At 64.3% G+C, this 55,020-nt stretch carries 55 protein-coding genes and 1 tRNA gene (2 of these 56 only partly in view); 26 read left to right on the forward strand and 30 right to left on the reverse strand.

The window, feature by feature from the left end; genetic code table 11:
- The 9 genes in view from LOY42_RS09995 to LOY42_RS10035 are tightly spaced (at most 55 nt apart) and all read right to left on the reverse strand, a layout consistent with a single transcriptional unit that may run on beyond the window.
- A protein-coding gene (locus tag LOY42_RS09995; protein ID WP_258600438.1) for an alginate O-acetyltransferase AlgX-related protein crosses the window boundary here: on the reverse strand, positions 1-178 show its start. It extends 1,217 nt beyond the left edge of the window; 178 of the gene's 1,395 nt are visible here — the first part of the coding sequence; it begins with the start codon at positions 176-178; its stop codon lies beyond the left edge, outside the window.
- Between the two features lie 26 nt (positions 179-204).
- Entirely contained in the window at positions 205-834 is a 630-nt protein-coding gene (locus LOY42_RS10000; RefSeq protein ID WP_139670112.1) for an alginate O-acetyltransferase AlgF, read from the reverse strand.
- Positions 835-852: 18 nt separating this feature from the next.
- On the reverse strand, positions 853-1,947 hold the full coding sequence (locus LOY42_RS10005) for an alginate O-acetyltransferase (protein ID WP_177486014.1): 1,095 nt from the start codon (positions 1,945-1,947) through the stop codon (positions 853-855).
- A gap of 10 nt (positions 1,948-1,957) precedes the next feature.
- Complete coding sequence (locus LOY42_RS10010; protein WP_139670114.1) at positions 1,958-3,385, reverse strand: MBOAT family protein; 1,428 nt, start codon at positions 3,383-3,385, stop codon at positions 1,958-1,960.
- 12 nt (positions 3,386-3,397) lie between these two features.
- Positions 3,398-4,843, reverse strand: a complete 1,446-nt coding sequence (locus LOY42_RS10015; protein WP_139670116.1) for an alginate export family protein — start codon at positions 4,841-4,843, stop codon at positions 3,398-3,400.
- Positions 4,840-6,288: a tetratricopeptide repeat protein gene (locus tag LOY42_RS10020; RefSeq protein ID WP_258600442.1), complete on the reverse strand. Its 1,449-nt coding sequence runs from the start codon at positions 6,286-6,288 to the stop codon at positions 4,840-4,842. Before LOY42_RS10020 ends, LOY42_RS10015 begins: the two co-directional genes overlap by 4 nt.
- A gap of 9 nt (positions 6,289-6,297) precedes the next feature.
- On the reverse strand, positions 6,298-7,449 hold the full coding sequence (locus LOY42_RS10025) for a PilZ domain-containing protein (RefSeq protein WP_258600444.1): 1,152 nt from the start codon (positions 7,447-7,449) through the stop codon (positions 6,298-6,300).
- Positions 7,450-7,465: 16 nt separating this feature from the next.
- A complete protein-coding gene (locus LOY42_RS10030) occupies positions 7,466-8,998 on the reverse strand; it encodes a glycosyltransferase family 2 protein (RefSeq protein ID WP_258600452.1) in 1,533 nt (510 codons plus the stop codon).
- 55 nt (positions 8,999-9,053) lie between these two features.
- The gene (locus tag LOY42_RS10035; RefSeq protein ID WP_198755768.1) at positions 9,054-10,355 is read right to left on the reverse strand and encodes a nucleotide sugar dehydrogenase; all 1,302 of its coding nucleotides are present in this window, start codon (positions 10,353-10,355) and stop codon (positions 9,054-9,056) included.
- Between the two features lie 616 nt (positions 10,356-10,971).
- Here LOY42_RS10035 and LOY42_RS10040 point away from each other — a divergent pair.
- From LOY42_RS10040 to LOY42_RS10065, 6 genes are all read left to right on the forward strand, one after another.
- Positions 10,972-11,361 (forward strand): helix-turn-helix domain-containing protein, encoded by a 390-nt coding sequence (locus tag LOY42_RS10040; RefSeq protein WP_046855102.1) that lies wholly within the window; start codon positions 10,972-10,974, stop codon positions 11,359-11,361.
- A 63-nt stretch (positions 11,362-11,424) separates the two neighbouring features.
- Positions 11,425-12,063 carry a UvrY/SirA/GacA family response regulator transcription factor gene (uvrY, locus tag LOY42_RS10045; protein ID WP_023631421.1) on the forward strand — a complete coding sequence of 213 codons (639 nt, stop codon included), beginning with the start codon at positions 11,425-11,427 and terminating at the stop codon, positions 12,061-12,063.
- A 10-nt stretch (positions 12,064-12,073) separates the two neighbouring features.
- The gene (gene uvrC, locus LOY42_RS10050; RefSeq protein WP_102684129.1) at positions 12,074-13,897 is read left to right on the forward strand and encodes an excinuclease ABC subunit UvrC; all 1,824 of its coding nucleotides are present in this window, start codon (positions 12,074-12,076) and stop codon (positions 13,895-13,897) included.
- A 33-nt stretch (positions 13,898-13,930) separates the two neighbouring features.
- Entirely contained in the window at positions 13,931-14,491 is a 561-nt protein-coding gene (pgsA, locus tag LOY42_RS10055; RefSeq protein ID WP_038706385.1) for a CDP-diacylglycerol--glycerol-3-phosphate 3-phosphatidyltransferase, read from the forward strand.
- Between the two features lie 64 nt (positions 14,492-14,555).
- Positions 14,556-14,631, forward strand: a tRNA-Gly gene (locus tag LOY42_RS10060).
- 289 nt (positions 14,632-14,920) lie between these two features.
- Positions 14,921-15,685, forward strand: a complete 765-nt coding sequence (locus tag LOY42_RS10065) for an SDR family oxidoreductase (protein WP_258600455.1) — start codon at positions 14,921-14,923, stop codon at positions 15,683-15,685.
- Between the two features lie 30 nt (positions 15,686-15,715).
- Here the strand turns inward: LOY42_RS10065 and LOY42_RS10070 are convergent, their stop codons facing one another.
- A complete protein-coding gene (locus tag LOY42_RS10070; protein ID WP_102682888.1) occupies positions 15,716-16,186 on the reverse strand; it encodes a RidA family protein in 471 nt (156 codons plus the stop codon).
- A 148-nt stretch (positions 16,187-16,334) separates the two neighbouring features.
- Here LOY42_RS10070 and LOY42_RS10075 point away from each other — a divergent pair, with 148 nt between their 5' ends.
- Entirely contained in the window at positions 16,335-17,750 is a 1,416-nt protein-coding gene (locus tag LOY42_RS10075; protein ID WP_139670260.1) for a PLP-dependent aminotransferase family protein, read from the forward strand.
- Between the two features lie 32 nt (positions 17,751-17,782).
- On the opposite strand, the gene nhaA is transcribed toward LOY42_RS10075, so the two are convergent.
- From nhaA to LOY42_RS10095, 4 genes are all read right to left on the reverse strand, one after another.
- Entirely contained in the window at positions 17,783-18,985 is a 1,203-nt protein-coding gene (gene nhaA, locus LOY42_RS10080) for a Na+/H+ antiporter NhaA (RefSeq protein ID WP_139670262.1), read from the reverse strand.
- A 438-nt stretch (positions 18,986-19,423) separates the two neighbouring features.
- Positions 19,424-21,175, reverse strand: coding sequence for a S8 family serine peptidase (locus LOY42_RS10085; protein WP_408981069.1), 1,752 nt, complete (start codon positions 21,173-21,175; stop codon positions 19,424-19,426).
- A gap of 55 nt (positions 21,176-21,230) precedes the next feature.
- The gene (locus LOY42_RS10090; protein WP_102682885.1) at positions 21,231-21,614 is read right to left on the reverse strand and encodes a DoxX-like family protein; all 384 of its coding nucleotides are present in this window, start codon (positions 21,612-21,614) and stop codon (positions 21,231-21,233) included.
- The gene (locus LOY42_RS10095) at positions 21,611-22,063 is read right to left on the reverse strand and encodes a thiol-disulfide oxidoreductase DCC family protein (RefSeq protein WP_139670265.1); all 453 of its coding nucleotides are present in this window, start codon (positions 22,061-22,063) and stop codon (positions 21,611-21,613) included. Before LOY42_RS10095 ends, LOY42_RS10090 begins: the two co-directional genes overlap by 4 nt.
- Before the next feature lie 154 nt (positions 22,064-22,217).
- Between LOY42_RS10095 and LOY42_RS10100 the strand changes: the two genes are divergently transcribed.
- On the forward strand, positions 22,218-22,421 hold the full coding sequence (locus tag LOY42_RS10100; RefSeq protein WP_046855125.1) for a DUF1289 domain-containing protein: 204 nt from the start codon (positions 22,218-22,220) through the stop codon (positions 22,419-22,421).
- On the opposite strand, the gene LOY42_RS10105 is transcribed toward LOY42_RS10100, so the two are convergent.
- Positions 22,408-23,088, reverse strand: a complete 681-nt coding sequence (locus LOY42_RS10105) for a phytanoyl-CoA dioxygenase family protein (RefSeq protein WP_258600459.1) — start codon at positions 23,086-23,088, stop codon at positions 22,408-22,410. The two genes, LOY42_RS10100 and LOY42_RS10105, sit on opposite strands and share 14 nt — an antisense overlap.
- A gap of 281 nt (positions 23,089-23,369) precedes the next feature.
- Here LOY42_RS10105 and LOY42_RS10110 point away from each other — a divergent pair, with 281 nt between their 5' ends.
- From LOY42_RS10110 to LOY42_RS10125, 4 genes are all read left to right on the forward strand, one after another.
- The gene (locus LOY42_RS10110; RefSeq protein WP_023630028.1) at positions 23,370-23,714 is read left to right on the forward strand and encodes a hypothetical protein; all 345 of its coding nucleotides are present in this window, start codon (positions 23,370-23,372) and stop codon (positions 23,712-23,714) included.
- A 129-nt stretch (positions 23,715-23,843) separates the two neighbouring features.
- The gene (locus LOY42_RS10115; RefSeq protein ID WP_258600461.1) at positions 23,844-26,042 is read left to right on the forward strand and encodes an OsmC domain/YcaO domain-containing protein; all 2,199 of its coding nucleotides are present in this window, start codon (positions 23,844-23,846) and stop codon (positions 26,040-26,042) included.
- A 219-nt stretch (positions 26,043-26,261) separates the two neighbouring features.
- Positions 26,262-26,405 (forward strand): hypothetical protein, encoded by a 144-nt coding sequence (locus tag LOY42_RS10120; RefSeq protein ID WP_023630030.1) that lies wholly within the window; start codon positions 26,262-26,264, stop codon positions 26,403-26,405.
- Between the two features lie 49 nt (positions 26,406-26,454).
- On the forward strand, positions 26,455-26,592 hold the full coding sequence (locus LOY42_RS10125) for a hypothetical protein (RefSeq protein ID WP_102682880.1): 138 nt from the start codon (positions 26,455-26,457) through the stop codon (positions 26,590-26,592).
- 94 nt (positions 26,593-26,686) lie between these two features.
- Here the strand turns inward: LOY42_RS10125 and LOY42_RS10130 are convergent, their stop codons facing one another.
- From LOY42_RS10130 to LOY42_RS10145, 4 genes are all read right to left on the reverse strand, one after another.
- Positions 26,687-27,187, reverse strand: a complete 501-nt coding sequence (locus tag LOY42_RS10130; protein WP_139670271.1) for a cysteine hydrolase family protein — start codon at positions 27,185-27,187, stop codon at positions 26,687-26,689.
- Positions 27,188-27,278: 91 nt separating this feature from the next.
- Positions 27,279-28,352: a nitronate monooxygenase family protein gene (locus tag LOY42_RS10135; protein WP_139670273.1), complete on the reverse strand. Its 1,074-nt coding sequence runs from the start codon at positions 28,350-28,352 to the stop codon at positions 27,279-27,281.
- 35 nt (positions 28,353-28,387) lie between these two features.
- Entirely contained in the window at positions 28,388-28,558 is a 171-nt protein-coding gene (locus LOY42_RS10140) for a hypothetical protein (protein WP_258600464.1), read from the reverse strand.
- A gap of 7 nt (positions 28,559-28,565) precedes the next feature.
- Positions 28,566-28,868 (reverse strand): DUF1883 domain-containing protein, encoded by a 303-nt coding sequence (locus tag LOY42_RS10145; protein WP_046855131.1) that lies wholly within the window; start codon positions 28,866-28,868, stop codon positions 28,566-28,568.
- Positions 28,869-29,029: 161 nt separating this feature from the next.
- Here LOY42_RS10145 and LOY42_RS10150 point away from each other — a divergent pair, with 161 nt between their 5' ends.
- From LOY42_RS10150 to ahpF, 7 genes are all read left to right on the forward strand, one after another.
- Positions 29,030-29,389, forward strand: a complete 360-nt coding sequence (locus tag LOY42_RS10150) for a hypothetical protein (protein WP_258600466.1) — start codon at positions 29,030-29,032, stop codon at positions 29,387-29,389.
- A gap of 145 nt (positions 29,390-29,534) precedes the next feature.
- Positions 29,535-30,185, forward strand: a complete 651-nt coding sequence (locus LOY42_RS10155; protein WP_102682877.1) for a cytochrome c — start codon at positions 29,535-29,537, stop codon at positions 30,183-30,185.
- The gene (locus tag LOY42_RS10160; RefSeq protein WP_258600468.1) at positions 30,182-31,096 is read left to right on the forward strand and encodes a c-type cytochrome; all 915 of its coding nucleotides are present in this window, start codon (positions 30,182-30,184) and stop codon (positions 31,094-31,096) included. The genes LOY42_RS10155 and LOY42_RS10160 overlap by 4 nt, the downstream gene beginning before the upstream one ends.
- 232 nt (positions 31,097-31,328) lie before the next feature.
- Positions 31,329-32,168, forward strand: a complete 840-nt coding sequence (gene galU / locus LOY42_RS10165) for a UTP--glucose-1-phosphate uridylyltransferase GalU (RefSeq protein ID WP_023631140.1) — start codon at positions 31,329-31,331, stop codon at positions 32,166-32,168.
- Positions 32,169-32,292: 124 nt separating this feature from the next.
- On the forward strand, positions 32,293-33,648 hold the full coding sequence (gorA, locus tag LOY42_RS10170; protein ID WP_258600470.1) for a glutathione-disulfide reductase: 1,356 nt from the start codon (positions 32,293-32,295) through the stop codon (positions 33,646-33,648).
- 256 nt (positions 33,649-33,904) lie between these two features.
- Positions 33,905-34,468, forward strand: a complete 564-nt coding sequence (gene ahpC / locus LOY42_RS10175; protein ID WP_023631141.1) for an alkyl hydroperoxide reductase subunit C — start codon at positions 33,905-33,907, stop codon at positions 34,466-34,468.
- Between the two features lie 137 nt (positions 34,469-34,605).
- The gene (ahpF, locus tag LOY42_RS10180; protein WP_139670277.1) at positions 34,606-36,168 is read left to right on the forward strand and encodes an alkyl hydroperoxide reductase subunit F; all 1,563 of its coding nucleotides are present in this window, start codon (positions 34,606-34,608) and stop codon (positions 36,166-36,168) included.
- Between the two features lie 72 nt (positions 36,169-36,240).
- On the opposite strand, the gene LOY42_RS10185 is transcribed toward ahpF, so the two are convergent.
- Together LOY42_RS10185 and dkgB are read right to left on the reverse strand one after the other, a co-directional pair.
- Positions 36,241-37,422, reverse strand: coding sequence for an MFS transporter (locus LOY42_RS10185; RefSeq protein ID WP_258600474.1), 1,182 nt, complete (start codon positions 37,420-37,422; stop codon positions 36,241-36,243).
- 58 nt (positions 37,423-37,480) lie between these two features.
- Positions 37,481-38,284: a 2,5-didehydrogluconate reductase DkgB gene (dkgB, locus tag LOY42_RS10190; protein ID WP_139670281.1), complete on the reverse strand. Its 804-nt coding sequence runs from the start codon at positions 38,282-38,284 to the stop codon at positions 37,481-37,483.
- 298 nt (positions 38,285-38,582) lie between these two features.
- Between dkgB and LOY42_RS10195 the strand changes: the two genes are divergently transcribed.
- Complete coding sequence (locus tag LOY42_RS10195; protein ID WP_256659275.1) at positions 38,583-39,443, forward strand: GyrI-like domain-containing protein; 861 nt, start codon at positions 38,583-38,585, stop codon at positions 39,441-39,443.
- Between the two features lie 77 nt (positions 39,444-39,520).
- Here the strand turns inward: LOY42_RS10195 and LOY42_RS10200 are convergent, their stop codons facing one another.
- The 3 genes from LOY42_RS10200 to LOY42_RS10210 form a co-directional block, all read right to left on the reverse strand.
- Complete coding sequence (locus tag LOY42_RS10200; protein WP_139670285.1) at positions 39,521-41,086, reverse strand: hypothetical protein; 1,566 nt, start codon at positions 41,084-41,086, stop codon at positions 39,521-39,523.
- 168 nt (positions 41,087-41,254) lie between these two features.
- Positions 41,255-41,749, reverse strand: coding sequence for a DUF934 domain-containing protein (locus tag LOY42_RS10205; protein ID WP_023629994.1), 495 nt, complete (start codon positions 41,747-41,749; stop codon positions 41,255-41,257).
- A complete protein-coding gene (locus LOY42_RS10210; protein ID WP_046855144.1) occupies positions 41,733-43,385 on the reverse strand; it encodes a nitrite/sulfite reductase in 1,653 nt (550 codons plus the stop codon). The genes LOY42_RS10205 and LOY42_RS10210 overlap by 17 nt, the downstream gene beginning before the upstream one ends.
- A gap of 216 nt (positions 43,386-43,601) precedes the next feature.
- Between LOY42_RS10210 and LOY42_RS10215 the strand changes: the two genes are divergently transcribed.
- Positions 43,602-44,678, forward strand: coding sequence for an ABC transporter substrate-binding protein (locus tag LOY42_RS10215; RefSeq protein ID WP_258600478.1), 1,077 nt, complete (start codon positions 43,602-43,604; stop codon positions 44,676-44,678).
- Between the two features lie 297 nt (positions 44,679-44,975).
- Here LOY42_RS10215 and LOY42_RS10220 read toward each other — a convergent pair whose 3' ends face one another.
- Both LOY42_RS10220 and LOY42_RS10225 read right to left on the reverse strand, forming a co-directional pair.
- The gene (locus LOY42_RS10220) at positions 44,976-45,194 is read right to left on the reverse strand and encodes a DUF2970 domain-containing protein (protein ID WP_139670290.1); all 219 of its coding nucleotides are present in this window, start codon (positions 45,192-45,194) and stop codon (positions 44,976-44,978) included.
- Between the two features lie 45 nt (positions 45,195-45,239).
- Positions 45,240-46,181 carry a LysR family transcriptional regulator gene (locus LOY42_RS10225; protein ID WP_102682867.1) on the reverse strand — a complete coding sequence of 314 codons (942 nt, stop codon included), beginning with the start codon at positions 46,179-46,181 and terminating at the stop codon, positions 45,240-45,242.
- A 140-nt stretch (positions 46,182-46,321) separates the two neighbouring features.
- Between LOY42_RS10225 and LOY42_RS10230 the strand changes: the two genes are divergently transcribed.
- Entirely contained in the window at positions 46,322-47,551 is a 1,230-nt protein-coding gene (locus tag LOY42_RS10230; RefSeq protein WP_139670292.1) for an acyl-CoA dehydrogenase, read from the forward strand.
- Positions 47,552-47,638: 87 nt separating this feature from the next.
- On the opposite strand, the gene LOY42_RS10235 is transcribed toward LOY42_RS10230, so the two are convergent.
- On the reverse strand, positions 47,639-49,051 hold the full coding sequence (locus LOY42_RS10235) for a cytosine permease (RefSeq protein WP_139670294.1): 1,413 nt from the start codon (positions 49,049-49,051) through the stop codon (positions 47,639-47,641).
- Positions 49,052-49,316: 265 nt separating this feature from the next.
- Between LOY42_RS10235 and LOY42_RS10240 the strand changes: the two genes are divergently transcribed.
- Positions 49,317-49,742 (forward strand): bifunctional (p)ppGpp synthetase/guanosine-3',5'-bis(diphosphate) 3'-pyrophosphohydrolase, encoded by a 426-nt coding sequence (locus LOY42_RS10240; RefSeq protein WP_139670296.1) that lies wholly within the window; start codon positions 49,317-49,319, stop codon positions 49,740-49,742.
- 5 nt (positions 49,743-49,747) lie between these two features.
- Here LOY42_RS10240 and LOY42_RS10245 read toward each other — a convergent pair whose 3' ends face one another.
- From LOY42_RS10245 to LOY42_RS10255, 3 genes are all read right to left on the reverse strand, one after another.
- Positions 49,748-50,437, reverse strand: a complete 690-nt coding sequence (locus tag LOY42_RS10245; RefSeq protein ID WP_139670298.1) for an endonuclease — start codon at positions 50,435-50,437, stop codon at positions 49,748-49,750.
- 6 nt (positions 50,438-50,443) lie between these two features.
- Positions 50,444-50,686 carry a DUF1654 domain-containing protein gene (locus LOY42_RS10250; protein ID WP_139670300.1) on the reverse strand — a complete coding sequence of 81 codons (243 nt, stop codon included), beginning with the start codon at positions 50,684-50,686 and terminating at the stop codon, positions 50,444-50,446.
- Positions 50,687-50,911: 225 nt separating this feature from the next.
- On the reverse strand, positions 50,912-52,000 hold the full coding sequence (locus tag LOY42_RS10255; RefSeq protein ID WP_110704619.1) for an asparaginase: 1,089 nt from the start codon (positions 51,998-52,000) through the stop codon (positions 50,912-50,914).
- A 340-nt stretch (positions 52,001-52,340) separates the two neighbouring features.
- Here LOY42_RS10255 and LOY42_RS10260 point away from each other — a divergent pair, with 340 nt between their 5' ends.
- From LOY42_RS10260 to LOY42_RS10270, 3 genes are all read left to right on the forward strand, one after another.
- The gene (locus tag LOY42_RS10260; protein WP_258600490.1) at positions 52,341-53,291 is read left to right on the forward strand and encodes a sugar ABC transporter substrate-binding protein; all 951 of its coding nucleotides are present in this window, start codon (positions 52,341-52,343) and stop codon (positions 53,289-53,291) included.
- A gap of 126 nt (positions 53,292-53,417) precedes the next feature.
- The gene (locus tag LOY42_RS10265; protein ID WP_258600491.1) at positions 53,418-54,971 is read left to right on the forward strand and encodes a sugar ABC transporter ATP-binding protein; all 1,554 of its coding nucleotides are present in this window, start codon (positions 53,418-53,420) and stop codon (positions 54,969-54,971) included.
- Positions 54,968-55,020 carry the 5' end (the start) of an ABC transporter permease gene (locus tag LOY42_RS10270; RefSeq protein ID WP_110704607.1) on the forward strand. The gene runs 940 nt beyond the window's last position, so only the first 53 of its 993 coding nucleotides appear in the window; the start codon lies at positions 54,968-54,970; the stop codon falls past the right edge of the window. Before LOY42_RS10265 ends, LOY42_RS10270 begins: the two co-directional genes overlap by 4 nt.

Raw genomic sequence — 55,020 nt, forward strand, 5'->3', positions numbered from 1 at the left:
GGACGATCTGGCGCATCAGCTTCATGCGCCCTTCGGCATAGTGCTGCGGTTCGGCCAGGGCTGGGCAGACCATGCACTGCAGGTTCTCGCAGCCGGTCCGGGCGGGCTCGGCGGCCTGGCCGGGCAGGGCCGTCAGCGCCAGGGTGGCCGCCAAGCCAAGGGGGAGGAAGGTGTTCATGGGCCAGTCATCCTTGCGGCGATGTGTCACTCGGTCGGGTCGATGCTGTTGGCCAGGCTCAGGCTGCGATTGCCTGGCAGCAGCACGTAGCTGTAGGAGCGGCCTTTCTTGAGAAACAACTCGTCGAAGCTGGCCACCTCCTGACCGCCGACATAGGCGGCGAAGTCGATCTTGATCTCGTTGACCATGCGCGTGCCGGTCTGGCCCTTGGTCAGGGCCTTGACCACCTCGTGCTTGCCGTCGGCGGTGCGCAGCGTGGCCTGGGCCGGGGTCAGGTTGTAGAAGGCCACCTGGGCCTTCTTCGGCTCGTTCACATACTGGTCGGCAATGAGCTGCAGTTGCTTGCCGTCGTACACCACGGTGCTGGCGGCGTTGGCCGCCAGGGTCGGCTCGATGGCCGTGGCGCCGATACCGATCCGGTGTACCCCGGCTGGCACGAAGCGGTAGCCGCTGAGCTGCCCGGGGGCGACCTTCTGCGCATTGAGCTTGCCGCTGAGGGCCACGTCGATGCTGTTGTCGGACAGGTTGAGCACGCGCACGAAGGCCGAATCGGCCGGGGCCACGGCGTCGTACAGGTCGGCATTGCCGTCGGCGGCCAGAACGGTGTGGCTGGCGGTGGTCAGGGCCAGGGCGGTGAACAGGGGCGAAAGCTTCATCAGGTTCTCCTTGGGACGTCAGAAATGCGCGGGCTGGGCGTCGCGGGTAAGCGCGCCGGGGCGATGGGCAAGCAGGGTGCGCAGGGGAAACTCCCAGATCACCGTGTCGATCTGCGGGTTGTGCAACTGGTCGCTGGCGAGGAACTGGTTCATCGCCTCGAACGGCCCACGGGCCTCTACGGCGACGGACAACAGGTCGCGGTTGAGCGCTTCCTTGAGGAAACCGACGAAGTTCCAATCGTCGATCTTGCTGTAGCTGGTGCCCACCAGCAGCAGGCTCTGCGCCTGTTCGGCGAACAGCTCGTCACTGCCCTGTGCGGCCTTGAGGGTTTCGTACAGTTCGATCGGATTGCCGCCGAACTGTGGCGCCAGGCGGGCATGGTCGAACTGCAGGTAGTTCATCAGGTCGCCCTTGACCGTCTTGTCGCCGGCCTTGTGCGAGACATACACCTGGTCACCGAGCAGGCGCGGGCGCTGGCGTGCCAGTTCATAGGCCGACAGCCGCGCACCGTCCGGGCTCCAGTGGGTGTCGGACTTGAGGAACAGGCGCGGGCCGGCCAGGTTGCGCAGGTAGGCGTCACGCAGCGGCACTACATCCAGGCGGCGCAGTTGCAGGTCGGCGACGAAGCGGTCGTAGAGGCTGGCCACCCGTGGGTCGAAGGCGCGCTCGGCATGGCTGGCATAGATATCCAGCTTCATCGGCAAGGGCAGCAGCATCAGGTGCTTGCCGTGCTCGGCCAGTTGTTGCTCGACCTGGGCGATCTGTTTCAGCTGACTCGCCAGGTTGGCGTCCAGGTCGTTGGGCACGCGGTACTCCTGGCTGGTGTAGAGCCAGCCGTCCTTGCCCAGCACCACGCCTTGGGTGCCCTCGCCGAACAGCTGGAAGCGTGCGTCGGCCCATAGCTGCACCGAGGGCTCGCGCAGGAAGAAACGCTTGTCGTAGACCTGCTCGAACTTGCGCAACAGCTTGCCGTCGACGAACAGGTTCCAGCTGTCGGTCTGGGCGCGGGCGAAGCTCAGCACTGGCGGCAGCGAATAGACGAACATCGCCGCCAACGCCAGGGCGAAGATCACACCGTTGGCCTTGCTGGCCGTCTTCATCACCGGATACACGGCAACTCTCCTAGAACTGGAAATACAGAAACGGCGAAAACGAACTGGCCGCCAGGCTGCTCAGCGCCAGCAGAAAGCCCGCCCACAGCAGCAGGCTGTGCAGCACCCCGACATGACGCATGAAGTAGCCGTCCTGGTTGCCGGCGTAGAAGCGCACGTTGTTGATCCCGGCCAGGATCAGCCAGGCGACTGCCACCAGGGCGAAGGCCATGGCCATCTTCGAGGCGCCGAGCACGTACAGCTCCAGCGAGCCGAAGCCGTTCAGGCCCAGCAGCGCCCGGTAGATGTCGAGGCTGTGGCGCAGGTCCATGGTGAAGAACAGCGGCATGCTCAGGATGATCAGCAACGCGGTGCGCAGGTTGCGGCCCAGGCGGTACGGCGTGCTGACCTTGGTGGCCAGGCCGAACTTGCGCTCCAGCACCATGCCGATGCCGAAGAACAGCCCCCAGCAGATGAAGGCGAAGCTCGCCCCGTGCCACAGGCCCGACAGCAGCATGGTCCACACCAGCGCCGGCAGGGCGCCGGCCACGCGCTTGCGCACCAGGGGCATGTAGACGTAGTCGCGCAGGAAATGCGCCAGGGTCATGTGCCAGCGCGACCAGAACTCGGTGATGCTTTGCGACACATAAGGCTGGTTGAAGTTTTCCGGGAAGCGCAAGCCCATCATCAGCGCGAGGCCCAGGGCCATATGGCTGTAGCCGGCGAAGTCGAAATACAGCTGCAGGGTCGACACCACCAGGCCGAACCAGGCATCGCTGAACTGCAGGCTGCCTTCGCCGATGAACAGCACGTTGATCGGCGCCAGGCGGTCGGCAATCAGCACCTTCATGATGAAACCGAGCATGAACCGGCACACGCCCAGCGAGAACAGCTCCAGCGAGTGGCTGCGCTGGCGCAACTGCGGGGCCAGCTGGCTGTAGCGCAGGATCGGTCCCGCCACCAGGTGCGGGAACAGCGCGACGAAGGCGGCAAAGTCGATGAAGCTGCGGGTCGGCGTGGCGTCCTTGCGGTAGATGTCGACGATGTAGCTCAGCGCATGGAACACATAGAACGAGATGCCCAGCGGCAGGAAAATGTTCTCCAACGTCCAGGTGTCGATGCCCAGCGGCGCCAGCAGCAGGGCCAGCATCTCGGCGCCGAAGTTGGCGTACTTGAAGTAGCCCAGCGTCGCCAGGTTGCCGGCCACGCCCAGCCACAGCAGGCGCAGGGCCCAAGGCTTGTCCGCGGCGTCCAGGCGTGCCTTGATGCCCAGGCCGAACGCGTAGTTCCAGGCGGTGATGGCGACGAACAGCAGCAGGAAGTCCGGGCGCCACCAGGCGTAGAACACGTAGCTGGCGGCAACGATCACCAGCGATCGCCACCGCGGCCGGGCCAGGTAGTAGATAGCCAGGAACAGCGGCAGGTAGAGGAACAGGAATACGTTGGAGGCGAAGATCATGCTGGCTCGTCCTTAGTAGCTGATCACCACGCCGACACTCAGCTGGTAGTCGTCACCGCTGTCCAGCGCGCTGCCTGCGTTGAGGTAGCTGGCGCTGACCAGGGTGTTGACGTCCAGGTGCTTGCCGTCGAGGGCTACCGGGAACATCTTCCAGTAGTAGTTGAGGTCGATCATCTGGCCGACGTTGTCGCCCTTGCCGTGCAGCCCGGCGTTCAGTTCGCTCTGGCGTCGGGCGCGGGCATCGGCGGCCATGCGGATCGGCAGCGCGCCGCTCTCGTCGCGCAGGTTGAGCTGGGTCACCCGCAGGTCCAGGGCGCTGCGCGCGGTGGGGCGGGTTTCCAGGGCGAAGCCGTAGTAGCTCAGGTTGCGCAGGTCGAGGGCGACGAACGCACTGGTCAGGCGCGTGCTGTACGAGCCCTGGCGGGTGATGCGGTCGGACTGGATCGGGTTGAGGCGGAAGCCGTCGTTGTCGTCGTCCGGCTTGTCGGTCAGGCCGCCGCGCAACGCCAGGCGCGGGGTCCAGGGCAGCGTCTCGAAGCGCTTGCCGACCTCGCCCAGCGCCGCCCAGCCTTTGCTGGTGTGGCCGGTGCGGGTGACGCCGTTGCCGGCGGTGTTGTCCATCTTGCCGTCCAGGGCCGCCAGTTCCAGGTGGTAGTCGGTGGCCAGGGGCAGGTTGTCGCCCTTGAAGAACAGTCCGTAGCGCCAGCCCTTGAAGTCGTAGCGATCGTCGACGTCGTGGTCGCTGCGGTCGTTCTCCTGCATCAGGCGCACCCCGACCTGGTTGTTCGGGCTCCAGCGATAGGCGTACTGGCCCATCAGATACAGCGTGCGCTCTTCGCTCGCGGCCAGCGAATTGACGTCGGTGTTGTAGTTGTGGAATTTCTGCCCGAGTGCGACGAATGCGTCGGAGAAGGTGTCCTGATAGTCGAAGCGCACCGACTCCAGGCTGTCGTCCCACCAGATGCCGTAGTCGTCGGCGAAACGTTGGCGGCCGAACGACAGCGAGAAGCGCGGGTCGTCGCCGATGAGGTTGCGCTTGACGTACAGCTCGCGCAGTTCGGCGTACCAGCCCTCGGGTTGTTCGCGGGCATTGTTGTTGGTCGACTCGTTGGCCAGGTTGCTCGACTGGCTGGAGTCGTAGTTCAGCCACAAGCGGCCATAGACCATCCACCTGGCCCAGCGCTTTTCCGGCGAGTACCAGGCGAACGACGGCTCGTAGCGCAGGCTGTAGAAACTCTCGCGGTCGCGGCCGACCTGGGAGTCCTGCGGCCCGTAGCCGGTCTGCAGGGTGAGCTTGTTGAAGAACTCTGAAGTGATCACCGGCTCGCTGCCGTCAACGGTCGCGACGCGTATCGGCGCGCTGCTGTCGGCCTCGGGGCCGGTGACTTCCTCGGCTGCCAGCACCGTCAGCGGCGCCAGGGCGAGCAGGGCGCCGAGCAGGGGTGGGTGCGCTTTCACAGGGTGGGCTCCTTCAACAGATCGTTGCGCACGGCCAGGGCGCGCTCGATGTCATCCTTGGGCAAGGTCTTGTCCAGCCGCTTGATCAGGCCACGGGCGCGGGTCTCGCCGAGGTCGAGGGCGATGCGGGCGTAGGTGTAGGCCTTGACCGGGTCGTGGCAGATCGCACGGCCGCGCAGGTGCACGGTGGCCATGCGGTACCAGGCGGCGGTCGAACCCTGCTCTGCCTGTTGCCGCCAGATGGCCAGGGCGCGCTCCTGGTCGGGCTGGTCGAGGCCGCCCTTGCTGTAAAGGTCACCCAGGAGCAGGCGGGCGTCCGGGTAGTGGGCGGCGATCAGCTCGTTGATCAGTACATGGGCCTTGTACGGGTCCAGGGTCAGCCAGTTATTGACCATGTAGAACTGGGCATCCAATGCCTTGGCGCGGGTCGGGTCCTTGGCCCTTACCTGGGTGATCAGCGCCTGGGCCTGCTCGGCGTTGTGCTCGGTGGGGTTGGAGATCATGAAGTTGGCCTTGGCCACCAGCGCCGGCAGGTAGCCACGGGCGACGGCGTTGTCCAGCCAGCGCTGGGCCTCGGCGATGCCGTTGGCGCGCAGCTGGTCGTCGGCCTTGTCGCGGGCCAGTTGCTCGGCCGTCGGCTCGACCTTGGCGCCCATGGCGCGGCCCTGGCGCTGTTCGCGTTCGGCGTCCAGTTCGGCGCGGGTGATGCCATGGATACTGTCCAGCAGCGCGCCGATGCGCTGCACCACCTCCACCGGCAGGCTGGCCATCTCTGGCTCCAGGCTGCGGGCGAAGGCGAGGAAGGCCGGGTCCTGGCGCTCGCCGAGGAAGCGGTAGTAGCGCTCGATGCCGCGCGGGTCAATGCGTGCCGCCTGCTGGTACCAGCGCTCGGCCGCGGCGCGGTCGCCCCGGCGCTCGGCGACCACGGCGTGGTACAGCTCCGGGCGGCAGTTGAGCAGGCAGCTCTGTTCGTACAGCGCCAGCAGTTCGGCGGCGCGCTCGCCGGGGAACAGCTGCGGATAGACCAGGAACACCTCCAGGCTGGTGCTGGTGCTGCGTGGGTCACGGTCATTGGGGTAGCGGGCCAGGGCCTGGCGTACCCATCCTTCGTGACTGCGTTGCAGGCGCGGCGTGCGGTCGAGCAGGCGCGCCAGCGAGGCCAGCGCCGGGATCTGGCCGTGACCGTCGGCGAAGGCCTCCTGGTACAGGCTCACGATGTCCTGGCGGTTGGCACTGTCGCTGTTGGCCAGCACATCGCCGAGCAACTGCTTGGAGGCCAGGTCGCCACGCTCGGCGAGGGCGCGCAGGTCGCTCGTGACGTCGGCGCCCGGGTCCTTGTACAGCGCGTAGCGGATCTGCTCCAGGCTCTGCCCGGCCCAGCCGCTGCCGGCCCAGACCAGGCCGAAGCCGGCCAGCAGCAGGCGCGGGGCGTTCTTGGCGTTCATGACCGGCCCTCAGTTGGCGCTGCCGAACGGCAGGCCCAGGTACAGGTCGACCGCCACGGCCTTCTGGTAGGCCGCCGCCGGCAGCGGGCTGTCCGGCTGGATGGTCAGCGCCAGGTTGTGGTTCAGCTCGTCGGAGCGGGCGTCCACCACCTTGCCGCTGAAGTGCTGGTCGAGGCCGAACACCTGCATGTCCACCGAGCGCACGCGGCTGACATCGGCGAGCTTGTCGAACGGCACGTTGGCGCGCACGAACATGGCCTCGCCCTTGGGCAGCAGGTGCATCATCGGCGCGGCCTTGTAGCCGTAACCATCCAGCGGTTGCGATGGGTACCAGACCTGGCAGTCGCACGGGCTGTTGATCACCGTCTCGACGCTGGCGCGGCCCAACAACGCCTGCAGGTCGCCCGGGGCGAGGTCGGCCAGGGCTTTCATGTCCGCCGGGCTGGTGAAGCTGGTGGCCAGCTGGGTGGAGATGTTCGCCAGTGGCTGGCCGGCCTGCACTTCGCTCGCACCGGCGGGCAGCAGGTACTTCACGTAGCCGTTGTCCGGCATGCTGATGACCTGGGCGTTGCTCGCCACCGTGGCCTGCAGTGCCGGGATGCGGAAGAACAGCAGGTAGCCCTTGTAGCCGACGAAGCCCAGCGCGGCCAGGCCGGCGGCGGTGTACAGCGCGGTGCCGGCGATGGCCTTGAGGCGCTCGCCCGGCGTGCGCGCGCGGGCTTGCTGGTGCTTGCGCGCCTTGATGTAGTTTTCCCGCTGCATCACGTTGAACAGGCCGTTGATGTCGGCAATCTCGCCCGACAGGTAGGCGCTGATCAGGTAGCGCAGGATGTCGCGTTTTTGTGCGTCGAGGTCGACGAACTGGGCGCCGACCTCCTTGCCGCGCTGGGAGACGATGCGCACCTTGCCTTCGATCGCCAGGTCGACCTGGTTCAGACGCAGCTGGATCGACGCGTCGTACAGCGCGCCGATGGTCAACGGCGCTTCGTGCAGCAGGCCGATGCCGCCGAGCGAGATGTCGGCAAGGTCCGCTTCGAATGGCTCGCCCACGGCGCCGCGCAGGCGTACACGGGCGTTCATGCGGGTGCGCACGTACTGACGCTCGTCGATGGCTTCGTGGACAATGTTGGCCGGGGCCGCGGGGGTATTGGAAGTACTCATGTGCAGGCGCCTTTCCTTAACGTTGCGTGAGTTCTAGAAGCACGGTGATGACCCCGAAGAAGATGGCGATCGAGGAGCACAGCATCGCCTTCGAGGACCAGCGGTTGAGGCTGGCGTCGAAGTCGACGCTGCCGGTGGCCAGGGTGGTCTTCTGCCGCGTCCAGCGTTGCTGGTCCATGTGGAACATCGCGTAGACCTTCATCAGCGAGCCGACGATCTGGTTGTAATAGAGAACGAAGGGGTACATCGGGCTGACCGGGTGCCCGGCGAAGATGAACAGCACGGTCACCAGGCTGCGCGAGAGCAGCACCCAGAACAGGTACACCAGCAGGTACTGGATACCGAACACCAGGCCCGCCACCACCGAGGCGGTCAGGCCCATCAGGCAGGTCCACATCGACACCCGCTGGTCGAGCAGCACGTACAGCGTGAACAGCCCCAGGCGCGCGCGGCCGAGCAGGGCAGTGGCGCGGAAGTTCTGCCGCAGCGAGTTGCCGTACCAGCGGAACATCAACTGGCGGGTGGCGACCCAGAAGCTGTCACTGGGTGGGTGCTCGACGGTCAGGGTGTGGCTGTCGGGCACGTAGAAGGTGTCCCAACCGGCGCGCATCAGGCTCAACCAGCTGGACTTGTCGTCGCCGGTGAGGAACTGGAAGCGTCCCAGGCGCCAGTGCTCGAGAAAGTCCGCCTCGACGTCGCGGATGAAGGCTGGGTCGGTCATCACCCCGGCGCGGAAGAACGACAGCCGCCCGGTCAGGGTCAGCACCCGATGCGACAGGGCCATCGAGCACATGTTGATGTGCCGCTGCACGAAACGCATCGAGTGCCATTGGCGCATCCAGCGGCTGCCCTCGACTTCGCAGAACTCATTGGTGGTCAGGCCACCGACGTCGGGCAGCACGGCGAACAGCTTGACCGCCCGCTCGACGCAGCCGGGCAGCATCATGGTGTCGCCGTCGACCACGCCGACTACCGCATCTTCCAGCGGCATCTGCCGCGACAGGGCACGGAAGGCGTGGGCCAGGCCATCGCGCTTGCCGGTGCCGCGGGCGCGGACGATGACCAGGCGGATGTCGTCGCGGCCCTGCACCTCGTCGCGCATGATGTCCTTGATGAACTGCTCGTCACCTTTCTCGACGATCGAGGCGATCACCGTGCACGGCACCTTGAGTCGTTGCACCTCCTGGAACACCGACTGGTACACCTTGAAGGTGGTGTGGGTGGGGATGCGAAAGCTGGTCACCACCATGAACATGTGCGATGGCAATGCCGCGTCGCCCAGCCGCTCGACCCGGCGGCGCAGGCGCGGGAAGCGCCAGTGCAGGAAGTACATGCCGCGCAGGTAATGGACGATGGCGTTGCCGTAGCGCCACATGCCCAAGGTGCCGATGATGAAGATGAACTGGTGATGGCCTGGGTCCAGGTACTGCGGCGCGACCATCTGTGCGGCCAGTGTGATCAGTCCGGCGAGCAGCGCCCAGGCGCAGAAGGCAGCGGCCGCGCGCAGGTAGCCCGGGGCCGCGTAGGGCCGCTGTTGCTGTCGTTCCATGGCGCTGTAGCTCCTTGGGGTCGGGGCCCGCCGCGACGGCGGGCGTCGGCGTGCCTTACCAGCAGATGCCGTGGTGTCGGGCGTCGCTGCCGCCGGCCATGAAGCCGACCAAGTCGATCACCGGCTTGCCGGCGTCGAGCGCCTGCACGAAGCGCTCGTCGTTGTTGCCCAGCACGATCAGCTCGGCTTCGTCGATCACCTGTTGCAGGTCGCTGCGCAGCAGGGCGCTAACGTGGGGGATCTGCTGTTCGATGTACTGGCGGTTGGCGCCGAACTGCCGGGCATGGTCGACGTTGGCGTCGAAGATGCGCAGGTCATAGCCCTTTCCGATCAGTTGCTCGGCCAATGTCACCAGCGGGCTTTCGCGCAGGTCGTCGCTGTTGGCTTTGAACGCGAGCCCCAGCAGGGCGATGCGGCGCTTGCCGGCCCGGGTCACCAGGTCGAAGGCGTGTCGCACCTGATTGCGGTTGCTGGCCATGATCGAGGCGAGCAACGGGTGCGCCACGTCAAGCTGGCTGGCGCGGTAGGTGAGGGCGCGCACGTCCTTGGGCAGGCACGAACCGCCAAAGGCGAAGCCCGGGCGCAGGTAGTAGCGCGACAGGTTGAGCTTGTAGTCCTGGCAGACCACGTCCATCACTTCGCGGCCATCGACCCCGGAGGCCTTGGCGATGTTGCCGATCTCGTTGGCGAAGCTGACCTTGGTGGCGTGCCAGACGTTGCAGGTGTACTTGATCAGTTCGGCGACCTCGATCGGCTTGCGGATCACCGGGGCGTCCAGGCCCTGGTACAGCGAGGCGAGCAGGTCGCCGGAACGGCTGTCGAGTTCGCCGATCACGGTCATGGCCGGGAAGTCGTAGTCCTGGATCGCCGTGCTCTCGCGCAGGAACTCCGGGTTGACCGCCACGCCAAAGTCGCGCCCGGCCTGCTTGCCCGAGGCCTGTTCGAGCAGCGGAATGACCACGTTCTTCACCGTGCCCGGCAGTACCGTGCTGCGCACCACCACGGTGTGGCGGCTGGCCTTGTCGCGCAGGGCCGCGCCGATCTCGCGGCACACCGCCTCCATGTACACCAGGTCGAGGTCGCCATTGGCCTTGCTCGGGGTACCGACGCACAGCAGCGACAGCTCGGTGGCCAGGATCGCCGCTTGCACATCGGTGGTGCCGCGCAGGCGCCCCTGGCGCACACCGTCGAGCAGCAGTTGCTCCAGGCCCGGCTCGACGATGGGCGAGCGACCCTGGTTGATCATGTCGATCTTTGCCTGGGCGACGTCCACCCCCAGCACCTGGTGTCCGCGTGCCGACAGGCAACCGGCGCAAACCGCCCCCACATAGCCAAGTCCGAAGATACTGATGTTCATAGATCCCTCTCCCCAGGCGCGGCGCAAGGCCGGCCGAGATACTCAGTTCAAGAAGTTACGCAAATGCCAGACGCGCAGAATCAAGCCGCGCTAGATAGGTAGCGGTACAGGCTGTTTCGTGGTGGTCTTTTTACATCCTAAGGAGTTTTCTGAAAGTTCGGCAAGCTTTATCACTTCCTGTGTTGTTTTTAGTGATTTTTCTTTGCGTGAAAGTTAAAAATTACTTTTAAATCAATAAGTTAAAGTTTGATATAAGTTGGGCGTCAAAAAATTTACATCCCTGTTTGTGTCGATAAAATGACGCCAAAAATGGTGATTTTCGTCCTCTTGAACTGATCTGAAGGGTTTTCTCGCAGGTGCTTGTTCGACTCTTTGTTCATCTGCTCGATAGTTAAATATGGCTTGGTTTTCCTTTGCGCCATCGTGGGCAACCCTGCTCTAGGACGTATTTACGCGTCACGTTGCGAGCCCGGGGTTGTCCCCCCTCAATTCGGCCCATGGCGCAATGATGGCTTGCAACGATTGGATCCAATTGGCATAGTGCCGGTCGATTGTGCAGACATTCACTCGGGTGCGGGATGCACCTTTCTTCCATTCATGCAAAGGAGGCAAGCAGATGAACGGATTTGGGCCGCGACTCAGAGAAGAGCGCGAACGCCTGGGGCTGACCCAGCGCATATTTGGCGATATCGGCGGTGTCGAGCCCAACGCCCAGGGCAAGTACGAAAGCGGCGAACGCACGCCGCGCATGGACTACCTCGCGGCGGTGGCCAGCCGGGGGGTGGATGCGCTGTATGTGCTGAGCGGCGTGCACACCCCTGCGCCCCTGGACAGCCTCACCTCGGATGAGAACCGCCTGCTAGGCGCCTTTCGCCGCCTGCCGTCGGCCGACCAGGCTGCGGTGTGGCACCTGCTCAACCGCCTCGCGGGTGAAGAAGGTGGCCATGAAGGGCTGCGCATGCGCCGGCCTGACCGTCAGGCATATTTCCATGACGCTTTGCGCTAGGTTCGTTGTGAAAAATTTTGTTAAGGTGGCGGGATCCAATCGCCCCACTGACGAGGTGTCTGCTTGATTAGGGTCCTGGTGGTCGACGATCACGATCTGGTGCGTACCGGCATCACACGCATGTTGGCCGACATCGATGGGCTGCAGGTGGTGGGGGAGGCGGACTCTGGCGAGTCCGCCCTCAAACTGGCACGCGAGCTCAAGCCGGACGTGGTGCTGATGGACGTGAAGATGCCAGGGATCGGCGGCCTGGAGGCAACGCGCAAACTGCTGCGCAGTCATCCGGACACCAAAGTGGTCGCGGTGACCGTGTGCGAGGAAGATCCGTTTCCCACCCGCCTGTTGCAGGCGGGTGCCGCGGGCTACCTGACCAAGGGCGCCGGGCTCGACGAGATGGTCCAGGCCATCCGCCTGGCCTTCGCCGGCCAGCGCTACATCAGCCCGCAGATTGCCCAGCAGCTGGCACTCAAGTCATTTCAGCCCCAGGGGTCGCCGTTCGATGCGTTGTCCGAACGGGAAATACAGATTGCGCTGATGATCGTCGGTTGTCAGAAGGTGCAGATCATCTCTGACAAGTTGTGTCTGTCACCCAAGACCGTCAATACTTACCGTTATCGAATCTTCGAAAAACTCTCGGTCACCAGTGACGTCGAACTGACGTTGCTGGCCGTCCGCCACGGTATGGTCGACGCAAGTCTGTAAAGCACACCTCATGTCACAACCTTTTGATGCAAGCGCGTTCCTGGCGACCTGCAGTGGTCGCCCGGGCGTGTACCGGATGTTCGACGGCGACGCTCGCCTGCTGTACGTGGGCAAGGCCAAGAACCTCAAGAAACGCCTGGCCAGCTATTTCCGCAAGACGGGGCTGGCGCCGAAGACGGCTGCCCTGGTGGGGCGCATCGCCCAGGTCGAGACCACCATCACCGCCAACGAAACCGAGGCGCTGCTGCTTGAGCAGACGCTGATCAAGGAATGGCGGCCGCCCTACAACATCCTGCTGCGCGACGATAAGTCCTACCCGTACGTGTTCCTGTCCGACGGGGAATTCCCACGCCTGGGTATCCACCGCGGCGCGAAGAAAGCCAAGGGCCGCTACTTCGGCCCGTACCCCAGCGCCGGCGCCATTCGCGAGAGCCTGAGCCTGCTGCAAAAGGCGTTCTCGGTGCGCCAGTGCGAAGACAGCTACTACGCCAACCGCACCCGCCCGTGCCTGCAGTACCAGATCAAACGCTGCAAGGGGCCGTGCGTGGGCCTGGTGACGCCCGAGGAATACGCCGAGGACGTGCGTCACTCGGTGATGTTCCTCGAGGGTCGCAGCCAGCAGTTGGGCAACGAGCTCAACGCCGAGATGGAAAAGGCCGCCATGGCCCTGAATTTCGAGAAGGCCGCCGAGCTGCGCGACCAGATCGCCCTGTTGCGCCGGGTCCAGGACCAGCAGTACATGGAAGGCGGCTCCGGTGATGTCGACGTGGTGGCGGCTTTCGTCAACCCGGGCGGTGCCTGCGTGCATCTGATCAGCGTGCGTGGCGGCCGGGTGCTGGGCAGCAAGAACTTCTTCCCCCAGGTGGGCATCGAGGAGGAGGTGGCCGAGGTCATGGCCGCGTTCCTTTCCCAGTACTACCTCGGCAACGCCGAGCGCGAGCTGCCGGGCGAGCTGATCGTCAACGTGGTGCATGACGACTTCGCCGCCATCAGCGAGGCGGTGCAGACCCTGCGCGGCCGCGAGCTGAGCATCAGCCACCGGGTGCGCGGCACCCGGGCGCGCTGGCAGCAACTGGCGGTGACCAACGCCGAGCAGGCTCTCAACGCCCGCCTGGCCAATCGCCAGCACATGGCCGCCCGCTTCGAAGCGCTGGCCCAGGTACTGGGCCTGGACGAAGTGCCGCAGCGCCTGGAGTGCTACGACATCAGCCACTCCAGCGGCGAGGCCACCGTGGCCAGCTGCGTGGTGTTCGGCCCGGAAGGCCCGCTCAAATCCGATTACCGCCGCTTCAACATCGAAGGCGTCACCGCCGGCGACGACTATGCCGCCATGCACCAGGCGCTGATGCGCCGTTACGGGCGGATCAAGGACGGCGAGGGCAAGCTGCCCGACGTACTGCTGGTGGACGGCGGCAAGGGCCAGTTGAACATGGCCCGCGAGGTAATGCAGGAGCTCGGCCTTACCGATCTCACCCTGCTCGGGGTGGCCAAGGGCGTGACCCGCAAGGCCGGTTTCGAGACGCTCTACCTGAACGATGTGGCCCACGAGTTCACCCTCAAGGGCGACTCGCCAGCCCTGCACCTGATCCAGCAGATCCGCGACGAAGCCCACCGCTTCGCCATCACCGGCCACCGCGCCCGGCGCGGCAAGGCCCGGCGCACCTCGAGCCTGGAGGACGTCGCCGGGGTAGGGCCCAAGCGCCGCCGCGACCTGCTGAAACATTTCGGCGGCCTGCAGGAGCTCAACCGCGCCAGTGTCGACGAGATCGCCAAGGCCCCCGGCATCAGTAAAAAGCTTGCCGAGTCGATTTATGCCAGCCTGCATAGCGAGTAGAATGCCGGGTTCAACTCGCAGCCAGTCGTACCGATGAATATTCCAAACCTGCTCACCGTTCTACGCGTCCTGCTCATCCCGATCTTCATCCTGCTGTTCTATGTGCCCTATCACTGGAGCTACATGGCCGCCAGCACGGTGTTCGCCATCGCCGCCGCCACCGACTGGCTCGACGGCTACCTGGCGCGTCGGCTGCAGCAGAGCACCCCGTTCGGCGCCTTCCTCGACCCGGTGGCCGACAAATTGATGGTCGCCGTGGCCCTGGTGCTGCTGGTGCAGGTGCACGCCAACTTCTGGCTGACGCTGCCGGCGGCGGTGATCATTGGCCGCGAGATCGTGGTCTCGGCGCTGCGCGAGTGGATGGCCGAACTCGGCGCCCGCGCCCATGTGGCGGTGTCGAACCTGGGCAAGTGGAAGACCGCCGCGCAGATGCTGGCGCTGGTGATCCTGCTGGCCAACCCGCCGTTGCTGACCTTCTGGGTGGTGCTGGGCTACGGGTTGCTGCTGGTGGCGGCGGGGCTGACCCTGGTGTCGATGGTGCACTACCTGGTGGCCGCCTGGCCGCACCTGCGCGAAGGTTCGGAGCAGAAGTAAAAGTTTTTTTGAATCAAGGGGTTGACGCCGTTCTGTAAATCGCTAGAATGGCACCCATCACGACGCGGGAATAGCTCAGTTGGTAGAGCACGACCTTGCCAAGGTCGGGGTCGCGAGTTCGAGTCTCGTTTCCCGCTCCAAATTCGATCCGCAGTGCGTCGCTGGGATCACAAAGAAGAGGCCGAAAGGCCTCTTTTTTTGTGCCTGGGATTTGGCTTGGAGCAAGTAGCGTTCCTGCTCGCCGTATTCCATTTTCCCCCGAATCAGCAGCCTGGGTTGTCACTCGGCCAGTGGATCACCCTGCCTCGTCGATCTTCCGACATTGTTGCCGGCTGATCTCAGTCCGCAAGAAACGGAGAGCATCCCCCCGTACCGCACCCGATAGTACCCGCGCACCCTGCAAATCACCTTCAGGACGAGGTACAGATCATGCAACTGGCAGGCAAAGTGGCAATCGTCACCGGTGCCAGCTCCGGCATCGGCCGTGCGGCGGCGAAATTGTTCGCCCGGCACGGCGCCAACCTGGTGCTTACAGCGCGGCGCCAGGTCGAGCTCGAGCAGTTGGCGGCGGAGATCACGGCAGCCGGACACGGTCGGGTCTTTACGGTGGCCGGTGACATCACCGATGCGGCGCTGGCCAGGGAACTGGTGGACACGGCGGTGTCTCGCTTCGGTGGCCTGGATATCGCCCTCAACAATGCAGGCACCCTCGGTGAGCTGGCTGCTGTTCCCGAGCTGACGCTGGACGCCTGGCAACATACCTTGCACACCAACCTGACCAGCGCTTTCCTCTGCGCCCAGGCACAGATCCCGGCGCTGCTGGCCCGTGGCGGTGGCTCGCTGATCTTCACCTCGACCTTCGTCGGCCACACGGTGGGCATGCCGGGCATGGCCGCTTACGCGGCCAGCAAGGCAGGCCTGGTCGGCCTGGTCCAGGTCATCGCGGCGGAGCAGGGCGCCCGGGGTATACGCGCCAATGCGTTGCTGCCGGGCGGTACCGACACACCGATGGGTCGCAGTGTGATGAGCAGCCCCGAGGCCCAGACCCATGTCGAAGGCTTGCACGCCCTCAAACGCCTGGCCAGGCCGGAGGAAATCGCCGAGGCGGCACTGTTCCTGGCCTCGGACGCATCAAGCTTCATGACCGGGTCGGCGATGGTGGTGGATGGCGGGGTATCGGTGGTGCGCGGCTGAGGCGGACGGTAGCGTGCCATGGCTGGATCATTACGTCACCGCGGCGATCAGGTCGATTTCCACGGGGGCATTCTTCGGCAGCCTGAGCACGCCGACCGAAGTTCGTGTATGAGCGCCGGCTTCGCCAAACACACTGTACAAGACCTGCGAAGCACCGTTGGCCACCTCGCTCTGCCGGGTGAACGCTTCGGCCGACTGCACGAACACGGTCATGCGCAGGATGGCGCGGATGTTATCCAGTGAGCCAACCCGTTCACGCACCAATGCCAGGCAGCGCAGGGCGCTGACCATGGCCGCGGTGCGTGCATCCTTCAGGCTGACTTCGCTCCCCACCCGGCCGGGGTGGATCACCTCTTCGTCAATGCGCGGGATCTGCCCGCTGACGTACACAACGCCTTCATGGCGCACGGTGGCGGCGTAGTCGCCACCGAGTTTCAACCCTGCTTCGAAGGTGTAACCCAGCTGATCAAGTATCGCGGCAAACTGTGCTTCACGGGACATAGGGCGCTTCTCGGTCTCTTCATGGCCTCGGGGCGGTATGCGCTAGGCGTAAGCCGGATGCCGATGCATAGTAGATGGGCGCTGGCCGCAGGGGCAGGGCAACTTCGGATGGAAACCTCTGAACTTTACTGCCGGGACGACCAGTACAATGCAGCAACAGCGCGCCGTGATCGCCGCGATCAAACTCCAGTCGGGGCAACCGCTGGTGCAGCAGATTGCCGAGGGTTTTACCGAAGCCATCGGCAATGGGGCTTTGGCTCCAGGGGGGCGGTTGCCGCCCATTCGTGAGTTGACCGAGCTGTTGGGCGTGAGCAAGTCCACGGTGGTCGAGGCCCTGGACCGACTGCGCGCCAGCGGGCTGGTGGTATCGCGCCAGGGCGCTGGTCACTATGTGGCACGCGATGCCCAGGCCATGGGCACGGAGGCTGTGCGCAATCTGCTGCCCCAGGACCCGGTGAGCGTGCTCCGTCACGCACTGCTGACGGACAACGGCATGCTGCGTCCCGGCTGCGGCTTCCTGCCGCCCTCATGGATGCCCGTGGATACCCTGCTCAAGGCCATGCGCGGGTGCCTGCGGGCCAGCGAGTTGCGCATGGGAGAGTACGGCTCGGTGGCAGGCTACCTGCCACTGCGTCAATGGTTGCGCCTCAAGCTCGGTACCATGGGCATCGATGTCCCGGTCGAGCAGATCGTCACCACTGCCAACACCATGCAAGGCGTTGACATGCTGTTGCGCCTGATCCTGCGCAGCGGGGACAGCGTTTTGGTCGACGACCCGTGCTATTTCAACTTCCGCGCCAACCTGCCTTACCACGATGCCCACCCAGTTTGCGTGGCGCGATCGGTGGAGGGCATCGATTTCGTGGCCTTCGAGCAACTGCTGATTGCCCATCGCCCGCGGGTCTACCTGACCAACAGTGCCTTGCACAATCCAACGGGGCATTCCTTTTCGGCAGCACAGGTCCACCGCCTGCTGGAGCTATGCCAGCGCTATGGCGTGCACGTCATCGAAGATGATCTGTACTGCGATATCCAGCATAAACGAACGCCCCGGCTGGCGGGGGTGGGTGGGCTGGACAACGTCAGCTATGTCTGCGGCTACTCGAAGACCCTCACCGCCAATTGCCGCGTCAGTTACCTGGCCGTGGGCGCCGAATTGGCGGGGCAACTGACGCTGCTCAAGATGAAGTGCGGCGGCGTGACGTCCGAGCTGACCGAGCAGGTGATTCATCGCCTGCTGACCGAAGGGAGCTATGAGCGGCATACGCGCAGGGTCGTCGACCGGCTGCATGAGGCCAGCGGGCGGGTGGTTGGCTGGTTGCGCGAGGCAGGGTGCGAGGTGGCGTCGTGCCAAGGGGAGGGGCTGTTCCTGTGGGCCCGGCTACCCGCCGGTGTCGATGGCGAGGCCATTGCCATGAGCGGCTTGCAACATGGTTTGGTGCTGTCACCCGGCACCTTGCTGAGCGCCCAGGCCGATGCCCGGGCGTTCATGCGTTTCAATGTCGGTCACAGTGACAATGTGAAGGTCCGCGACACCTTTCTGCGCCTGCTCGACAGCCACTGAGCTGTCGAGCAGGCGCGGGCCCCGGGGTTACTTCAATCGGCCTGCTTGGGCGCAAATCGCAGGATCAGGCAGGCAATCACTGCCGATAGCAGCGAGCCCAACAAGATGCCGATCTTGGCAGCATCGATCTTCTCGGCCTGGCCCGGGAAGGCCAGTTCGCCGATGAACAGGCTCATGGTGAAGCCGATACCACAGAGCATCGCCACGCCGTAGATCTGCAGCCAGCTGGCGCCTTGGGGTTTGCTGGCCAGGCCGGTCTTGACCGCCAGCAGTACACCACCGAACACGCCGAGCTGCTTGCCCAGCAGCAGGCCCAGGGCAATGGCCAGCGGCAGCGGGGCAAAGATGTCGCCAAGGCCCAGGTCGCCGAACGAGACGCCGGCGTTGGCAAAGCCGAAAGCAGGCACGATGAGGAAACCGACCCACGGCGCCAGGCCATGCTCCAGCCTGAGCAGCGGGCTGGCCTCGCGGGCCTCGCTGTTGCCTGTGCTGTAGGGGATCAGCAGGGCACCGACCACGCCGGCGATGGTGGCGTGCACGCCCGACAGCAGGGTCACGTACCACAGCGCGGCCACGCCGATCAGGTAGGGCCACAGGCTGACCACGCGCAGGCGGTTGCAGGCCAGCAGGATGGCGATGATGCCGGCGGCAGCGGCCAGTGCCAGCAGGTTCAGCGACGAGGTGTAGAACACCGCGATGATCGCCACTGCCCCCATGTCGTCGATGATCGCCACCGACACCAGCATCACCTTGAGCGACAGCGGCGCATGCCGCCCGAGCAGGGCCAGGGCGCCGACCGCGAAGGCAATGTCGGTGGCGGCGGGGATCGCCCAGCCGTTGGACAGCCCGGGTTCACCGCCAGCCACCGCGAGGTAGATGAGCGCCGGCACGGCCATGCCCATCAGTGCCGGCAGTGCCGGCAGGCGGCGCTGTTCCCAGCTGGCAAGGCGGCCGTCGACCAGCTCGCGCTTGATCTCCAGGCCCACCAGCAGGAAGAAGATCGCCATCAAACCATCGTTGATCCACATGTGCACGGTCATCGGGCCGAGTTTGTCGGTCAGTACCGGGCCGACGGGCAGGTGCAGCAGGTGCTGGTAGGCACTGGCCCAGGGGCTGTTGGCGATGACGATGGCCAGCGCGGCGGTGAACATCAGCAATACGCCGCCGGCCGCTTCGGTGGCCAGCAGGTGACGCAGCATCGAGCGCGGCTTGACGGTTGGAAGGGATGCAGTCATGTAACGGTCCTCGTTCATGGCATCACCCTCGCAATGGCAGTGGCGCGGCGGGCAACGGGCACGGCGAGACGCTGGCTCCGGACTGTACGGGCCACTGCGGCGAAGGGCGAGAAGAAGGATAGGGAATGCGGCGCAGCAACCCACGCCGTGAAGACACGGGGCAGGAAGGGCCATGGGGAATGGGGGCATGCGTGCAACATAGACGGATCTCACGGAAAACAAATGAATGTTCTCCGTATTCGGGAAGGCTCCCGGGCGCACGCAGCACACGCCAGGCGGCCATTCTAGCGATGCGGGCGAAGATGTGCTTCAACATTTTGCGTCCAAATGTTGCCAGGTCACGGTACGGCACTGCGGTATCGGCCATCACCCGATGGCAATGCTGCTTGAACCACCGCTATCTTGATGATGCTTGTGCACCTGCCCATCGAAATCCTGTCAGCGCACCCGCTCACGGCTTTTCAGCGCGAGGTCGAGGGCCTTTCGCATGTCCAGCCGCGCCGACCGCCCGACATCCTTGTCACCGAGCTGATAGTTGCGCTCCGACGGCAGGATGGGCGCGGTGAGGTCCTCGGCATCCATCCGTTCGAAGTCGTGCTGGTCACCGATGCTCATGGCACTGCGGCGCAACAGCATGCGCACCTGTTCGGGCTGCAGGTTCGGGTTGATCGACAACATCGCCGCCACCAGGCCCGTGACCATCGGCGTGGCATAGGAGGTACCGCAATGCACTGCGCCGGGTTGCCCTGCTTCGAGGGTCGAGGCGTGGGTGCAGGCGGCTGCGGTGATGTCCACACGCATGTCCATGTTCGAGCTGCTGCGCCTGACGGCAAAGGCCGGGTCGTCCACGTCGCGCTCGACACCCTCGGCGCGCTGGTGGCCGCCGACCACCAGCAACTGCTCGGTGATGAACGAGGAGGGCAGGCGGTATTCGTCGGTGCCGGCAAAGGTCGAGCCATTGCCGGCGGAGTTCACCACCAGCACATCGGGGTGCGACTTGCGCAGCCAGAGGAAGAATTCTTCCAGCAATTCCTCATAGCCGCCCATGGCAAGGCCTGAGCGCAACAGGGAGTCGACTTCGTCACCCTCGGCGTTTCGAGTACCGACACGGTGGATGCCCCAGCTCCAGTTGAGCACGCGCACGCCGTCCTCGACGAGGTTGACCGAGGCCGCGATATTGGCGGTGATACCCGCATCGGAGTTGCGCTCGACGATGACCTCGAAACCGCCGCTGGCCGGTTCCAGGCCGCGCAGGAAACCGGTGTTGCCGCCATTGTCCCAGCCGGCGGCAAGAATGCCGGCGACCGTGCTGCCATGAGAGTCAGGTTGTTCGGCATCGCGGGCATACAGGCATGTGCGGGGAATGGCGCAGGCACCGAGGTAATCGACAAAGTCCGGGCTGTCGAAGTCGACATCGCGCTCGATCAGCCCAATGCGCAACGGCTGTGGCTGGAGGACAGTCTGCTGCCCAGGCAGGCGTCGGCGGTAGAAATCGACCGCGTCGAGGAAGCGGTTCGCCGCCCACTCGTCAGAGTCCCCGGGCGGGGCGTGCGTGCGTTCGTGTTCGGCCTGTTCCGGCGCCGACTCTTCGATCACCACCGCATCCACGCTGGCCTCGCTGCCCAGGCGCAACACCAAGGCATCGCGTTGCTCCAGATTGCGTGCCGGCAGGCGCAACTGATAGAGGTTCAGCGGCGCAATGCTGCCGACGACGCTGGCCCCGTATTTGCCTGCCAGGCGTTCGGCCTCCTGACGACCATCATGGTGCTCCTCGATCAACAGGCTCACCAGGTTCACATACGTGGTCAGACCGTCCATGTTCCTGGCCACCTCGTCTGGCCCTGCGGCCAGTACGTGACTGTTGCGCAGTGTCAGCCATACGGCGTTGCTGGTGCGCGTGCCATATTCAAGCCAGAGCGGACCGCTTTGCCGCTCGCTGCTGTCCAGCCGCAGGCGTAGCCGGTCGCCTTCGCGCGCCACCGCGCTGGAGGGGATCGCCTTGTTGCCGAGTTTCAGTGTCGGCGGCTGGGGGCTCAGCCCGTGGACGGTCAGGCACCAGTCCTGGCGCCGGGTGTCCAGCAGGTCACCGCAACGTTTCAGGCTTTCGATACGCAAGCCTTCCGACGCCTGTGCCATTGCGCCTGCGAGCAGCATGAACAGGGTGGTGAAGGCGGCGAGCGCTGCGGCCATGGGTGGTTTCCTTGTTGAGGGCCTCCAGTTCCGACTGCTGCGCAGGGCGCTTCGTTCAGCGGTCAGGGGTATGGCCCTGCCTTGAGGTCCACGCCACGGCGCACAGTGTCATGCCCGCCACGTTCAGCGAGACCGGGTTGAAGGCATCCACCAGCATCGACGGTTGCATCACCGCCACATCCACCAGCAGCCCAAGCAGAACGCCCGCGGCGACCAGCAACGGCCAGGCCAGGCTCGGCATCAACAGCAGTGCGGCGAGCACCAGTTCGGCTATGCCGGCAACTTGTGACAACCAGGCTGCATGCCCGAGTCCGTGCGCCTGCAGCAGCAGTTGCTCACCGGGGCTGAGGAGCAACAGCTTGGGCACCAGCCCGTGGTAGGCGAAGATGAACGCCAGGCTGGCGCGCGCCAGCCAGTGCACCTGGCACAGGCGGTTCATGGCTGGCCCTGGAGAAAGCGTCGCTGGTGGTCTGGGCTCGGCAGCAGGCATTGGTCATGCTTGCCGAACAGGCGATAGCGATTGAGTGCCACGCGATCGTACAGCCAGTCCCGTAGTCCCTGCGGGCAGATGCGCAGTACCCGCAACAGCGGCCAGGCGCCGGGCAGCTGCCGGACGATTTCGAAAAACGCCGCGGAGCGCACCCAGCAGTGCTGGTCACGGATCACCGCCATGGTGTCGAACGCCGTTATCGGCAGGCCCGCCCAGGCGAGCAACGCCTGGCCTTGCGCTGACTGCACCGTGGCCAGGCGTATGTGTTGATGGCGATCATGGCGGATCACGAATTTCGCCCAGCCGTTGCACAGCTTGCATACGCCGTCGAACAGCAGGACGGTTTCCCCTGGCGCGAGCAGTGGCGCAGGGGTGGGGCGTTTCAGAGCAGCGGGCATGGCTTGATTCCGTTCAGGCGGTGGGGCGGTATTCTATAGCGTTCAGGCAGGCGAAGGCGCCTGCACGCGCAACGGGTGGATCACCTGCACATGCCCTGGCCTGCACCCTGTAGGTCGAAGCCGGTATGATACGCCCCCGCCAGCGGAGTGCCTCATGGCCAAAGACATCGACAACCCTTGCGTTTCGCTATGCCAGCTCAACAGTGAACTGTGCGTCAGCTGTGGCCGGACCCGGGACGAGATCCGCAAATGGCGCGGCATGAAGCGCCCGGAGAAGATGGCGACCGTGCAGCGCGCGGCGGCGCGGATGAAGGCTATCGTCAAGAAGAACGCCAAGCGCCAGGTCATGGCGTCGTGAACGGGTAGTCCGAGGGTTCGAAGCGTTCGTGCGTGTCCATTTGGACGCCACGCAGATGCGCGGTTTCCTCAAATACGGCATACAGCGGGTCGGCGGCATAACCGATCAGCAGCGCGCGACGCGGTGCACCGCTGACGTTCAGGCTGCCGGCATGTACCAGGTCCACATCGAACACCAGGGCGTCGCCCGCTCGCCCGGCAAGCTGGACGCTGCGTGATTCATCACTGAAGTCGAAAGGTGGCGCGTGCGGGGCAGGTCGATGGCTGCCGGGGACGATACGGGTGGCACCGTTGTCCGGGCCGTAATCATCCAGGTAGACCATCACCCCCACCGTGTCGCCCGGGCGCTGCGCCGACAGGTCACGGTGCAGGCGCTGATGGCCACCCCCGGCAACGGGGGTGCGCCCCTCGACCTGGTAGAGGAAGAACCGTTCGCCGATCAACGCGCCAACCGCTGCCAGCACGTGCGGCAAGCGGCAAACGGCCTGCACCGCTGCTGCGCCATCCAGTTGCGCATGACGCCAGTCCCCCGCGCGGGGCACCGGCCAGAGCTCCGAGGGTTTCACCCCGGCCTCGAACACCCGACGCAGCTCGTCCAGCCATTGTGCCGGGATCGCTTGGCGGAGCAGGGCATAGCCCGCCTGGTGGAGCTGTTGGTGATGGGGCATGGCACTCCCGCTTTCCCTGTCAGTCGTGTGTTGGCCAAGGGTAGTGAGCCTGGTCGGCTTTTGCGAGCGCCACGGTAGCGTGCACTTGGCCAATCACTTCTAGGGTCTGTACGAAATGTGTCTGCGCGAAGGCCAGACAAGGCGAAACGGGGGGAGGAAGCGGAGTGTACTGGAGTACATGAGCATTCCGAGCCCCGTTTCAACGCAGTATGGGCGAGTGCAGATACATTTCGTACAGAGCCTAGACTTGCGTACATCACCTGTATCCGTGGGAGAGGCCCATGCGCAGACTCTGGCAAAAGTACCTGGCACTGCTCGACGCCGACCTCAGCGCCAAGGTATTCGACAACTTGAAGAACCTGCTGGTGTGCGCGCTGCTGTTCGCCGCAGGCACCGAGGCGATTCACGGTGACCAGCAGATCCTGCTGGGCTTGTGGGTGTCGAGTTTTACCGGCTGGGGGCTGATCCTGGTATCGGCACTGTTGTTGCTGCTGAACGTCAGCGATACCTTGCACCGGCTGGCCAAGCTGCCTTATCACACGGCGCTGCAGGTGATCCTGTGTTTGCTTTACCTGGTGCTGGCTTCGCGGGTGGTCGAGATCGTGTGGAGCTTTCGGGCGGAGTAGGGGCTGGCGAAGCCATGAAAGAGGTCCGCGCGACCCATTGCGGCTCGTCCGGCGGTATGCCAAGACATTCACCGGCGAATCCCGGATAATACCCGCCATTTTCCGCCCCGCTTCCTGGTACCCCCTCGCATGGAAATCAAGGTCAATTTTCTCGACAACCTCCGTCTCGAAGCCAAGTTCGACGACTTCACGGTGATCGCCGACCAGCCGATCCGCTACAAAGGTGACGGCTCGGCCCCGGGGCCGTTCGACTACTTCCTGGCCTCGTCGGCCCTGTGCGCGGCGTACTTCGTCAAGCTGTACTGCCAGACCCGCGACATTCCGACCGAGAATATCCGCCTGTCGCAGAACAACATCGTCGACCCCGAGAACCGCTACAACCAGATCTTCAAGATCCAGGTCGAGCTGCCCGAGGACATCTCCGAGAAGGACCGCCAGGGCATCCTGCGCTCCATCGACCGCTGCACCGTGAAGAAAGTGGTGCAGACCGGCCCCGAGTTCATCATCGAGGAGGTCGACAACCTCGACGCCGACGCCCAGGCATTGCTGATGCCGGTGTCGGACACCACCACCTACATCCCCGGCAAGGACCTGCCGCTGGAGCAGACCATCGCCAACATGTCTGCCCTGCTGGCGGAGCTGGGGATGAAGATCGAGATTGCCTCGTGGCGCAACATCGTGCCCAACGTCTGGTCGCTGCACGTACGCGACGCGCAGTCGCCGATGTGCTTTACCAACGGCAAGGGCGCGACCAAGGAAGCGGCGCTGGCCTCGGCGCTGGGTGAGTTCATCGAGCGCTTGAACTGCAACTTCTTCTACAACGACCAGTTCTGGGGCGAGGACATCGCCAACGCCGCGTTCGTGCACTACCCCAACGAGCAGTGGTTCAAGCCTGGGCCCAAGGACGCGCTGCCGGCCGAGATCCTCGATGATTACTGCCTTGAGATCTTCAACCCCGACGGCGAGCTGCGCGGCTCGCACCTGTACGACACCAATTCGGGCAACAAGGAGCGCGGTATCTGCTCGCTGCCGTTCGTGCGCCAGTCGGACGGCGAGACGGTGTACTTCCCGTCCAACCTGATCGAGAACCTGTACCTGAGCAATGGCATGAGCGCCGGCAACACCCTGGCCGAGGCGCAGGTGCAGTGCCTGTCGGAGATCTTCGAGCGGGCAGTCAAGCGCGAGATCCTCGAAGGCGAGCTGTGCCTGCCGGACGTGCCGCAGGAGGTACTGGCCAAGTACCCGGGCATCGTCGCCGGCATCCAGGGGCTGGAGGAGCAGGGCTTCCCGGTGCTGGTCAAGGACGCGTCGCTGGGCGGTGAGTTCCCGGTGATGTGCGTGACCCTGATGAACCCGCGCACCGGCGGCGTGTTCGCTTCGTTCGGTGCCCACCCCAGCTTCGAGGTGGCGCTGGAACGCAGCCTCACCGAACTGCTTCAGGGCCGCAGCTTCGAGGGCCTGAACGATCTGCCGCAGCCGACCTTCGACAGCCTTGCGCTGACCGAGCCGAACAACTTCGTCGAGCACTTCATCGACTCCAGCGGCGTGGTGTCGTGGCGCTTCTTCAGCGCCAAGGCCGACTTCGAGTTCGTCGAGTGGGACTTCTCGGGCCACGGCGAGGACTCCAACCAGCAGGAGGCGCAGACGCTGTTCGGCATCCTCGAGGACCTGGGCAAGGAGGTGTACATGGCCGTGTACGACGACCTCGGCGCCACCGCCTGCCGCATCCTGGTGCCGGGCTATTCGGAGATCTACCCGGTCGAGGACCTGATCTGGGACAACACCAACCGGGCGCTGGGTTTCCGTGCCGACATCCTCAACCTGCACAAGCTGGACAACCGTTCGCTGAAGCTGCTGCTCAAGCGTCTGGACAATGCCGAGGTGGACGACTACACCACCATCACCACGCTGATCGGTGTCGAGTTCGACGACAACACGGTGTGGGGCCAGCTGACCATCCTCGAGCTGAAACTGCTGATTCACCTGGTGCTGCAGCGCTTCGAGGACGCCAAGGAACTGGTCGAGATGTTCCTGCAGTTCAACGACAACACCGTCGAGCGCGGGCTGTTCTACCAGGCGCTGAACGTGGTGCTGGAGGTGGTGCTGGACGATGATCTGGAGATGGCCGACTACGAGGCCAACTTCCGTCGCATGTTCGGCAACGAGCGGATGGACGCGGTGCTGGGCTCGGTGGATGGCAGCGTGCGTTTCCATGGCTTGACCCCGACCAGCATGAAGCTCGAGGGGCTGGACCGCCACCTGCGCCTGGTCGAGAGCTACAAGAAGCTGCATGCCGCACGGGCGAGGGCGGCTGGGTTGTACAACTGATCACGTCTTGAATGGCAAGGGCCGCGCAAAGCGGCCCTTTCTTTTTCGATCAGCGTCCTGCACGGTTCGTGTTTAATCCTTGCCGCTTTACCGACCTTCAGCTGCGACGATGCACCACAGTTGCGCACTGAACAGCGTTGGTCTTAGCTGTTGCGGGCCCGGCGAGCGGTTGTCGCCCGTCGGGGAAGGATTGTCAGGGATAGACCCAAGGAGAGTTGGATGAACAGGAAAATGCTGGCAGGCGCGATACTGCTGTGGATGTGCTCGATGACGGCGCAGGCCGATTGCGCGGTGCTGGGGCCGTGGGAGGACCCTTGTGCCGGCCCGGTGCTGGGCCCGACGACCTGCGTGTGCGAGCGCTGATCACCGCGAAGGTGCAGGGAAGAATCAATCATTGACCAGGAGTTTACCCATGAAGAAAGTCATGTTGGCTGTACTGCTGCTGTGGGGCTTTTCCGTGACGGCCCAGGCGTCGTGCCCGGTATTCGGCCCAGGCGAAGACCCTTGCGCGGGGCCTGTGTTCGGGCCTTCTACCTGCGAGTGCCCTTGATCTCATGGCCGTCTGAGACGACAGGCGCGAGCTTGCGCGACGGATAACGGGCGAAACTCAGGCCGGGCTGGTTGCGCAGCGATCACTACGTGTTTCAGGGGCTTGGAACATCTCGATGATCGTGCAGCCCGGCCAGTACCTCGGCGGCAGTGGTGACGTGGCCGAAATGGTGCTTCCACAGGTCGATGCCCAACTGCCCGGAGCGGTCCAGCGAAGAGCCCATGGTCAGGTCGGTGACCAGTGTCGGGGTAAGGCCCGCATCGAACAGGGCGAAGCCTGCGGCCAGCACGCAGGTCTCGGTCTGCAGCCCGCAGACCAGCACCCGCTCGACGCCGAGGCTTTTGATGTGGTCGAGGGTCTCGGCGGTCTGGCCGTAACCATGCTTGACGAACACCTTGTCCGCCTCGACCAGGGCCACGTCCTCGCTGGCCGGGTGCCAACCGAGCTGGCGCTGGAAAGGCGTGACCTGCTCGTCGTGCAGCTCGATCGAGGCGATGGTGGGGATATGCGCCGACAGCACGCGGATGCCATCCACCAGTTTCTCGGAGGGGCTGAAGGTGGATTGCACATCGACGATGAGCAGGACTTGCTGCATGGTGGCTTTCCGGGCGAGGTTCGAAGGCTGGCGAGTATACCGCCGCACGCCGGTTTTTTGCGGCAAGGGGCTCTCTATGAACGTGTCGCGTTCACCGGACAAGCCGATTCAGGGCCTCACCTGCAATTTCGCGGGTCAGTTTCTCTGCGCCCAGGTGCCTTCCCAGGCGTAACGCCTGCCCGGCCCACAGGTTGCTGAAATCACTGTTGCCTTGCGGGTCGCTGATTGCGCGCAGAGGCATGAGCGCGCCGCCGGCCAACGGGAAGCGTGGGGCCAGGGCGCTCATCGGGCCTAGCTCGCGCATGAGGCGGTTGTTGATGCCGCGGGCCGGGCGGCCGGTGAACAGGTTGGTCAGCGCGGTATCGCTGGCGGAGGCGCTGTCCAGGGCGTGGCGGTGCGCAGGTGAGACCTTGGCCTCGGGGCAGAACAGGTAGGCGGTGCCGATCTGCACCGCCGAGGCGCCCAGGGCCAGGGCGGCAAGCAGGCCGCGGTGATCAGCCACGCCGCCTGCCGCGATCACCGGCAGGCTCACCGCGTCGACGATCTGCGGCACCAGGGCGAAGGTGCCGATCTGGCTGGTGATGTCGCTGCTGAGGAACATGCCGCGATGGCCGCCGGCTTCATAGCCCATGGCGATGATCGCGTCGCAGCCATGCTGTTCCAGCCAGATCGCTTCCTCCACCGTGGTGGCGCTGGACAGCACCTTGGCACCTGCCGCCTTGACCCGCTCCAGCAGCGCCGGCGCTGGCAGGCCGAAGTGGAAGCTGACCACTTCCGGGCGCAGTTCCTCCACCAGCTTGCAGCTTTGTTCGTCAAAGGGCGCGCGATTGGACACCGGCGTCGGCGCCTCGAAGTCCGCGCCGACTTCCTCGTAGAAGGGCTTTAGCGCCTGTTTCCAGCGAGCGTCTTGCTCGGGGTCTGGCGCCGGCGGTTGGTGGCAGAAGAAGTTCAGGTTGAGCGGACCCTGGCAGGCGCTGCGAAAGGCTTCGATCTCGCCACGCAGCTGCTCGCTGGAGAGCATGGCGCAGGGCAGGGCGCCCAGGCCTCCGGCATGACCGACGGCAATGGCCATGGCTGAGCCGGTGGCGCCGGCCATGGGCGCCTGGAGGATAGGCAGCTCGATGTTCAGCAGGTCGAGGATGCGGCGGTCTGGCCAGGTGCTCATGGGCGACTCCTTGAGTGCGGTGGGATCCAGAGTGGCTACAGGGCCTTGCTGACCTGGATGTCGCTGATCTTGTCGGCGTCGTCGCCATGGATCTTGCGCAGGGCTTCCTGCGCCTGCGCCATGGAAGCGTCGGTCATCAGGGCGAAATCCCAGCGGCGTTCGCTGTCGAGCTTGTACTTGATCACGTACTTGATGGTCTGGGTCATGCTGGTCTCATCCGAGTTTCGACGACGAGCGACGAATGATCTTGATCTTGTGGGTCAGGGTTGGCTTGCGCGTCACGGAGATTGGGCGGGTGGTCACGGTGTCGATGGTGATGTTCCAGAAACCGGTGCTGGGTACGGTGATCTTTGCCGGGAATTTCTCGAAGTGGCCGCCGTGGTAGGTATGCCGGCCGCCATTCTTGAAACTGCGGAAGTTGGCGTCGTTCATCAGGCGGATGTTGCAGCGCTGGGAACACTCGATGACGACGATGTCGTCCTCGTTCAGGTGTTCGCGCTGGTGTACGAATTTCATGGGGCGCTCCGCAAGGATTGTTTCTGCAAACGCGAAAGATATCACGATGTGAGGTTACACTTGCGCCCGGGCTGACCAAGCCAAGGAGATTTCCGCCAGACGTGGGAGCAAAAACGCCTGGACGTGGTCAGAGGATGACTTTGAAGTTGGAGAGTGTGTGCATGAAATGGGTAGTAGCGGCAGCGGTGCTGGCATTGGGAGGCTGTGTCAGCGTGACGGAACTCGAGCAGTCCCACGCCACCTTGGACGTGATCTCTGGCAAGACGCCACGTGAATACGCCGACTGCGTGAAGCGCAAGCTGGCTGAAACGCGCGATCCGTTGCAAGAGGAGGTGCGTGGAGAAAACCTGCGCCTGACCGTGCCGCAGAAGCTGACGGTTGGCGTGGGCCCGGCGGCGCTGCTCGATATCGACAAGCGCGGCAGCGGCAGCGCGATCAAGGTCTACGAGCGGTTGAACAACTTCCCGCTGCGCCTGGGCGATGTGCGCACGGCCGCCACCCAATGCATCTCCGGTTCTTGATCCAGCTCAGTTAATCGGCAATTAGCTGGCGTATTGCCATTTTCCTTCCCGGCGGCACGTTGTCGCAGGCCGGGGAATAGGCCTAGTATTTCTGGGCTTATATCGTTTGAGCCTAAGCTTATAACAAGGAAATGGAGCCTCCGTGATGAAACCCCTGAGCCATGTCGTGATCGGCAGCCTGCTGATCTTGGCCTGGCCCTCGGCGCACGCTGCCGACGGCCAGAAAATCTTCAACCAGGGCGGGCAGAATCCCGCCGCCATGGCCTGCCTGGGCTGCCATGGCGCGGACGGCAAAGGCATCGCCGCCGCCGGCTTTCCCCGCCTTGCCGGCCTGCCCGCCGGCTATCTGAGCAAGCAATTGCAGGACTTTCGCAGTGGCAGCCGCAAGCAGGCGGTGATGGAGCCGCTGGCCAAGGCCCTGGACGATACGGAAATCGAAGCGATCAGCGCCTATTTGGCCAAGCTGCCGGCCGATGCCGCACCTGACACGCGGCGTCAGCAGATCACCACCGATCCGGTGGCCCGCCTGGCCATCTACGGCGACTGGAGCCGCAAGATTCCCGGTTGCGTGCAGTGCCATGGCCCGGGTGGCAGCGGTGTCGGCGAGCACTTCCCGCCGTTGGCCGGGCAGCCGGCCAGCTACCTGGTGGCACAGCTCAACGCCTGGCGCGATGGTAGCCGCAGCAACGACCCCAACCAGCTGATGGTCGATGTCGCCAAAGCGATGACCGATGCCGAGGTCAAGGCAGTTGCCGACTACTTCGCACAGCCGGCAAGCCAGGAGGTCAAGCCATGAAGACCCTTATGCCAACCCTGCTGCTGCTGGCCATGGGCACTGCCCAGGCCGCCCCTATTGCCATGGAAGACCAGTCCCAGCTCAAGGTGCTGGGCGTGCAGGCCGCCCCGCAATTCGTGCCGCCCGCGGAAAGCGCCATCCCGGACAACGCCTTCGGCAAGATGGTCCGCGAAGGGCATGCGCTGTTCGTCGATACTCGCAGGCTGATGCCCGAAGCCGTCGGCAATGGCCTGAACTGCAGCAACTGCCACCTCGACCAGGGCCGCCTGTTCCATTCCGCGCCGCTTTGGGGCGCCTATCCGATGTACCCCGCGTACCGCAAGAAAAACGACAAGGTCAACACCTTCGCCGAACGTATCCAGGGCTGTTTCAGCTTCAGCATGAACGGCAAGCCGCCGGCGGCCGACAGCCCGCAGATGACCGCGCTGAGTGTGTATGCCTACTGGTTGTCGACCCAGGCGCCGACGGGGGTGGAGATCGCCGGTCGCGGCTATCCGGAAGTGCCGAAGCCCAAGGATGGCTACGACTTCAAGCGCGGCAAGCAGGTGTATGACGAACAATGCGCGATCTGCCACGGCGGCAACGGCGAAGGGCAGAAGGTGGCCGGGGAGTACGTGATGCCGCCGCTGTGGGGCAAGGACTCGTACAACTGGGGCGCCGGCATGCACCGGATCAACACGGCGGCGTCGTTCATCAAGTACAACATGCCGTTGGGCAAGCCTGGCAGCCTGAGCGACCAGCAGGCCTGGGACGTGGCAGCCTGGATCAATCGCCATGAGCGGCCGCAGGATCCGCGCCTGGTCGAAGGCTCGATCGAGAAGACCCGGCTGAAGTTCCATGCCAATGACGGGGTCAACCTGTATGGGCAGAAAGTCGATGGCGTGTTGATCGGGCAGGGGATCGGCGGTTGAGCTGAAACCCTCGCGGGGCAAGCCCGTTCCCACGCCCGGCAAGGGACGATCGTGGGGGCGGACCCGTCCCGCCATGACGCCGCCAGGCGCTTAAAATTCACGGTCTTCAGGAACTATCTACACTGGAATATCTCTATGATGGCATCGGCCAGCGCGGGGGGCATTGTAAGGTGACCGCCGCCTGATTAGACTGCGCCGAATTTCGTACGCAAAGCCCTTGTTAAGGACGTATATGATCAAGAAATGCTTGTTCCCGGCAGCCGGTTACGGCACCCGCTTCCTGCCCGCTACCAAAGCCATGCCCAAGGAAATGCTGCCGGTGGTCAACAAGCCACTGATCCAGTATGGCGTTGAAGAAGCGCTGGACGCTGGCCTCAGCGAGATCTCCATCGTCACCGGCCGTGGCAAGCGCGCCCTGGAAGACCACTTCGACATCAGCTACGAGCTGGAAAACCAGATCAAGGGCACCGACAAGGAGAAGTACCTGGTCGGCATCCGTCGCCTGCTCGACGAGTGCTCGTTCTCCTACACCCGCCAGACCGAAATGAAAGGCCTGGGCCACGCGATCCTGACCGGCCGCCCGCTGATCGGCGACGAGCCATTCGCCGTGGTGCTGGCCGACGACCTGTGCGTCAACCCGGAAGGTGACGGCGTATTGACCCAGATGGTCAAGCTGTTCAAGCAGTACCGCTGCTCGATCGTTGCCATCCAGGAAGTCGACCCGCAGGAAACCAACAAGTACGGTGTGATCGCCGGCGAAATGATCCGTGACGACATCTACCGCGTGACCAACATGGTCGAGAAGCCGAAGCCGGAAGATGCACCGTCGAACCTGGCGATCATCGGTCGCTACATCCTGACTCCGGACATCTTCGACATCATCGCCAACACCGAACCTGGCAAGGGCGGCGAGATCCAGATCACCGACGCCCTGCTGCAACAGGCCAAGGATGGCTGCGTGATCGCCTACAAGTTCAAGGGCAAGCGTTTCGACTGCGGTGGCGCCGAGGGTTACATCGACGCGACCAACTTCTGCTTCGAGAACTACTACAAGACTGGCAAGGCGTACTAAGCCACAAGCTTTAAGCTTCAAGCGGCAAGAACCGGCGCGCGTCTGCTTGTACTTGTCGCTTGACGCTTGCAGCTAGCCACGAAAAGAGCCACCCTCGGGTGGCTTTTTTTGTGGAGTCTGGAAAGTGGCCTACGATTTTGATCTGTTCGTGATTGGCGCCGGTTCCGGCGGTGTGCGCGCGGCGCGATTCGCCGCGGGCTTCGGTGCCAAGGTGGCGGTGGCCGAGAGCCGTTACCTGGGGGGCACCTGCGTCAATGTCGGCTGTGTGCCGAAGAAACTGCTGGTGTACGGCGCCCATGTGGCCGACGAGCTGGAACAGGCCGCCGGCTTCGGTTGGACCCTCGAGGAGGGGCATTTCGACTGGGGTACGTTGATCGCCAACAAGAACCGCGAGATCGAGCGCCTCAACGGCATCTATCGCAACTTGCTGGTCAACAGTGGCGTCACCCTGCTGCAGGGACATGCCCGGATCACCGGCGCCAATGAAGTAGAGGTCGAGGGCCAGCGCTACACGGCGGCCACCATTCTGATCGCCACCGGTGGCTGGCCACAGGTGCCCGACATCCCCGGCAAGGAGCTGGCGATCACCTCCAACGAAGCCTTCTACCTCAAGGCATTGCCACGTCGCGTGCTGGTAGTGGGTGGTGGCTATATCGCCGTTGAGTTCGCCGGTATCTTCCAGGGTCTGGGCGCCGCTACCACGCTGCTGTATCGCGGCGACCTGTTCCTGCGCGGTTTCGACGGTTCGGTGCGCACGCACCTGAAGGAAGAGCTGGAAAAGCGCGGCATGGATCTTCAGTTCAACGCCGATATCCAGCGCATCGACAAACTCGACGACGGCAGCCTCAAGGCTACCCTCAAGGATGGTCGCGAGCTGGTGGCCGATTGCATCTTCTACGCCACCGGGCGGCGGCCGATGCTGGACAACCTGGGCCTGGAAAACACCGGGGTGGAGCTGGATCCGCGTGGTTTCATCCGTGTCGATGAGCAGCTCCAGACCACCGAGCCATCGATCCTTGCCATCGGTGATGTGATCGGCCGGGTGCAGCTGACACCGGTGGCCCTGGCCGAAGGCATGGCCGTGGCCCGACGTCTGTTCAAGCCTGAGCAGTACCGCCCTGTCGATTACCAGAACATCCCGACAGCAGTGTTCAGCCAGCCGCCGATCGGTACTGTGGGCCTGACCGAGGAGCAGGCGCTGGCCGCCGGGCACAAGGTGCAGATCTTCGAGAGCCGCTTCCGGGCGATGAAGCTGACCCTCACCGACATCCAGGAGAAGACCTTGATGAAGCTGGTGGTCGATGCCGAGACCGACAAGGTGCTGGGCTGCCACATGGTCGGCCCGGATGCCGGTGAAATCATCCAGGGGCTGGGGATCGCCCTGAAGGCCGGCGCGACCAAGCAGCAGTTCGACGAGACCATCGGCGTGCACCCGACCGCCGCCGAAGAGTTTGTGACCATGCGTACCGTCACTCGCTGATACGCCTTATCGCGGGGCAAGCCCGCTCCCACGCCAGTTATCGCCGGGCGTGGGAGCGGGCTTGCCCTGCGATGCTTTTGACCCCGCGCAATCCTTTGCTCAGCCCAATCCCTTCTATTAATAATCACGCCTTATAGCCAAAACCAATCGCGAGCATGAGCTTTGCCAATGAGCCTTTAACGGGACCAACGGTTAGGATTCTCTCCGTCAACTGATTTCAACCCATTGAAATTCAATCCATGAAGGAGCGTCTCTCATGCCTATCATCAACAGCCAGGTCAAACCGTTCAACGCCACCGCCTACCACAACGGCGAGTTCGTCCAGGTCAGCGAAGCCGACCTGAAAGGCAAGTGGTCCGTCGTATTCTTCTACCCGGCCGACTTCACCTTCGTCTGCCCGACCGAACTGGGCGACCTGGCCGACAACTACGCCGAGTTCCAGAAACTGGGCGTGGAAATCTACGGCGTGTCCACCGACACCCACTTCACCCACAAAGCCTGGCACGACACCTCGGACACCATCGGCAAGATCAAGTACCCGCTGATCGGTGACCCGACCCACGTCATCTCGCGCAACTTCGACGTGCTGATCGAGGAAGCCGGCCTGGCCGATCGCGGTACCTTCGTGATCAACCCGGAAGGCCAGATCAAGATCGTCGAACTGAACGACGGTGGTGTAGGCCGCGATGCTGCCGAGCTGCTGCGTAAAGTGAAGGCTGCCCAGTATGTCGCCGCGCACCCAGGCGAAGTCTGCCCGGCCAAGTGGAAAGAAGGCGAAGCTACTCTGGCACCGTCCCTGGACCTGGTCGGCAAGATCTAAAGCGAAGCCTTTGATCATGCGCCAATCGCGGGCGGTAGGCAGCCGCCAAAGCTGAAGCAGTTACCGCCCCGTAAAAACGCCCGGGCGATCTCGCCTGGGCGTTTTTGTATCCGAGTTTTGAAAAAGGAATCGCCCGTATGTTGGACGCCACGCTTAAATCGCAACTGAAAACCTACCTGGAGCGGGTCACCCAGCCGATCGAGATCGTTGCTTCCCTCGACGACGGCGCGAAGTCCCGCGAATTGCACGACCTGCTGGTGGAAATCGCCGGCCTGTCGAACCTGATTACCTTCGCCGCGGACGGCACCGACGCCCGTCGGCCTTCGTTCTCGCTGAACCGCCCGGGCGCCGACATCAGCCTGCGCTTTGCCGGCATCCCCATGGGCCACGAATTCACTTCCCTGGTGCTGGCGCTGCTGCAAGTCGGTGGCCACCCCTCCAAGGCCAGTGCCGAAGTGATCGAGCAGATCCAGGCGCTTGAAGGTGAGTTCACCTTCGAAACCTACTTCTCGCTGTCGTGCCAGAACTGCCCGGACGTAGTCCAGGCGCTGAACCTGATGGCGGTGCTCAACCCCAACGTGCGCCATGTGGCCATCGATGGTGCGCTGTTCCAGGATGAAGTGGAAAGCCGCAAGATCATGGCGGTGCCGAGCGTCTACCTGAACGGCGAAGTGTTCGGCCAGGGGCGTATGGGCCTGGAAGAGATCCTCGGCAAGATCGACACCAATGCCGGAGCCCGCCAGGCCGAGAAGATCAATGCCAAGGACGCCTTCGACGTGCTGGTGGTCGGCGGTGGCCCGGCCGGTGCTGCCGCGGCCATCTACGCTGCGCGCAAGGGCATCCGTACCGGTGTTGCTGCCGAGCGTTTCGGTGGGCAGGTGCTCGACACCCTGGCCATCGAGAACTTCATCTCGGTGCAGGAGACCGAAGGGCCGAAGCTGGCCACGGCCCTGGAAGAGCACGTCAAGCAGTACGATGTCGACATCATGAACCTGCAGCGCGGCGAAGCGTTGATCCCGGCCACCGACGGCGGCCTGCACGAAGTGCGCCTGGCCGGCGGCGCCTCGCTCAAGGCCAAGACGGTGATCCTGGCTACCGGTGCCCGCTGGCGTGAGATGAACGTGCCGGGCGAGCAGCAATACCGCGCTCGCGGCGTGGCCTACTGCCCGCACTGCGACGGCCCGCTGTTCAAGGGCAAGCGCGTGGCGGTGATCGGTGGCGGCAACTCCGGCGTGGAAGCGGCCATCGACCTGGCCGGTGTCGTTGCCCAGGTGACCCTGATCGAGTTCGACAGCCAGCTGCGTGCCGATGCCGTGCTGCAGCGCAAGCTGTACAGCCTGCCGAACGTCAAGGTGATCACCAGCGCGCTGACCACCGAAGTGCTCGGCGATGGCGAGAAGGTCACCGGCCTGCGTTACAAGGACCGCGCCACCGATGCGTTGCACGACCTGGCACTGGAAGGCATCTTCGTGCAGATCGGCTTGCTGCCGAACACCGACTGGCTCAAGGGCACCGTGGAGCTGTCGCCGCGCGGCGAGATCATCGTCGACGCCAAGGGCCAGACCAGCATCCCGGGTGTGTTCGCTGCCGGTGACGTGACCACGGTGCCGTACAAGCAGATCGTCATCGCAGTGGGCGAGGGCGCCAAGGCGTCGCTGGCCGCCTTCGATCACCTGATCCGCACTTCGGCCCCGGCCTGACCGCCTGCGGGTGCAACGCAAAAACGCCGCCATCCCTCGGGGATGGCAGCGTTTTAGTGGGTGTCGCCTGTCTCAGGCCGGTTTGCACAAGACCGCGTCGGTGGCCTTGCCACGCCCGCCCAGCCACACCAGCAGCAACCCGGCCGCCGCCAGCAGGCCGCCGGCCATCGGCACCGCCGCGTAGCCCAGATCCAGGCTGATCACCGCGCCGCCCAGGGCCGCGCCCACGGCATTGCCCAGGTTGAACGCGCCGACGTTGATCGACGACGCCAGCCCCGGCGCTTCGGCGGCGGCGATCATCACCCGCATCTGCAGCGGCGGAACCACGGCGAAGGTGAACATCCCCCAGACCAACAGCGCCAGCGCAGCGCCGACATGGCTGCCCAGCACCAGCGGCATCAGCAACATGATCGCTGCCAGTGCACCGAGGAATATCTTGGCGGCGCCGTCCAGCGACCAGTCAGCCAGCTTGCCGCCCAGGCTGTTGCCCAGGGTAAAGCCGACGCCGATCAGCACCAGGCCGAGGGTGACGAAGCTGGCGGAGGCGCCGGTCAGTTCGGCGAGCACCGGGGCGACATAGGTGTACAGGGTGAACATGGCGCCTGCGCCGAGCACGGTGGTGGCCATGGCCAGCAGCACGTTGGGGCGGGCGATTACCGCCAGCTCCTTGCGGACATGGGGCACGTTGCCGCGCTCGCCCTTGGGCAGCGCGTACCACAGTGCGGCGATGGCCAGCAGGCCGAGCACCGCGGTGCCGGCAAAGGCCATGCGCCAGCCGACCTGCTGGCCGAGCCAGGTGGCGGCCGGCACGCCGCCGATGTTGGCGATAGTCAGGCCCATGAACATGGTGGCCACGGCGCTGGCCTGCTTGTCCCGGGGCACCACGCTGGCGGCCACCACCGCGCCCAGGCCGAAGAAGGCGCCATGGTTGAGGCTGGTGATCAGGCGCGAGACAAGCAGGGTGTAGTAGTCCGGCGACAGCGCCGACAGCAGGTTGCCCAGGGTGAAGATGCCCATCAGCATCATCAGCGCGGCACGCTTGCCGAAGCGGCTGAACAGCAAGGTCATGATCGGCGCGCCGACCATGACGCCGATGGCATAGGCGGTGATCAGCATGCCCGCGCTGGGAATGCTGGCGCCGACGCCATCGGCGATCACTGGCAGCAGGCCCATGGGGGTGAACTCGGTGGTGCCGATGCCGAAGGCGCCGATGGCCAGGGCGAACAGCACCCGTTTGGGGGAAAGCGTGCTCATTGGGAGCTCCGAAAAAGCGTTTGAAATCAGGGAGGTGGGCCTCCATGCCCGAAGGATATCAGTCCCAGGCCGGCGCCAGGCCGTCCGGGCTGACTTCACGGCCGTCGCGCTCCAGGGTGGCGATGCGCGCCATGTCGTCGGCGTCCAGGCGCAGGCTCTGGGCGAGCAGGTTGCTGGCCAGGTTCTCACGCTTGGTCGATGAAGGGATCACCGCGTAGCCCAGTTGCAATGCCCAGGCCAAGGCCACCTGGGCCACGGTGGCCTTGTGCTTGGCGGCGATTTGCGCCAGCAGCGGATCCTTCAGGACCTTGCCATAGGCCAGGGTCATGTAGGAGGTTGTGGCGATGCCTTGTTCCGCGAGGAAGGCGGTGAGCTTGCGGTTTTGCAGATACGGGCTGAGCTCGATCTGGTTGGTGGCGATCTCCCCCTGGCCGACCACGGCGATGGCCTGGCGGGTCAGCTCGATATTGAAGTTGGAGATGCCGATCTGGCGGGTGAGGCCCTGGCGCTTGGCCTCGGCCAGGGCCTGCATGTATTCGGGCAGTTCTACGCCGTTGCCGGGCGCCGGCCAGTGGATCAGCAGCAGGTCGACATGCTCGGTGCGCAGTTTGGTCAGGCTCTCGCGCAGGCTGGGGATCAGTTTGTCGGCGGCGTAGTTGTCGACCCAGATCTTGGTGGTGATGAACAGCTCGTCGCGCGGCACGCCGCTTGCGGCGATAGCCTGGCCGACCTCGGCCTCGTTCTTGTAGATCTGCGCGGTGTCGATGGCGCGGTAGCCCAGCTCCAGCGCCGCACTCACCGAGTCGATGACGGCCTGGCCGGTGAGGCGGAATGTGCCAAGGCCAAAGGATGGAATGCTCATGGATGTGCTCCTGTCGAGTGAATGAGTGCAGTGTGCAGGGTTCGGCGGAATTGATTAAGGCCTCGACAAACCAAGGTCCTTTGAGCTGGAGTCATGAATGGAGGGTTGGGTTGTGATCGGTGCGTGACAATAATGGCGCTCACCCGTGGAGGGATACGCTGGATAAGACCGGGCAGGCCGATAATCGCAGTCAGGCCAGCGCTACCGGAGGATGTTGTGATTGAGCAAGTGCGGCTAGGCGTGGCCATGGCTGGATCGACGAAGCTGTGGCCTGCCGTATTTCCAGGAGCAACCTGATTTGTCAGTCAATGCCCTTTACCAGCAGCGGTTCGAGACCGTACTTACCTATATCGAGGACAACCTCGAAGGTGACCTGTCGGTGGAAACCTTGAGCGCCGTGGCTCATTTTTCGGCGTTTCATTTTCACCGCCAGTTCAGTGCCTATGTGGGCGTCCCGGTTGCCCGTTATGTGCAGCTGATGCGCCTGCGCCGTGCCGCGCATCGGTTGGTCGGGCAGCCCGAACACTCGGTGCTGGACGCGGCGCTGGCGGCGGGCTTCGAAAGTCCGGAAGCGTTCAGCCGGGCGTTTCGCCGGGCCTTCGGGCATGCGCCCAGCGCGTTTCGCCGGCGGCCGGACTGGCAGGTATGGAATACGGTGTTTGCCATTCCTCATTTTTCCAGGAGCATCACCATGCAGGTACGAATCGTCGATTTCGCCGCCGTGCGCCTTGCCGCGCTCGAACATCGGGGGCCGCCGAGCCAGGTCAGCGAAACCGTGCGCCGGTTCATCGATTGGCGCATGAGCAGCGGGCAATCGGCCGTGGCCAGCAGCCGCAGCTTCGGCATTCCCTACAACAATCCGGACACTACCGCGCCGGAAGACTTCCGCTTTGCCATCTGCGGGGAAATCCATGAGGCCGTGGCGCCGAACGCTCAAGGCGTCTGTGAGTCGAGCCTGCCCGCGGGGCGCTGCGCAGTGGTGCGCCATGTCGGCTCTCCGGACCACATCGGCGAGACGATCTACCCGATCTACCGCGACTGGCTACCCGGCAGTGGCGAGGAGCTGCGCGATCATCCGCTGTTCTTCCACTACCTGAGCATCTATCCGCAGACGCCGCTGGAACAATGGCAGACGGATATCTACGTGCCATTACGCTGAGCGCCAAGGCCGCGCGCAGATGAGCCCGTTTCCGCAGTCCTTGCAGGGGGGGGCTTATCTGCGCGGCGGCGCCTCGGTCAGTCGTGGATCTTCGCCGGGTCGGTTTGCAACTGCCACAGCCCGGCATGGGCCGCCAGTTGCGCGTCGAGGTCGTACTGGCTGCCGTTGCGCCGGGCCTTCTCATCGGTCTTGAACAGATCGTCGAGCAGGTTCAGCAGGTTGCGCGAGCGGCTCACCGACTCGGGCGTGCTGACATCGGACTCAAGCTTGCCACCCTCGTAGGTGAGCACGCGCTTGGTGCTGGTGGCCTCCTGGGTGGCCTTGGCTTCCTTGAGCACATTGTCGACGAACGACAGTTCGGTGGTGCTGCTCGCCGTTTCGCTGAGCGTGTGGTAACGGTAGTTCTTCTCGTCGAACGGATCCGCTTCGGTGAGCTTGGCAGCAGACGACAGGCTCGAATGCCAGGCGGCATCCAGCTTGGCCTCCTGGCGTTGCTGACGGGCGATGGTGGTGCCTTGGCCGCTGGTCGAGGTCGATTGCGACACCTGGTAGGCGAAGCGGTCTTCCTCATCCAGGCGTCGCGCGTTCGGGCGGCTGGACGGTTGCACGATCGAGGCCTTGAAGTCGGCCAGGCCGCTGAGCAACGCGCGGCTGTAGGTGTTCACCGCGTCGTTATGGCCCGCCGGGCGCGGGCTGTTGTCGTCGATGCTGTTCAGTTGGCTGAAGGCATCCTTGAGCAGCGAGGTCAGTTGAGCATCGCCCTTGCCGCGCTTCTGCGCCTCGTCGAACTGGGTCAGGTAGTTGTCCAGGGCGGCCTGGCGCTGGGCCTTGCCGCCGAGCAGCGCGCCGCCCTGGGAGTCGAGGTCCAGCTGTACCTGGCCACTCGGGCCATCGAGTTTCAGGCTGCGGGTGGAGCCGTCCAGGCGCAGGTCGAAGGTCTGTTGCCCACCACTGGGCAAGTCCAGCTTGGCATTCATTTGCAGGCCGCTGAACAGGCTCGGATCGAGCTTGACCAGCGAGCCGAGCTGCAGGCTCGGCGGTTGCCGGGTCAAGCCATTGATCGCCGACTGGAAACCGTCGGCCAGGGCGGCCAGGCCCTTGAGCTCGTTGGCGTTGAGCTCGCCGCCCTGGACTTCGGCGTCGACCGCCAGGCCCCGCTCACCGTTGAACAAACCCAGTTTCACCGTGGCGCCGGAGGCGGTGGTGAGGCTGAGGGTGACGGTATTGCTGGCGAACTCGCGCAGGCGTGTCTGCTGCAGGCTCAGCGGGGTGGTGTCGGTCTCGTTGACCTGCAAGGCCGACTGGGAGACGCGCTGGCCACCGCTGGCCGCCAGCTGCTCCACCAGGGCGCTGCCCAGGCCCTGGAAGCGGGCGGCGGTGGAGGACGACTTGACCGCGCTGAACATGTACATGCTCAGCTTGTCCAGCCCGTCCTGTTCCCAGGTGTAGTTGGGCTGCGCGCTGTCCAGCGTGCCTCGCGAGGTGTAGGTCTCACTGTCGGGAATGCGGGTGTCCTGGCCCAGGATGACCTGGGTGCCTGGGGCGCTGGCGACGCTCGTGGGCTGGCGAACGATCAGGTTCGGCGCGGGAGCGGGTGGAGTTTGGATCGGCGTGAATCGCAGTGCCGAGGTGATTGGGCTCATCGTCGCTTTCCTTGCGGAGTGAAAAGGATATGCCCTGATATCGGCATGCCATTAGCAAACCTGAGTGAACGTTCGGATTTTTCCTCGGCCTATCCGGACTGGTCGTCTTGCCGGCGCAGAAACGAATCGGCCCGCCATAAGGCGGGCCGGGAGTACTGCAAGCGACGATCAGCGGCGGCGGAACAGCGGCAGCGGTTCGTCGGTGGCGCCCTGGTAGGTCACCGAGAAGTCCTTCAGGCTCTGCAGCGCGTCTTCCGGGTCCTTGTCGGCACGGATGGCGAACGCGTCGAAACCGCAGCGGGCCATGTAGAACAGCTGGTCACGCAGTACGTCGCCAATGGCGCGCAGCTCGCCCTTGAACTTGTAGCGGTCACGCAGCAGGCGCGCGTTGGAATAGCTGCGCCCGTCGGTAAAGGCCGGGAAGTTCAGGGCGATCACCTGGAAGTGCTCGACGTGCTCGCCGATTTCCTCGGCTTCTTCGTCGCTGTCCAGCCAGATGCCCAGGCCGCCGTCGCGGGCCTTGAGCAGGCTCGGATGGTCGCGCCACAGCTGCAGCGGCACGATGTAGTCGTCGCAGTTGGTCAGTTCGTCGATCGAGACGTCCTTGGGCAGCAGGTGCCAGGTTTCGTCGACGATCTGGTTGTTCTTAATGATTCGCTGCATAGACGCGTTCCTTGAAGGGGTCGATGCCGATCCGCTGGTAGGTGTCGATGAAGCGCTCGTCTTCAGTGCGCCGCTCGACGTACACATTGATCAGCTTCTCGATCACGTCGGCCATGTCGTCCTGGGCGAAGGAAGGGCCGAGGATCTTGCCCAGGCTGGCGTCGCGCGCGGCATTGCCGCCCAGCGAGACCTGGTAGAACTCCTCGCCCTTCTTGTCCACGCCAAGGATGCCGATGTGGCCGACGTGGTGGTGGCCGCAGGCGTTCATGCAGCCGGAAATGTTCAGGTCGAGCTCGCCGATGTCGAACAGGTAGTCCAGGTCGTCGAAGCGGCGCTGGATGGACTCGGCGATCGGGATCGACTTGGCGTTGGCCAGCGAGCAGAAATCACCGCCCGGGCAGCAGATGATGTCGGTCAGCAGGCCGATGTTCGGGGTGGCGAAGCCTTGCTCGCGCAGCTCCAGCCACAGCGCGTGCAGCTGACGCTGCTCGACGTCGGCGAGGATGATGTTCTGCTCGTGGGAGGTGCGCAGGTAGCCGAAGCTGTAGCGCTCGGCCAGGTCGGCGACCGCGTCGAGCTGCTTGTCGGTCAGGTCGCCCGGGGCGACGCCGGTGGGCTTGAGCGACAGGGTCACGGCGACATAGCCCGGCTTCTTGTGCGCACGGGTGTTGCGCGAGCGCCAGCGGGCGAAGCCCGGGTGCTCGGCGTCCAGCGCGCTGAAGTCGGTGTTGTCCAGGGCCAGGTACTCGGGGTCGACGAAGTGGCGGGCGACGCGCTGTACTTCGGCCTCGGTCAAGGTGGTGTTGCCGCCACGCAGGTGGACCATCTCGGCCTCGACCTTCTCGGCGAACACTTCCGGGGTGAGGGCCTTGACCAGGATCTTGATCCGCGCCTTGTACTTGTTGTCACGACGACCGTAACGGTTGTACACGCGCAGGATGGCGTCCAGGTAGCTGAGCAGGTCCTGCCAGGGCAGGAACTCGTTGATGAACGCGCCGATCACCGGGGTACGGCCCAGGCCGCCTCCGACCAATACGCGGAAGCCCAGTTCGCCTGCGGCGTTGCGCACCGGCTCCAGGCCGATGTCGTGCACTTCGATGGCGGCGCGGTCGTCGCTCGAACCGTTGACGGCGATCTTGAACTTGCGTGGCAGGTAGGCGAATTCCGGGTGGAAGGTGGTCCACTGGCGGACGATCTCGCACCACGGGCGCGGATCGACCAGCTCGTCGGCGGCGACACCGGCGAACTGGTCGGTGGTGACGTTGCGCAGGCAGTTGCCGCTGGTCTGGATCGCGTGCATCTGCACGGTGGCCAGCTCTGCGAGAATTTCAGGGATGTCTTCCAGCGCCGGCCAGTTGTACTGCACGTTCTGGCGCGTGCTGATATGCGCATAGCCCTTGTCGTAGTCGCGGGCGATCTTCGCCAGCATGCGGGTCTGACGTGCGTTCAGCTGGCCATAGGGCACGGCGACTCGCAACATCGGCGCGAAACGTTGGATATACAGGCCGTTCTGCAGGCGCAGAGGGCGGAATTCTTCTTCGCTCAGCTCACCGGCCAGGTAGCGGCGGGTCTGATCACGGAACTGCTTGACGCGGTCCTCGATGATCCGCTGATCGTACTCGTCGTATACGTACATATAAGTCCTGTCTCAGGCTGCATGCAGCTAATCGCGCGCACGGCCGCGCACTCCGGGGCGGAGCGGAGGAACGATAGCAGAGTGGGTTTATGCGCTAAAGTGATGTTTTTGCATATGAAAAGAACCATTTGGACTAAGTGAGACTGACTGGCATTTGTCCGCTGCGGTACATCGCAGGGCTATAATCCGGGGTTTGCTTCGCAGGGAAGTAACAGCATGCTCAAGGCCTTGTGCCAGAGCCTGTGCCTGAGCCTGCCACTGGCAGCGAGCGCGCAGGCCGCTTCGGTGGTATTTCTCAACCCGGGCTACTCCGATGAAACGTTCTGGGTTGACTATTCACGTTTCATGCAGGCCGCCGCCAGCGACCTGGGCATGACCTTGCGCGTGCAGTACAGCGAGCGTCGTGCCGACCTTGCGCTGAACCAGGCTCGCGAGGTACTACAAGGGCCGCAGCGCCCGGATTACCTGGTGCTGGTCAACGAGCTGTACGTCGCGCCGGAGATCATCCGCTTGTCGCGGGGCACCGGGGTCAAGCTGTTCCTGGTCAACAACGGCCTCACCGACAGCCAGGCACACAGCGTCCAGGCGCAGCCGGACAAATATCCTGAAGTACTCGGCACGTTGGTCAGCAACGACGAGGAGGCGGGCTACCAGATGCTCAAGGCGCTGGTGGCGCAACTGCCTGCCGAAGCCGGGCCGGTCGACCTGCTGGCCTTCGCCGGGGTCAAGACCACGCCGGCTTCGCAGCTGCGCGTGCAGGGCATGCGCCGGGCACTGGCCGAGTTCCCCCGGGTGCGCCTGCGCCAGGTGGTATACGGCGGCTGGAGCCGCGAGCGCGCCTTCGAACAGGCGCAGATGCTGCTCGAGCGCTACCCCGACACCCGCCTGGTGTGGGCGGCCAACGACCAGATGGCGTTCGGTGCCATGCAGGCCTTCGAAGCGTTGGGCAAGGTACCGGGGCGCGACACCCTGTTCAGTGCGGTCAATAGCTCGCCCGAGGCACTGCGCGCGCGAATCGAAGGGCGTTTGAGCGTGCTCATGGGCGGGCACTTCACCCTGGGTGGCTGGGCCATGGTCATGTTGCACGACGACGCCCAAGGGCTTGCAGTGGAACGCGACGGCCAGCGTGAGCACAGCGCGCCCGCCCTGCAACTGATCGACCCGGCCAAGGCGCGGCGCTGGCTCAAGCTGCTGGAGCAGGATGACCACGGCATCGACTTCCACCGTTTCAGTGCCGAAGGGCGGCCGGCGGATTTCTGCTACCCGTTTCTCACGTCACCCGTCGAGTATTGAAAGACCCTGCTTGAGCGCAGGGCATTGCTGGACTTAACTGCTGCTTGTGAAGTGCATTCCCATAACCACTACAAGAGGCAATGCAATGGGAAACTCTACCAAGGTCCGCAAAGCTGACAGCAGTGTCGATGCCTGGGCGATCCTGTGTCTGATCGTGCTGGTGGTGGTCACCGCGGTGTACTGGGTCAGCCATCAATAGCGGATAACTGCTCAAGACCGTGAGATACACCTGAACCGCCCGCGGAAGGGATATCCGCGGGCGGATTGCGTTTAGCCAAGCAGTATTGCCCGGCGCGACTAGCCCGCCGTCAGGTGCATTGCCAGCTGCACCAGGCCGATCAGCACGAAGATGAAGATCAGCGTGAACACCGTCCCCATCACGATGAAATGGCTGGCCTTGCCATAGGTGAAGTCGCGGGCGCGGTTCTTGCCGCTTTGCACGCCAAACGCCGCGGCAAGGATGCTTTGCAGCATTTGCCAGAAAGTCGGTGGCTTGCCATGTTGGCTGTCGTCCATGAGTGGCTCCTGGGTTCAGAGGCAATCATCGACAGTGTAGGCGACTCAGGCCGATGCGATTGCCGGGCTTGCCTGTTCCTGCTCATCCTGGGCCACCACCCGCTCGCACAGCTCGATGATCTGCTCGCGCATCCAGCGGTTGGCCGGGTCCTGATCGGTGCTTTCGTGCCAGTACAGGTGAGTCTCCAGCGCCGGTACCTCCACCGGCAGGGGCTGGTGGCGCAACTGGTGGCGGCGGGCGAAACGCTCGGGCACGGTCATGACCATGTCGGTCTGCTGCAGTACCTGGGAGGCCATCAGGTAGTGCTGCGAACGCAGGGCGACACGGCGTTGCACGCCCATCTTGCCCAGGGCCAGGTCCACGTAGCCCAGGCCGTTACGGCGGCTGGAGATATGGATGTGGGTCATGGCCAGGTAGTTGTCCAGGCTCAGCTTGCTGTCGGCGTGTGGGTGGCCGGGGCGCATGGCGCAGACATAACGGTCCTGCATGAGCTTGACGTGACGCACCTGAGGGTCGGTGTTCAGTGGCGCGTCGACGGCGAAGTCCAGGCGCCCGGCGGCCAGTTCCTTGGTGGTCTCGCGGCGCTTGCACAGGAAACTCTCGATCACCAGCGCCGGGGCGAGCCGCCGCAGGCGCTGGAACAGCGGTGGCAGGATCACCGCCTCGGTGAGGTCGGTCATGCTGATGCGGAAGGTCTTGCTCGCCTGCAGCGGGGTGAAGATGCGGCTTTCCTGTACCGAGGTGCGCAGCAGCGACAGCGCGTTGCGCACCGGGCCGATGATGTTCTGCGCCATGGGCGTGGGCACCATGCCCTGGGCGGTGCGCACGAACAGCGGGTCGTTGAACGTCTCGCGCAGGCGTGACAGGGCGTTGGACACCGCCGGCTGGGTGATGCCGACGATCTGCCCGGCGCGGGTCAGGTTGGCTTCGGTGTAGATCGCGTCGAAAACGATGAACAGGTTGAGGTCGACCTTGCTGAGGTTCATGGGCGCCGCTCTTTGTTGGAGTTATGGATCGATCATATATTGGTTATGAATGTTTATACACGAAGAAAATAGACTAGATGGATGAAGGGTGGCTGTTCTAGGCTCAGGGCCATGTTCTTCATTGACGGAAGGTAGCCCCGATGGATTTCGCCTATTCGCCCAAGGTCCAGGCACTGCGCGAGCGCGTCAGCGCATTCATGGATGCATACGTCTATCCGGCCGAGCCGGTGTTCGAGCGCCAGGTCGCCGAGGGCGACCGCTGGCAGCCCACCGCGATCATGGAGGAACTAAAGGCCAAGGCCCGCGCCGAGGGACTGTGGAACCTGTTCCTGCCCGAGTCCGAGTACGGCGCAGGGCTGAGCAACCTTGAGTACGCGCCGCTGGCCGAGATCATGGGCCGTTCGCTGCTGGGGCCCGAGCCGTTCAATTGCTCGGCGCCGGACACCGGCAACATGGAAGTGCTGGTGCGCTACGGCAGCGAGGCGCAGAAACGCCAGTGGCTCGAGCCGCTGCTGCGTGGCGAGATCCGTTCGGCGTTCGCCATGACCGAGCCGGACGTGGCCTCATCGGATGCCACCAACATGGCTGCCACCGCCGTGCGGGACGGTGACGAGTGGGTGATCAACGGCCGCAAGTGGTGGACCTCCGGCGCCTGTGACCCGCGCTGCAAGGTGATGATCTTCATGGGCCTGTCCAACCCGGACGGGCAGCGTCACCAACAGCACTCGATGATCCTGGTGCCCACCGACGCAGCTGGCGTGAAGATCGTCCGCCCACTGCCGGTGTTCGGCTACGACGACGCGCCCCACGGCCACGCCGAAGTGTTGTTCGAGAACGTGCGAGTGCCTTACGAGAACGTGCTCCTGGGCGAGGGCCGTGGCTTCGAGATCGCCCAGGGCCGCCTCGGGCCTGGGCGCATCCACCATTGCATGCGCTCGGTCGGCATGGCCGAACGCGCCCTGGAGCTGATGTGCAAGCGCTCGGTCGAACGCACTGCCTTCGGCCGGCCGCTGGCACGGCTGGGTGGCAACGTCGACAAGATCGCCGACTCGCGGATGGAGATCGACATGGCCCGGCTGCTGACCCTGAAGGCCGCGTACATGATGGATACTGTCGGCAACAAGGTGGCGCGCAGCGAGATCGCCCAGATCAAGGTGGTGGCGCCGAACGTGGCGTTGAAGGTGATCGACCGGGCCATCCAGATCCATGGCGGGGCAGGGGTGAGCGGTGATTTCCCGCTGGCCTACATGTACGCGATGCAGCGCACCCTGCGCCTGGCCGACGGGCCGGATGAGGTGCACCGGGCGGCGATTGGCAAGTATGAGATTGGCAAGTATGTGCCGAAGGAAATGCTCCGTAGCGAGCGCTAGGGTTTGCCGCCTGAGTCGTGGTGGCTGGTATTGACGACAGAAGACCCGCCTAGGCGGGTCTTCTGATCGGCATTCGGCCTGGCAGGATCAAACCCCCGCCGCCAGCTTTGCACCCATCTGCCGACGGCGATACGCACTGTCGCGGCTGGCCAGCCACCAGTACAGCGGCGAGGTGATCGCCAGCCCCACCAGCCACGACAGGTCGGCGCCGTTGATGTGCTCGGACACCGGCCCGACGTACAGCGGCGTGTTCATGAACGGGATCTGCACCACGATACCCACCGCATATGCGATCAGCGCCTGGGGGTTGTAGCGGCCGTAGATGCCGCCGTCGACCTTGAAGATCGAGTCGATGTCGTAGTCGCCCTTGTGGATGACATAGAAGTCGATCAGGTTGATCGCCGTCCACGGCACCAGCACCACCAGCAACACCAGCACCATATCGACGAAGTGGCCGATGAAGTCCGCCGAGGCGAACACCGCCACCACGCAGCAGGCCGCCAGGACGAGCAGCGACAGCACGGCGCGGCTCTTGGCAGTGGGGATCCAGCGGTAGGCGAAGGTCTGCACCAGGGTGATGATCGACAGCACCGCGCCGTACAGGTTGAGGGCGTTGTGGCTGATCACGCTGAGCAGGAACAGCACCAGCATCAGCGGGCCGAGAGTGCCGGTGGCAAGCTTGACCGCGTCCATGGTGTCCATCCCGGCAGGGATCGCCAGCACCGCCACCGCGCCGAAGATGAACGACAGGCTCGAGCCCAGGGCCGAGCCCAGGTAGGTGGTCCAGAAGGTCGCGGAAACCTTCACGTCGGCCGGCAGGTAGCGCGAGTAGTCCGACACGTAGGGCGCGAAGGCGATCTGCCACAGCGCCGCCAGGGACACGGTGGCCAGCCAGCCGGCCAGGTTGAAGCCGCCACGGGTGAGGAAGTCGTCGCTCTGCACATGGCTGAAGATGTAGCCGAAGCCGACCACGATGCCAACACCCAGTACCCAGGTACCGATGCGGTTGAGCACGTGGATGAAGCGGTAGCCGATGATGCCGATGATGCCGGAGCCCAATGCGCCGATGACGATGCCCACGGAAACCGGCACCGTCTCGACCACGCCATGCAGCGACTTGCCGGCCAGGACGATATTGGAGGCGAAGAAGCCGATGTACATCACCCCGGCGATCACCACTACCAGCAGGGCGCCGAGCGAACCGAACTGGGCGCGGCTCTGGATCATCTGCGGGATACCCATCTGCGGGCCCTGCGCTGAATGCAGGGCCATGAGCACGCCGCCGAGCAGATGGCCGACCAGGATGGCGACGATGCCCCACACCAGGTTGAGGTGGAACAACTGCACGCCCAGCGCGCCGGTGACGATGGGCAGCGGCGCGATGTTGCCGCCGAACCACAGTGTGAACAGATCCCTTACCTTTCCATGGCGGTCTTGCGGCGGCACGTAGCCGATCGTGTGTTTCTCGATGAGGGGGGCCGAATTGGCTGCACTGGTCATGACTGACTCCAAGGCAAGGTGGGGCATCGGGTGCTGCCCGGGTGCGTGCCGGCAAGGGGCGACGCGTTCTTGTTGGCGCGATGATGCGGCGCGGGCGGGGATCGAGAAATTAGTAAATTTGTGCTCATGAGCCTTAAAAAACCTAAGGCTGGCAAAAGCTTGGGCGGCGGAGGCACAAGCCCGCCGCCATGATGCGCAGGCGTGAACACGCCTGTGGCGCAGCGGCTATGCTGTCTAGTGCGCGGGTTGAGTGGGGGGGCGCCTCATGGCGACGCTGGAGCGGGCCATCGCGATGGCCATCAAGGCACACGAAGGGCAGTTCGATAAAGGCGGGGCGGCTTACATCCTTCACCCGCTGCGGGTGATGGGGCGGGTGATCACCCCCGAGCAGCGCATCGTCGCGGTGTTGCACGATGTGCTGGAAGACACGCCGCTGACCCTGGCCGACCTCGCACGAGAAGGTTTTCCGCTGAAGATCCTCGCCGCGCTGCTGGCGCTGAGCCGGCGCCAGGGCGAGAGCTACGAGGCGTTCGTCATTCGCCTGGGTGTGGACCCCTTGGCGCGCCAGGTGAAGCTGGCGGACCTGGCCGATAACAGCGACCTTTCGCGCATCCCCTGCCCAGGCCCGGCAGATGTGGCCCGGCTCTGCCGTTACCAGCAGGCCAGCGCCTACCTGCAGACGCTGGCCTGAGGCCTTCAGCCGCAGGCCTTGAGGTTGACCGGGCCGACGAAGGCGTTGCCGCGCCCCATCACGCATGCCACCTGCTGGTTGCGCTGCAGTTCCCAAGCCTGCGGCGGGTAGGTCTTGTTCCAGGCCTCGAACAACTGGCGGTCCTGTTTGGACAGGCGCAGGTCGTACTGTTTGCTCATGTAGAAGTAGGTGCGCGCGATCATCCCGCGGATCGACGGGCGTGGCATGACCTTCTTGGCCTTGAAGTCGACCTGGGTCAGGCAACTGCCGTACTGGCCATGCTGCTCGGGCAGCCAGCCGAAGCTGAAGTTGCTGCGGTCGCCGTTGACCTCGCCGATGCTCGGCACCAGGTTGTGCAGGTCGGCCTCGGCCCGCTGGTAGACCTTGTCGTTGCGCGAGCAGTTCTTGCGCCCACCATCCTGCCAGCACTGGCGCTGATGGCCGATCTGCCAGGCCGGGACAATGTGCTCCCACTCGATGCGCGAGGCACGGTTGAGGTTCTTGCGCGGCGCATAGCCGCAGGACGCCAGGTCGACCTTGTTGCCCTTGTACTTGCAGCCGCAATAGAACTCGGTGGACTGCGGCGCGTACAGCTTCCAGGCGACCTTCTTGGCCTCCTGGAAGGTGCGCGGTGCGTCGGCGTGGGCGAGGGGGGTAATCAGCAGCAGGCAGGCGGCGAAAAGCGAAACTCTCATGCGCGGTCAGTCTTCCTTCGGCACGGTCCAGAAAACCTGTACGCCGCCATCGTCGCGGTGGGCGAGGGTGACGTTGTCGTTCTCGGCGATTTCCTCGAGCAGGGTTTCCCAGTCGTCGGGCGACTCGTGCTCCAGGCGGAAGATCAAGGCGGCGCGGCTGCGCTGGGCGGTGGGGCTGTTGATGATCTTCTGGATGCGCTGACCCAGTAGTTCATAACTGCTTGGCGACGCGGAGGCGGGTTTGGCCACGGGGCTGTTCCTTGTTTTGCTGTATGTGCATACAGTATTTCACTGTAAGCCGTTTCGCAACAGCAGGTAGGATGAAAGCCGTATAAGACCGTGGTAGAGGGATTGGTTCCATTGAAAGCATCGCGGGGCCAGCCCGCTCCCACACAATCGCCGCAGACTTGTGGGAGCGGGCTGGCCCCGCGATGGGCCGGTATGTTCAACACACCAGCCCGAGGTGCATGCCGATCAGTATTCCCAGAAGATCCGCTGCAGCTCTTTGCTGTCCTGGGTCTTGGTCATTGCGACCATTGCCAGGATCCGTGCCTTTTGCGGGTTCAGGTCATGGGCCACGACCCAGTCGTTCTTGTCATCAGGCTGTTCGGCATTGCGCAGCACAAAGCCGCCCTGGTTGACGTGGGACGAACGGATGATCTGCACGCCTTCCTTGCGCAGCTCCTGCAGCGCCGGCACCACGCGCGACGACACCGAGCCATTGCCGGTACCGGCGTGGATGATCGCCTTCGCGCCACCCTGGGCCAGCGCCTTGTAGGCGGTGTCGGTCACGTTGCCGTAGCCGTAGGCGATATCCACGGCCGGCAGCTTGCTGATGGTCTTGATGTCGAACTCGGAGTTGACGGTGTGGCGCTTGGCCGGCAGGCGGAAGAAGTACGACTTGCCTTCGACCACCATGCCCAGCGGGCCCCACTGGCTCTTGAAGGCTTCGGTCTTGATATTGACCGCCTTGCTCACGTCACGGCCGGACTGGATCTCGTCGTTCATGGTTACCAGCACGCCCTTGCCGCGGGCGTCCTTGCTGCTGGCCACGGCCACGGCGTTGTACAGGTTGAGCATGCCGTCGGCGGACATCGCGGTGCCCGGGCGCATCGAGCCGACCACGATGATCGGCTTGTCGGTCTTCTCCACCAGGTTGAGGAAGTAGGCGGTTTCTTCGAGGGTGTCGGTGCCGTGGGTGATGACGATGCCATCGACGTCCTTGCTGTCGGCCAGTTCGGCGACGCGCTTGCCCAGCTTGAGCAGGTCGTCGTTGCCGATGCTTTCCGAGGCGACCTGCATCACCTGCTCGCCGCGCACGTTGGCCAGGTCCTTCAGCTCTGGCACGCCGGCGATCAGCTTGTCGATGCCTACCTTGGCGGCCTGGTAGGTGGCGCTGTTGGCGGCGCTGGCGCCAGCGCCGGCGATGGTGCCGCCGGTGGCGAGGATGACCACGTTGGCGAGTTTCTGTTGTTGCGCGGCTTCCTTGGCGGAAACGCCGGTCGGCAGTACCAACAGCAGCGCCAGGGCGCTCGGTGCGAAGGTCTTGATAGCGGATTTCATCATTACTGCTTCTCTCTTCCTGGGTGAGATGTGCGTTATGTCGCACTGGGTAAAGGCAGATTTCGTACCAGCAACTACCGTTCGTCGAATTTCATCTGGAAACCCCTGTTGCGACTGGGGGTACTCGAAGCGACCATGGGGTCAAGCCGATCCGTGGTGTTCGGCTGGCCGAACAAGCGAAGGAAATGTGTTCGGTTTTTCGGACAAATTGCGGATAATCCGACCGGCGTAGCTGTGGCTGCCTACGCAATGGATTTGACAAAAGCGGGGCCTGTTTACATAGTTAGCCACCGCAAACGTTTGCGATCCGATAAAAACCACAAGATTCGGAGTCATTTCCATGAAGCTGCCGTTTTCCGGCCGTCCGCTGGCCCTCGCCGTTCTGTCGTCGCTGATTTTCTCCCTGTCTGCCTGCCGCCACACCGAGGAGGCGCCCAAGGTCGGCCTGGTGATGAAATCCCTGGCCAACGAGTTCTTCCGCACCATGGAAGACGGCGCCAAGGATTATCAGAAAACCCATGCCAGCGAATTCGAGCTGGTCGCCAACGGCATCAAGAACGAGACCGATACCGGCGAGCAGATCCGTATCGTCGAGCAGATGGTCAACTCGGGCGCCAAGGCGCTGGTCATCGCTCCGGCCGACTCCAAGGCGCTGGTATCGGCGGTGAAGAAGGCCATGGACAAAGGCGTGATCGTGATCAACATCGATAATCGCCTCGACCCCGAAACCCTCAAGAGCAAAGGCATCAGCGTGCCGTTCGTAGGCCCGGACAACCGCAAGGGCGCGCGCATGGTCGGCGATTACCTGGCCCAGCAAAAGCTCAAGGCCGGTGACCAGGTCGGCATCATCGAAGGCGTGCCGACCACCACCAATGCCCAGCAGCGCACCGCCGGTTTCAAGGACGCCATGGAAGCCGCGCAGATGAAGATCGTCTCGGTGCAATCCGGCAACTGGGAGATCGACAAGGGCAACGCCGTTGCCGCCTCGATGCTCAACGAGTATCCCGATTTGAAGGCGCTGCTGGCCGGCAACGACAGCATGGCCCTGGGTGCTGTCTCGGCCGTGCGCGCCGCCGGCAAGACCGGCCAGGTGCAGGTGGTCGGCTACGACAACATCAAGGCCATCGAGCCGATGCTCAAGGATGGCCGTGTGCTCGCCACCCTCGACCAGGCGGCCAGCCAGCAGGCGGTGTATGGCATCCAGGCGGCGCTGAAGATGCTCAAGGGCGAGCAGCCCGGCGTGGATGCCGACAATGTCATCCAGACCCCGGTCAAGCTGATTACCAAGTGACAAAGTGATCTCTGTAGGAGCGGCTTCAGCCGCGATGCAGGCACTGCGGTGCCTGGCACCCGCTTCGCGGGTGATCGCGGCTGAAGCCGCTCCTACAGGGGGGTATGTCTATTTAGGAGAATGGCCATGTCAGTACCGGCCAATGAAACCGTGCTAGCCGTCAGCGGCCTGGGCAAGACCTACGCCCAGCCCGTGCTCGGCGATGTCACCCTCGAGCTGCGCGGCGGCGAGGTGCTGGCCCTGACCGGCGAGAACGGCGCGGGCAAGTCGACCCTGTCCAAGCTGATCAGCGGTTTGGAGATCCCCACCACCGGGCAGATGCTCTACCGCGGCCAGCCCTACGCCCCCGCCAGCCGCGCCGAGGCCGAACGCCTCGGCGTGCGCATGGTGATGCAGGAGCTCAACCTGCTGCCGACGCTGACCGTGGCCGAGAACCTGTTCCTTGACAACCTGCCCAGCCGCCTCGGCTGGATCAGCCAGAAGCGCCTGCGCCAGCTGGCCACCGCAGCCATGGCTCAGGTCGGCCTGGATGCCATCGACCCGGACACCCCTGTCGGCGAGCTGGGCATCGGCCACCAGCAGATGGTCGAGATCGCCCGCAACCTGATCGGCGACTGCCATGTGCTGATCTTCGACGAACCCACGGCCATGCTCACCGCCCGCGAGGTGGATCTGCTGTTCACCCAGATCGAACGCCTGCGCCAGCGCGGCGTGGCCATCGTGTATATCTCCCACCGCCTCGAAGAGCTGCAGCAAGTGGCCCAGCGTATCGCCGTGCTGCGCGATGGCAAGCTGGTGTGCGCCGAGCCGATCCAGCGCTACAACAGTGAGCAACTGGTCAACCTGATGGTCGGCCGTGAGCTGGGCGAGCATATCGACCTGGGCCAGCGCACGATCGGTGCGCCGCTGCTCAAGGTCGACGGGCTCAGCCGCGGCGACAAGGTACGCGAGGTGTCGTTCGAGGTCAGGGCAGGGGAGATCTTCGGTATCTCCGGCCTGATCGGTGCCGGGCGTACCGAGCTGCTGCGCCTGATCTACGGCGCCGACCGCGCCGACAGCGGCCAGGTCGCTCTCGGCCAGCCGCCAGTGCCGGTGACCATCGACTCGCCCCAGGCCGCGGTCAAGGCTGGCATTGCACTGATTACTGAGGACCGCAAGGGCGAAGGCCTGCTGCTTAGCCAGTCGATCAGTGCCAATATTGCCCTGGGCAACCTCGGCGCGGTGTCCCGTGCCGGCGTGCTCGACGCGGACGCCGAGCGTGAGCTGGCCGAGCGCCAGATCGGCGCCATGCGTATCCGCAGCGCCAGCCCCGCCCAGGCCGTGGGCGAGCTGTCCGGCGGCAACCAACAGAAGGTGGTGATTGGCCGCTGGCTGGAGCGTGATTGCCAGGTGCTGCTGTTCGATGAGCCGACCCGCGGCATCGATGTCGGCGCCAAGTTCGACATCTACGGCCTGCTTGCCGAGCTCGCCCGCCAGGGCAAGGCCCTGGTGGTGGTGTCCAGCGACCTGCGCGAGCTGATGCTGATCTGCGACCGCATCGCCGTGCTCTCGGCGGGCCGCCTGATCGACACCTTCGACCGTGACCACTGGACCCAGGACCAACTCCTCGCCGCCGCCTTCGCCGGCTACCAGAAACGTGACGCCCTGCTGCACGACGCAGCTCCCAGGATGGATGCATGAAAACCACAACAAACACCTCGGACGCCGCGCCAGTGCGCCGCAGCGGCAC

The organism is Pseudomonas sp. B21-023 (genome assembly GCF_024749165.1).
Classification (GTDB): domain Bacteria; phylum Pseudomonadota; class Gammaproteobacteria; order Pseudomonadales; family Pseudomonadaceae; genus Aquipseudomonas.

Excerpts from the sequence above, each read along its gene's own strand:
- LOY42_RS10020 (WP_258600442.1), bottom strand. The coding sequence starts at position 6,288 with ATGAACGCCAAGAACGCCCCGCGCCTGCTGCTGGCCGGCTTCGGCCTG.
- LOY42_RS10025 (WP_258600444.1), bottom strand. The coding sequence starts at position 7,449 with ATGAGTACTTCCAATACCCCCGCGGCCCCGGCCAACATTGTCCACGAA.
- dkgB (WP_139670281.1), bottom strand. The coding sequence starts at position 38,284 with ATGAGCATTCCATCCTTTGGCCTTGGCACATTCCGCCTCACCGGCCAG.
- nhaA (WP_139670262.1), bottom strand. The coding sequence starts at position 18,985 with ATGACTGCATCCCTTCCAACCGTCAAGCCGCGCTCGATGCTGCGTCAC.
- LOY42_RS10040 (WP_046855102.1), top strand. The coding sequence starts at position 10,972 with ATGAACGGATTTGGGCCGCGACTCAGAGAAGAGCGCGAACGCCTGGGG.
- LOY42_RS10265 (WP_258600491.1), top strand. The coding sequence starts at position 53,418 with ATGTCAGTACCGGCCAATGAAACCGTGCTAGCCGTCAGCGGCCTGGGC.
- LOY42_RS10215 (WP_258600478.1), top strand. The coding sequence starts at position 43,602 with ATGCTCAAGGCCTTGTGCCAGAGCCTGTGCCTGAGCCTGCCACTGGCA.
- uvrC (WP_102684129.1), top strand. The coding sequence starts at position 12,074 with ATGTCACAACCTTTTGATGCAAGCGCGTTCCTGGCGACCTGCAGTGGT.
- LOY42_RS10185 (WP_258600474.1), bottom strand. The coding sequence starts at position 37,422 with ATGAGCACGCTTTCCCCCAAACGGGTGCTGTTCGCCCTGGCCATCGGC.
- LOY42_RS10235 (WP_139670294.1), bottom strand. The coding sequence starts at position 49,051 with ATGACCAGTGCAGCCAATTCGGCCCCCCTCATCGAGAAACACACGATC.
- LOY42_RS10145 (WP_046855131.1), bottom strand. The coding sequence starts at position 28,868 with ATGAAATTCGTACACCAGCGCGAACACCTGAACGAGGACGACATCGTC.
- LOY42_RS10010 (WP_139670114.1), bottom strand. The coding sequence starts at position 3,385 with ATGATCTTCGCCTCCAACGTATTCCTGTTCCTCTACCTGCCGCTGTTC.
- LOY42_RS10205 (WP_023629994.1), bottom strand. The coding sequence starts at position 41,749 with ATGCAGCGAATCATTAAGAACAACCAGATCGTCGACGAAACCTGGCAC.
- LOY42_RS10030 (WP_258600452.1), bottom strand. The coding sequence starts at position 8,998 with ATGGAACGACAGCAACAGCGGCCCTACGCGGCCCCGGGCTACCTGCGC.
- LOY42_RS10075 (WP_139670260.1), top strand. The coding sequence starts at position 16,335 with ATGCAGCAACAGCGCGCCGTGATCGCCGCGATCAAACTCCAGTCGGGG.
- LOY42_RS10085 (WP_408981069.1), bottom strand. The coding sequence starts at position 21,175 with ATGGCCGCAGCGCTCGCCGCCTTCACCACCCTGTTCATGCTGCTCGCA.
- LOY42_RS10110 (WP_023630028.1), top strand. The coding sequence starts at position 23,370 with ATGCGCAGACTCTGGCAAAAGTACCTGGCACTGCTCGACGCCGACCTC.
- LOY42_RS10115 (WP_258600461.1), top strand. The coding sequence starts at position 23,844 with ATGGAAATCAAGGTCAATTTTCTCGACAACCTCCGTCTCGAAGCCAAG.
- pgsA (WP_038706385.1), top strand. The coding sequence starts at position 13,931 with ATGAATATTCCAAACCTGCTCACCGTTCTACGCGTCCTGCTCATCCCG.
- LOY42_RS10090 (WP_102682885.1), bottom strand. The coding sequence starts at position 21,614 with ATGAACCGCCTGTGCCAGGTGCACTGGCTGGCGCGCGCCAGCCTGGCG.
- LOY42_RS10220 (WP_139670290.1), bottom strand. The coding sequence starts at position 45,194 with ATGGACGACAGCCAACATGGCAAGCCACCGACTTTCTGGCAAATGCTG.
- LOY42_RS10230 (WP_139670292.1), top strand. The coding sequence starts at position 46,322 with ATGGATTTCGCCTATTCGCCCAAGGTCCAGGCACTGCGCGAGCGCGTC.
- LOY42_RS10120 (WP_023630030.1), top strand. The coding sequence starts at position 26,262 with ATGAACAGGAAAATGCTGGCAGGCGCGATACTGCTGTGGATGTGCTCG.
- LOY42_RS10140 (WP_258600464.1), bottom strand. The coding sequence starts at position 28,558 with ATGACCCAGACCATCAAGTACGTGATCAAGTACAAGCTCGACAGCGAA.
- LOY42_RS10255 (WP_110704619.1), bottom strand. The coding sequence starts at position 52,000 with ATGAAATCCGCTATCAAGACCTTCGCACCGAGCGCCCTGGCGCTGCTG.
- LOY42_RS10240 (WP_139670296.1), top strand. The coding sequence starts at position 49,317 with ATGGCGACGCTGGAGCGGGCCATCGCGATGGCCATCAAGGCACACGAA.
- LOY42_RS10100 (WP_046855125.1), top strand. The coding sequence starts at position 22,218 with ATGGCCAAAGACATCGACAACCCTTGCGTTTCGCTATGCCAGCTCAAC.
- LOY42_RS10260 (WP_258600490.1), top strand. The coding sequence starts at position 52,341 with ATGAAGCTGCCGTTTTCCGGCCGTCCGCTGGCCCTCGCCGTTCTGTCG.
- LOY42_RS10210 (WP_046855144.1), bottom strand. The coding sequence starts at position 43,385 with ATGTACGTATACGACGAGTACGATCAGCGGATCATCGAGGACCGCGTC.
- LOY42_RS10070 (WP_102682888.1), bottom strand. The coding sequence starts at position 16,186 with ATGTCCCGTGAAGCACAGTTTGCCGCGATACTTGATCAGCTGGGTTAC.
- LOY42_RS10125 (WP_102682880.1), top strand. The coding sequence starts at position 26,455 with ATGAAGAAAGTCATGTTGGCTGTACTGCTGCTGTGGGGCTTTTCCGTG.
- LOY42_RS10035 (WP_198755768.1), bottom strand. The coding sequence starts at position 10,355 with ATGAACATCAGTATCTTCGGACTTGGCTATGTGGGGGCGGTTTGCGCC.
- LOY42_RS10135 (WP_139670273.1), bottom strand. The coding sequence starts at position 28,352 with ATGAGCACCTGGCCAGACCGCCGCATCCTCGACCTGCTGAACATCGAG.
- LOY42_RS10245 (WP_139670298.1), bottom strand. The coding sequence starts at position 50,437 with ATGAGAGTTTCGCTTTTCGCCGCCTGCCTGCTGCTGATTACCCCCCTC.
- LOY42_RS10130 (WP_139670271.1), bottom strand. The coding sequence starts at position 27,187 with ATGCAGCAAGTCCTGCTCATCGTCGATGTGCAATCCACCTTCAGCCCC.
- LOY42_RS10225 (WP_102682867.1), bottom strand. The coding sequence starts at position 46,181 with ATGAACCTCAGCAAGGTCGACCTCAACCTGTTCATCGTTTTCGACGCG.
- LOY42_RS10155 (WP_102682877.1), top strand. The coding sequence starts at position 29,535 with ATGAAACCCCTGAGCCATGTCGTGATCGGCAGCCTGCTGATCTTGGCC.
- LOY42_RS10150 (WP_258600466.1), top strand. The coding sequence starts at position 29,030 with ATGAAATGGGTAGTAGCGGCAGCGGTGCTGGCATTGGGAGGCTGTGTC.
- LOY42_RS10000 (WP_139670112.1), bottom strand. The coding sequence starts at position 834 with ATGAAGCTTTCGCCCCTGTTCACCGCCCTGGCCCTGACCACCGCCAGC.
- LOY42_RS10200 (WP_139670285.1), bottom strand. The coding sequence starts at position 41,086 with ATGAGCCCAATCACCTCGGCACTGCGATTCACGCCGATCCAAACTCCA.
- ahpF (WP_139670277.1), top strand. The coding sequence starts at position 34,606 with ATGTTGGACGCCACGCTTAAATCGCAACTGAAAACCTACCTGGAGCGG.
- ahpC (WP_023631141.1), top strand. The coding sequence starts at position 33,905 with ATGCCTATCATCAACAGCCAGGTCAAACCGTTCAACGCCACCGCCTAC.
- LOY42_RS10065 (WP_258600455.1), top strand. The coding sequence starts at position 14,921 with ATGCAACTGGCAGGCAAAGTGGCAATCGTCACCGGTGCCAGCTCCGGC.
- galU (WP_023631140.1), top strand. The coding sequence starts at position 31,329 with ATGATCAAGAAATGCTTGTTCCCGGCAGCCGGTTACGGCACCCGCTTC.
- LOY42_RS10095 (WP_139670265.1), bottom strand. The coding sequence starts at position 22,063 with ATGCCCGCTGCTCTGAAACGCCCCACCCCTGCGCCACTGCTCGCGCCA.
- LOY42_RS10105 (WP_258600459.1), bottom strand. The coding sequence starts at position 23,088 with ATGCCCCATCACCAACAGCTCCACCAGGCGGGCTATGCCCTGCTCCGC.
- LOY42_RS10160 (WP_258600468.1), top strand. The coding sequence starts at position 30,182 with ATGAAGACCCTTATGCCAACCCTGCTGCTGCTGGCCATGGGCACTGCC.